This window comes from Sphingomonas sp. CCH15-F11, from assembly GCF_001557005.1.
GTDB lineage: Bacteria > Pseudomonadota > Alphaproteobacteria > Sphingomonadales > Sphingomonadaceae > Sphingomonas.
The window spans coordinates 1-56,934 of record NZ_LSKG01000015.1; the positions used below are offsets into that span (position 1 = coordinate 1).

At 67.6% G+C, this 56,934-nt stretch carries 53 protein-coding genes and 1 pseudogene (1 of these 54 only partly in view); 24 read left to right on the forward strand and 30 right to left on the reverse strand.

What is annotated here, in order from left to right:
• From AX709_RS01640 to AX709_RS01675, 8 genes are all read right to left on the reverse strand, one after another.
• Positions 1-1,258: NAD(P)H-hydrate epimerase (locus AX709_RS01640; RefSeq protein WP_197432005.1), on the reverse strand; the 1,258-nt coding region annotated here is incomplete at its 3' end.
• Between the two features lie 44 nt (positions 1,259-1,302).
• Positions 1,303-1,689 carry a hypothetical protein gene (locus AX709_RS01645; protein WP_082731571.1) on the reverse strand — a complete coding sequence of 129 codons (387 nt, stop codon included), beginning with the start codon at positions 1,687-1,689 and terminating at the stop codon, positions 1,303-1,305.
• Positions 1,670-3,391: a dihydroxy-acid dehydratase gene (ilvD, locus tag AX709_RS01650; protein ID WP_066546094.1), complete on the reverse strand. Its 1,722-nt coding sequence runs from the start codon at positions 3,389-3,391 to the stop codon at positions 1,670-1,672. Before ilvD ends, AX709_RS01645 begins: the two co-directional genes overlap by 20 nt.
• 9 nt (positions 3,392-3,400) lie before the next feature.
• A complete protein-coding gene (locus tag AX709_RS01655; protein ID WP_066546096.1) occupies positions 3,401-4,129 on the reverse strand; it encodes an N-formylglutamate amidohydrolase in 729 nt (242 codons plus the stop codon).
• Entirely contained in the window at positions 4,126-4,860 is a 735-nt protein-coding gene (locus AX709_RS01660; protein WP_066546232.1) for an enoyl-CoA hydratase/isomerase family protein, read from the reverse strand. Before AX709_RS01660 ends, AX709_RS01655 begins: the two co-directional genes overlap by 4 nt.
• A gap of 172 nt (positions 4,861-5,032) precedes the next feature.
• Positions 5,033-5,872 (reverse strand): 4-(cytidine 5'-diphospho)-2-C-methyl-D-erythritol kinase, encoded by an 840-nt coding sequence (locus AX709_RS01665; protein ID WP_082731573.1) that lies wholly within the window; start codon positions 5,870-5,872, stop codon positions 5,033-5,035.
• 4 nt (positions 5,873-5,876) lie between these two features.
• Complete coding sequence (locus AX709_RS01670) at positions 5,877-7,406, reverse strand: tetratricopeptide repeat protein (protein ID WP_066546100.1); 1,530 nt, start codon at positions 7,404-7,406, stop codon at positions 5,877-5,879.
• Between the two features lie 85 nt (positions 7,407-7,491).
• Complete coding sequence (locus AX709_RS01675; RefSeq protein ID WP_066546102.1) at positions 7,492-9,147, reverse strand: electron transfer flavoprotein-ubiquinone oxidoreductase; 1,656 nt, start codon at positions 9,145-9,147, stop codon at positions 7,492-7,494.
• 143 nt (positions 9,148-9,290) lie between these two features.
• On the opposite strand from AX709_RS01675, the gene AX709_RS01680 reads away from it, so the two are divergent.
• From AX709_RS01680 to moaB, 3 genes are read left to right on the forward strand one after another with little or no spacing between them, the layout of a single operon-like run.
• Positions 9,291-10,013, forward strand: coding sequence for a uracil-DNA glycosylase family protein (locus AX709_RS01680; protein ID WP_197432006.1), 723 nt, complete (start codon positions 9,291-9,293; stop codon positions 10,011-10,013).
• Between the two features lie 35 nt (positions 10,014-10,048).
• Positions 10,049-11,803: a lytic transglycosylase domain-containing protein gene (locus tag AX709_RS01685; protein ID WP_156454109.1), complete on the forward strand. Its 1,755-nt coding sequence runs from the start codon at positions 10,049-10,051 to the stop codon at positions 11,801-11,803.
• On the forward strand, positions 11,793-12,320 hold the full coding sequence (gene moaB, locus AX709_RS01690; RefSeq protein WP_066546106.1) for a molybdenum cofactor biosynthesis protein B: 528 nt from the start codon (positions 11,793-11,795) through the stop codon (positions 12,318-12,320). The genes AX709_RS01685 and moaB overlap by 11 nt, the downstream gene beginning before the upstream one ends.
• A 225-nt stretch (positions 12,321-12,545) precedes the next feature.
• On the opposite strand, the gene AX709_RS01695 is transcribed toward moaB, so the two are convergent.
• Positions 12,546-13,091 carry a YbjN domain-containing protein gene (locus tag AX709_RS01695; RefSeq protein WP_197419069.1) on the reverse strand — a complete coding sequence of 182 codons (546 nt, stop codon included), beginning with the start codon at positions 13,089-13,091 and terminating at the stop codon, positions 12,546-12,548.
• 89 nt (positions 13,092-13,180) lie between these two features.
• Positions 13,181-13,525, reverse strand: a complete 345-nt coding sequence (locus tag AX709_RS01700) for a VOC family protein (protein WP_066546117.1) — start codon at positions 13,523-13,525, stop codon at positions 13,181-13,183.
• Between the two features lie 55 nt (positions 13,526-13,580).
• Here AX709_RS01700 and AX709_RS01705 point away from each other — a divergent pair, with 55 nt between their 5' ends.
• Positions 13,581-14,651, forward strand: coding sequence for a PA0069 family radical SAM protein (locus AX709_RS01705; protein ID WP_066546120.1), 1,071 nt, complete (start codon positions 13,581-13,583; stop codon positions 14,649-14,651).
• Here the strand turns inward: AX709_RS01705 and AX709_RS01710 are convergent, their stop codons facing one another.
• The 5 genes from AX709_RS01710 to AX709_RS01730 all read right to left on the reverse strand — a co-directional run bounded on the left by AX709_RS01710 (position 14,652) and on the right by AX709_RS01730 (position 22,464).
• The gene (locus tag AX709_RS01710; protein ID WP_066546123.1) at positions 14,652-15,299 is read right to left on the reverse strand and encodes a hypothetical protein; all 648 of its coding nucleotides are present in this window, start codon (positions 15,297-15,299) and stop codon (positions 14,652-14,654) included.
• Positions 15,300-15,341: 42 nt separating this feature from the next.
• Entirely contained in the window at positions 15,342-16,937 is a 1,596-nt protein-coding gene (locus tag AX709_RS01715) for a long-chain fatty acid--CoA ligase (RefSeq protein WP_197419070.1), read from the reverse strand.
• A 21-nt stretch (positions 16,938-16,958) separates the two neighbouring features.
• Positions 16,959-20,456, reverse strand: a complete 3,498-nt coding sequence (dnaE, locus tag AX709_RS01720) for a DNA polymerase III subunit alpha (protein ID WP_066546135.1) — start codon at positions 20,454-20,456, stop codon at positions 16,959-16,961.
• 84 nt (positions 20,457-20,540) lie between these two features.
• Positions 20,541-21,221 carry an ABC transporter ATP-binding protein gene (locus tag AX709_RS01725; RefSeq protein ID WP_066546138.1) on the reverse strand — a complete coding sequence of 227 codons (681 nt, stop codon included), beginning with the start codon at positions 21,219-21,221 and terminating at the stop codon, positions 20,541-20,543.
• Complete coding sequence (locus AX709_RS01730; RefSeq protein ID WP_066546141.1) at positions 21,214-22,464, reverse strand: lipoprotein-releasing ABC transporter permease subunit; 1,251 nt, start codon at positions 22,462-22,464, stop codon at positions 21,214-21,216. Before AX709_RS01730 ends, AX709_RS01725 begins: the two co-directional genes overlap by 8 nt.
• Positions 22,465-22,946: 482 nt before the next feature.
• Between AX709_RS01730 and AX709_RS01735 the strand changes: the two genes are divergently transcribed.
• Positions 22,947-23,411, forward strand: a complete 465-nt coding sequence (locus tag AX709_RS01735) for an Hsp20 family protein (RefSeq protein ID WP_066479348.1) — start codon at positions 22,947-22,949, stop codon at positions 23,409-23,411.
• 129 nt (positions 23,412-23,540) lie between these two features.
• Here AX709_RS01735 and AX709_RS01740 read toward each other — a convergent pair whose 3' ends face one another.
• Both AX709_RS01740 and secG read right to left on the reverse strand, forming a co-directional pair.
• Positions 23,541-25,172: a CTP synthase gene (locus tag AX709_RS01740; protein WP_066546144.1), complete on the reverse strand. Its 1,632-nt coding sequence runs from the start codon at positions 25,170-25,172 to the stop codon at positions 23,541-23,543.
• Between the two features lie 83 nt (positions 25,173-25,255).
• On the reverse strand, positions 25,256-25,648 hold the full coding sequence (gene secG / locus AX709_RS01745; protein ID WP_197419071.1) for a preprotein translocase subunit SecG: 393 nt from the start codon (positions 25,646-25,648) through the stop codon (positions 25,256-25,258).
• A gap of 204 nt (positions 25,649-25,852) precedes the next feature.
• On the opposite strand from secG, the gene AX709_RS01750 reads away from it, so the two are divergent.
• From AX709_RS01750 to AX709_RS01790, 9 genes are all read left to right on the forward strand, one after another.
• Positions 25,853-26,218, forward strand: a complete 366-nt coding sequence (locus AX709_RS01750; RefSeq protein ID WP_066546147.1) for a MarR family transcriptional regulator — start codon at positions 25,853-25,855, stop codon at positions 26,216-26,218.
• Entirely contained in the window at positions 26,211-26,885 is a 675-nt protein-coding gene (locus tag AX709_RS01755; RefSeq protein WP_066546150.1) for a C40 family peptidase, read from the forward strand. Before AX709_RS01750 ends, AX709_RS01755 begins: the two co-directional genes overlap by 8 nt.
• On the forward strand, positions 26,882-27,814 hold the full coding sequence (gene argC / locus AX709_RS01760; protein WP_066546153.1) for an N-acetyl-gamma-glutamyl-phosphate reductase: 933 nt from the start codon (positions 26,882-26,884) through the stop codon (positions 27,812-27,814). Before AX709_RS01755 ends, argC begins: the two co-directional genes overlap by 4 nt.
• Positions 27,815-27,966: 152 nt before the next feature.
• Positions 27,967-29,424, forward strand: a complete 1,458-nt coding sequence (zwf, locus tag AX709_RS01765) for a glucose-6-phosphate dehydrogenase (RefSeq protein WP_066479346.1) — start codon at positions 27,967-27,969, stop codon at positions 29,422-29,424.
• 49 nt (positions 29,425-29,473) lie between these two features.
• Positions 29,474-30,178 carry a 6-phosphogluconolactonase gene (pgl, locus tag AX709_RS01770; RefSeq protein WP_066546156.1) on the forward strand — a complete coding sequence of 235 codons (705 nt, stop codon included), beginning with the start codon at positions 29,474-29,476 and terminating at the stop codon, positions 30,176-30,178.
• Between the two features lies 1 nt (position 30,179).
• Positions 30,180-31,997, forward strand: a complete 1,818-nt coding sequence (edd, locus tag AX709_RS01775; RefSeq protein ID WP_066546159.1) for a phosphogluconate dehydratase — start codon at positions 30,180-30,182, stop codon at positions 31,995-31,997.
• A 13-nt stretch (positions 31,998-32,010) separates the two neighbouring features.
• Positions 32,011-32,982, forward strand: coding sequence for a glucokinase (gene glk, locus AX709_RS01780; protein ID WP_066546161.1), 972 nt, complete (start codon positions 32,011-32,013; stop codon positions 32,980-32,982).
• Entirely contained in the window at positions 32,979-33,590 is a 612-nt protein-coding gene (gene eda, locus AX709_RS01785; RefSeq protein ID WP_066546164.1) for a bifunctional 4-hydroxy-2-oxoglutarate aldolase/2-dehydro-3-deoxy-phosphogluconate aldolase, read from the forward strand. Before glk ends, eda begins: the two co-directional genes overlap by 4 nt.
• A gap of 6 nt (positions 33,591-33,596) precedes the next feature.
• Positions 33,597-34,076, forward strand: coding sequence for a DUF5946 family protein (locus AX709_RS01790; protein ID WP_269450305.1), 480 nt, complete (start codon positions 33,597-33,599; stop codon positions 34,074-34,076).
• 4 nt (positions 34,077-34,080) lie between these two features.
• Here the strand turns inward: AX709_RS01790 and mltG are convergent, their stop codons facing one another.
• The 3 genes from mltG to AX709_RS01805 form a co-directional block, all read right to left on the reverse strand.
• Positions 34,081-35,049 (reverse strand): endolytic transglycosylase MltG, encoded by a 969-nt coding sequence (gene mltG / locus AX709_RS01795; protein ID WP_066546176.1) that lies wholly within the window; start codon positions 35,047-35,049, stop codon positions 34,081-34,083.
• A gap of 20 nt (positions 35,050-35,069) precedes the next feature.
• Complete coding sequence (fabF, locus tag AX709_RS01800) at positions 35,070-36,329, reverse strand: beta-ketoacyl-ACP synthase II (protein ID WP_066546178.1); 1,260 nt, start codon at positions 36,327-36,329, stop codon at positions 35,070-35,072.
• A 124-nt stretch (positions 36,330-36,453) separates the two neighbouring features.
• On the reverse strand, positions 36,454-36,690 hold the full coding sequence (locus AX709_RS01805; RefSeq protein WP_066479272.1) for an acyl carrier protein: 237 nt from the start codon (positions 36,688-36,690) through the stop codon (positions 36,454-36,456).
• Positions 36,691-36,852: 162 nt separating this feature from the next.
• On the opposite strand from AX709_RS01805, the gene AX709_RS01810 reads away from it, so the two are divergent.
• Complete coding sequence (locus AX709_RS01810; RefSeq protein ID WP_231727390.1) at positions 36,853-38,085, forward strand: glycosyltransferase family 87 protein; 1,233 nt, start codon at positions 36,853-36,855, stop codon at positions 38,083-38,085.
• Here the strand turns inward: AX709_RS01810 and fabG are convergent.
• The 9 genes and pseudogenes from fabG to AX709_RS01855 all read right to left on the reverse strand — a co-directional run bounded on the left by fabG (position 38,039) and on the right by AX709_RS01855 (position 47,357).
• Positions 38,039-38,779 (reverse strand): 3-oxoacyl-[acyl-carrier-protein] reductase, encoded by a 741-nt coding sequence (fabG, locus tag AX709_RS01815; RefSeq protein ID WP_066546241.1) that lies wholly within the window; start codon positions 38,777-38,779, stop codon positions 38,039-38,041. The genes AX709_RS01810 and fabG overlap by 47 nt on opposite strands.
• Positions 38,779-39,210: pseudogene (locus AX709_RS01820) on the reverse strand (GxxExxY protein). The gene fabG and the pseudogene AX709_RS01820 overlap by 1 nt, the downstream one beginning before the upstream one ends.
• A 47-nt stretch (positions 39,211-39,257) precedes the next feature.
• Positions 39,258-40,193 carry an ACP S-malonyltransferase gene (gene fabD / locus AX709_RS01825; RefSeq protein WP_066546180.1) on the reverse strand — a complete coding sequence of 312 codons (936 nt, stop codon included), beginning with the start codon at positions 40,191-40,193 and terminating at the stop codon, positions 39,258-39,260.
• A 78-nt stretch (positions 40,194-40,271) separates the two neighbouring features.
• Entirely contained in the window at positions 40,272-41,411 is a 1,140-nt protein-coding gene (locus AX709_RS01830) for a cobalamin-independent methionine synthase II family protein (protein ID WP_066546192.1), read from the reverse strand.
• Positions 41,412-41,452: 41 nt separating this feature from the next.
• The gene (locus tag AX709_RS01835) at positions 41,453-42,289 is read right to left on the reverse strand and encodes an alpha/beta fold hydrolase (RefSeq protein WP_156454110.1); all 837 of its coding nucleotides are present in this window, start codon (positions 42,287-42,289) and stop codon (positions 41,453-41,455) included.
• A 41-nt stretch (positions 42,290-42,330) separates the two neighbouring features.
• A complete protein-coding gene (locus AX709_RS01840) occupies positions 42,331-42,873 on the reverse strand; it encodes a VOC family protein (RefSeq protein ID WP_066479256.1) in 543 nt (180 codons plus the stop codon).
• Positions 42,874-42,939: 66 nt separating this feature from the next.
• Positions 42,940-45,138, reverse strand: a complete 2,199-nt coding sequence (locus AX709_RS01845) for a TonB-dependent receptor (RefSeq protein ID WP_082731576.1) — start codon at positions 45,136-45,138, stop codon at positions 42,940-42,942.
• A 194-nt stretch (positions 45,139-45,332) separates the two neighbouring features.
• Positions 45,333-46,139 carry an IclR family transcriptional regulator domain-containing protein gene (locus AX709_RS01850; protein WP_066479251.1) on the reverse strand — a complete coding sequence of 269 codons (807 nt, stop codon included), beginning with the start codon at positions 46,137-46,139 and terminating at the stop codon, positions 45,333-45,335.
• Positions 46,140-46,208: 69 nt separating this feature from the next.
• Positions 46,209-47,357: a CaiB/BaiF CoA transferase family protein gene (locus AX709_RS01855; protein WP_066546201.1), complete on the reverse strand. Its 1,149-nt coding sequence runs from the start codon at positions 47,355-47,357 to the stop codon at positions 46,209-46,211.
• Between the two features lie 119 nt (positions 47,358-47,476).
• Between AX709_RS01855 and AX709_RS01860 the strand changes: the two genes are divergently transcribed.
• The 5 genes from AX709_RS01860 (at position 47,477) to AX709_RS01880 (ending at position 50,696) form a co-directional block, all read left to right on the forward strand.
• Complete coding sequence (locus AX709_RS01860; protein ID WP_066546204.1) at positions 47,477-48,268, forward strand: citryl-CoA lyase; 792 nt, start codon at positions 47,477-47,479, stop codon at positions 48,266-48,268.
• Positions 48,269-48,419: 151 nt separating this feature from the next.
• The gene (gene rpsF / locus AX709_RS01865; RefSeq protein ID WP_066479243.1) at positions 48,420-48,833 is read left to right on the forward strand and encodes a 30S ribosomal protein S6; all 414 of its coding nucleotides are present in this window, start codon (positions 48,420-48,422) and stop codon (positions 48,831-48,833) included.
• Positions 48,834-48,844: 11 nt separating this feature from the next.
• The gene (gene rpsR / locus AX709_RS01870; RefSeq protein ID WP_010543816.1) at positions 48,845-49,069 is read left to right on the forward strand and encodes a 30S ribosomal protein S18; all 225 of its coding nucleotides are present in this window, start codon (positions 48,845-48,847) and stop codon (positions 49,067-49,069) included.
• A gap of 13 nt (positions 49,070-49,082) precedes the next feature.
• Positions 49,083-49,685 carry a 50S ribosomal protein L9 gene (gene rplI, locus AX709_RS01875; RefSeq protein ID WP_066479241.1) on the forward strand — a complete coding sequence of 201 codons (603 nt, stop codon included), beginning with the start codon at positions 49,083-49,085 and terminating at the stop codon, positions 49,683-49,685.
• Positions 49,686-50,051: 366 nt separating this feature from the next.
• Positions 50,052-50,696 (forward strand): CAP domain-containing protein, encoded by a 645-nt coding sequence (locus AX709_RS01880; RefSeq protein WP_066546207.1) that lies wholly within the window; start codon positions 50,052-50,054, stop codon positions 50,694-50,696.
• Between the two features lie 3 nt (positions 50,697-50,699).
• Here the strand turns inward: AX709_RS01880 and mutL are convergent, their stop codons facing one another.
• Positions 50,700-52,475 (reverse strand): DNA mismatch repair endonuclease MutL, encoded by a 1,776-nt coding sequence (gene mutL, locus AX709_RS01885; RefSeq protein WP_066546210.1) that lies wholly within the window; start codon positions 52,473-52,475, stop codon positions 50,700-50,702.
• A 148-nt stretch (positions 52,476-52,623) separates the two neighbouring features.
• On the opposite strand from mutL, the gene AX709_RS01890 reads away from it, so the two are divergent.
• The 4 genes in view from AX709_RS01890 to mrdA are tightly spaced (at most 14 nt apart) and all read left to right on the forward strand, a layout consistent with a single transcriptional unit that may run on beyond the window.
• Positions 52,624-53,664: a rod shape-determining protein gene (locus tag AX709_RS01890; RefSeq protein ID WP_066479234.1), complete on the forward strand. Its 1,041-nt coding sequence runs from the start codon at positions 52,624-52,626 to the stop codon at positions 53,662-53,664.
• Between the two features lie 14 nt (positions 53,665-53,678).
• Positions 53,679-54,560 carry a rod shape-determining protein MreC gene (mreC, locus tag AX709_RS01895; RefSeq protein ID WP_066546213.1) on the forward strand — a complete coding sequence of 294 codons (882 nt, stop codon included), beginning with the start codon at positions 53,679-53,681 and terminating at the stop codon, positions 54,558-54,560.
• The gene (locus tag AX709_RS01900) at positions 54,557-55,066 is read left to right on the forward strand and encodes a rod shape-determining protein MreD (protein WP_066546216.1); all 510 of its coding nucleotides are present in this window, start codon (positions 54,557-54,559) and stop codon (positions 55,064-55,066) included. The genes mreC and AX709_RS01900 overlap by 4 nt, the downstream gene beginning before the upstream one ends.
• Positions 55,063-56,934, forward strand: partial view of a penicillin-binding protein 2 gene (mrdA, locus tag AX709_RS01905; protein WP_066546222.1) — the 5' portion only. 108 nt of this gene lie beyond the right edge of the window; the window shows 1,872 of its 1,980 coding nt (coding positions 1-1,872); it begins with the start codon at positions 55,063-55,065; the stop codon falls past the right edge of the window. The genes AX709_RS01900 and mrdA overlap by 4 nt, the downstream gene beginning before the upstream one ends.

Genomic DNA, 56,934 nt, shown 5'->3' on the forward strand with positions numbered 1-56,934 from the left:
GCCACGTCGCGGCGGCTGCCGCCTCTAGCGCGCGATCCGGCGTGACGGCAAGGCGGCTGGCGATCAGTCCGGCGAGCACGTCCCCCGTCCCTGCCGTCGCCAGCCATGGCGTCGCGGCGGCCGCGACGATCACCCGGCCCTTCGGATCGGCGATGACGGTATCGGGCCCCTTGTGCACGACGACCGCACCGCTGGCCCGGGCGGCGGCGAGGGTCGCGTCGATCTTGCTGCCGCGCCACGCCCCGAACAGCGCCGCGAACTCGCCGCCATGGGGCGTCAGGACCGTCGGCGCGACGCGGCGCTTCAACTGGTCGGGACTGCACAGCCCCAGCGCATCGCCATCGAGCACCAGCGGGCGGTCCCCGGCGATCGCGGTCTCGACCAGCGCGCGCGCGGCCTCGCCCCGCCCCAGGCCGGGTCCGATGAGGAGGACGCGCAGCCGGTCGTCGGCCAGCCACGCCGCCAGCGCCCCGCGATCGACCGCGGCGCGGCCGACTACCGCAGCGTCGCGAGCGATGCCGCCGGCCACCACGACATAGCCCGCCCCGCCGCGCGCCGCCGCGCCCGCAGCCAGCGCGGCCGCGCCCGGCATCGCGCCCGCTACGATGCCGACCAGCCCGCAACGATATTTGTGCGCGTCATGGCGTGGCGGTGCGATCACCGGCCGGGCGATGCTGTGCCAGTCGCTGTCGACCGCGATGCCCAGCCCGTCGCGCAGGACATGCCCGCATGCCGCGACGCCGAAGGACAGGAGGTGCGCGGGCTTCAGCGCGCCGAGCGCAAGGGTTGCCGACACCCGCGCCGCGCCCAGGTCGTCGCCGCTGTCGGCGTCGAGCCCCGACGGCAGGTCGATCGCGAGGCTGAAGCGCGCAGCCGGAACCAGCTTGCGCAAAGGATCGCGGATCGCGGGGGGGAGCGGGCGGGTCATCCCGGTGCCGAACACGCCGTCGATCAGCATGGCGCGCGGCTGCGCATCGGCAAGCGCCACGACCGGTCCCGTCCAGCGCGCACGCATCTCCAGCGCAGCGGAAGATCTGGGCAAATCGGCCACTGCCACCATGACGTCATGGCCCCATTCGCTCAGGTGGCGCGCGGCGACATAGGCGTCGCCGCCGTTGTTGCCCGGCCCGGCGAGCACCAGCACCGGCGCGCCGGCCGCGAAGCGTTGGGCCGTCCGTGCCACCGCAAGCCCCGCTTGTTCCATCAGGTCGGTCTGGGCAACGCCCATGGCAAAGGTCGCGGCCTCGGCGGCGCGCATCGCTCCCGCCGTCAGGATGGGTGCCCCGGCGGGGCAGGCCCGGCTCATCGCCCGGCGGCGATCGTCGCCGGCAACTGATAGCGCGCACCGCCGATCGCGACTTCGATCCGGTTGTCGCCGATGATCCGGACCCGCGCGGGTTCGGCGCCGTCGGCGGCGACCACGCCGCGGCCGTCATCGGTCACGCGCAGCCGGTGGAAACCGCCATCGCCACGCGTCACGACCAGGATCGCGCCTTCCGGCCCGTCCCGGCGCTCAAGGGTGCAGCTCGACGTGAAGCGGTCGCTGCCCGGATCGGCGCACGCGATCCGGTCGGCGGGCGCCGGTGCCGCCGCCGCGACGACATTCGATGCTTCGGGCGGCGCCGGGTCGCAGCCCGCCAGCGCCAGCAGCAGCGCGGCAACCGGTCGGCTAGATATCCGCGTAGACATGACGTTCGGCGCTGGCCCCCGGGTGCGTGACCGCGCCCTTATAGGCCGGACCGACCGTCTGCGAATAGCGCCACAGCGCGCCCGCCTGATAGTCGTTGACGCGCGGCCGCCAGGCCTCCCGACGCGCGGCGAGCACCTCCTCCGCAACGTCGAGGTCGATCGTGCCCGCCTCTGCATCGATACGGATGACGTCGCCGTCCTCGATCAGCGCGATCGGCCCGCCCTCCGCCGCCTCCGGGCCGACATGGCCGATGCAGAAGCCACGGGTCGCACCCGAAAAACGGCCGTCGGTGATAAGCGCGACCTTCTCGCCCAGCCCCAGGCCGTAGAGCGCGGCGGTGGTCGACAGCATCTCGCGCATCCCCGGCCCGCCCTTCGGCCCTTCGTAGCGGATGACGATCACGCTGCCCTCGGCGATGTCGCGCGCCTCGACGGCGGCGAAGGCATCCTCCTCGCAATCGAAAACACGCGCGGTCCCGGTGAATTGCAGCCGCTGCATCCCCGCCACCTTGACGATCGCCCCATCGGGCGCGAGCGAGCCGCGCAGGCCGACGACGCCGCCCGTGGCGGTGATCGGCGTCTTCACGTCATAGATGACCTTCTGGTCGGGGTTCCACGTCACCTCGTCGATATTCTCGCCCAGCGTCCGCCCGGTCACGGTCATGCAGCTCCCGTCCAGGAAACCGCCGTCGAGCATCGTCTTCATCAGCATGTAGACGCCGCCGGCCTCGTACATGTCCTTGGCGACATATTTGCCACCGGGTTTTAGGTCAGCGATGTAAGGTGTTGATTTGAATGCATCTGCGACGTCGAACAGATCGAAGTCGATGCCGGCCTCGCTCGCCATGGCGGGCAGGTGCAGCGCCGCATTGGTCGAGCCGCCGGTCGCCGCCACCACGCGCGCGGCGTTGATGAAGGCTTCGCGGGTGCAGATGTCGCGCGGACGCAGGTTGCGCGCGATCAGCGCCATGACCTGTTCGCCGGCGGCGACAGCGATCTCCTCGCGGCTGCGATAGGGGGCGGGAACCATGTTGGAATTGGGTAGCGACAAGCCGATCGCCTCGCCGACGCACGCCATGGTGTTGGCGGTGAACTGGCCACCGCACGCGCCGTGGCCGGGACACGCGACCTTTTCCAGCGCGGTCAGGTCGTGCAGCGGGCACGTACCGGCGGCGTATCGACCCACCGCCTCGAACACATCGACGACGGTCACGTCGCGATCCTCATAGCGTCCGGGCAGGATCGAGCCGCCATAGACGAAGATCGACGGGACGTTCAGGCGAAGCATCGCCATCATCATGCCAGGCAGCGACTTGTCGCACCCGGCAAAGCCGACCAGCGCGTCGTAGCAGTGGCCGCGCATGCTGAGCTCGATCGAATCGGCGATGACCTCGCGGCTGACCAGCGACGATTTCATCCCCTGATGACCCATCGCAATGCCGTCAGTAACGGTGATCGTGTTGAAGCGGCGCGGCATTCCCCCGCCCTGAACCACCCCGGCGCGCGCGGCATCCGCCTGGAAATCCAGGGTCGTGTTGCACGGCGCGCTGTCGTTGCCGGCGCTGGCGATGCCGACAAAGGGCTTGGCGATGTCCGCCTCGGCAATGCCCATCGCATAGTAATAGCTGCGATGCGGTGCGCGCTCGGGCCCGACCGAAACATGACGGCTGGGCAGGCGGGACTTGTCGAATTGATGGCTCATGGCGCACGCCTATGTCGCGGGAGGCGCCTGCGGCGCAAGTCTGTTGCGCACATCATCGAACATTTTGCCGACGATGTCGCGCCAACGCGCGACGCCGGCGGGGTCGGCAAGCTGGTCGTTGCACACCTCGATCGCGACATAGGGGATGCCGTGCGCCTCGCCGTGCCGGTTGAGCGTCGCATTGAGCAGCCGCCCCGAATAGGGCTGGTTGTCGCCGGTCTCGATCCCCTGCGCACGCAGCGACGCAATCGCCGGGGCGGCGGCGCGCGCGTCGCGGTTGTAGAGGATCCCCGCGTCCCAGACCCGGCGTGCGGTGTCGCCATGCGCCAGCCGGCGCGTGAAGCTGTGAATCGACACGATCAGCGCCGGACGATGCGCGGCGATGTGACGCGCGATCGCGCAGTGATAGGGGGCGTGGAAGCGGGCGATGCGGGCCGAGCGGTCGACATCTCGATTACCGGGAATGTCGTGCCCGTCGCTCACCAGCGGGATCAGCGCCGGATGGTCGGGCTGGCGGTGAAGATCGATCACAAGCCGCGACACCGTTCCCAGAAATGCCGGTGCGCCCGATTGCGCCGCCAGTGCGCGCGTCAGCGCCGCCGCGCCGAGATCGACCGCGATGTGCAGGTCGAGCAGCGCCGGATCGATCGCCAGATCGATGTCGTCGGGCACCCTATTCGATGCATGATCGCACAACAGCAGCAGCCGGCGATCGGCGCCGTCGATAAATTCGGTCATCCGCGTCCCTCGCGCGCCGCAAAGGCCGCAAGTCCGGCGGCAAACGCGTCGCTGCCGAAACGCGCCAGAAACGCCGCGCGGTGGCCGGGATCGGCGGGGTGGGCCAGCATCGCCTTCAGCCCGCGCACCGCGTCCGGATCATTGGCGGCAACGGTCATTGCAAAGTGCGCGGCAGACGCCGAAGCATCGTCCGCAACCTGCTCGACCAGGCCGATCCGCTGTGCCTCCACCGCATCGATCGCGTCCCCGGCGAACAACAGGCGGGCGGCATGGCCGGCCCCGACCTGCGCGGCGAGCCGCGTCACATCCTCGACGGGGTAGAGCAGTCCGAGCCGCGCGGGCGGCACGGCGAAACGCGCGCCCGGCCCGGCGATCCGAAGGTCGCAGGCCAGTACGAGCGCGACCGCCGCGCCATGGCATCCCCCGTCGATCACCGCCACGGTCGGGACGGGCAACGCCGCAAGTGCGTCGATCGCCGCCCGCATCGCGTCGAGAAACGCCGGGCGCGCACCGACATCGTCGCGCAGGCGCGCCAAATCGCCGAGATCCGCGCCGGCCGAGAAGATGCCGGGCACCCGCGAGCGCAGCACGACGACGCGGGTATCGTTGGGCGAAATGGCTGCCAATGTGTCGGCGAGTTCGCGCCAGTGCGGGGTGGCGAGCGCGTTGCGCCGGGCTGGACGGTCCAGCCCGATCGACAGGACCGCGTCGTGACGCGTACACCGGATCACCGGCAACAATCCGGTCGGGATGGCGCCGGCCTGCGCCAGGACCATCCCCGGACGTTTCGCTCCCGGCGATCGATCCGTGCGTCACGCCCAACAACTTCCGTGCCAGCCGAGCAAAGCCGCCATTTTCCGGGATCGATTGCCCGGCCGGGTGCCGGAACGGGACGACCGGCTGTCACGTCAGCACCGTTTCGAGACACCACCAGTCCGGGTGCCGGTCGCGCGTAATGGTGGCCGCCGCCGCGCATGCCGCGCGATCGTCGAACAGCGCGAAGCAGGTCGCGCCCGATCCCGACATCCGCGCCATCGCCGCGCCGGGCAACGCCGACAGGTGACCGAGTGCATCAGCGATGACCGGCGCGATCGCACAAGCCGCCGGCTGCAGGTCGTTGCGGCCGGCCTGCGCAATGTCGATCAGCGCGCCTTCGCCGATGCCGCCGCGATCCACACCGTCCCACCCGGCAAACACCCGTGCCGTCGACACCGCGACACCCGGGTTGACCAGCAGCACCGGCCGCCCGGGCAAGCCCGCAATCTCGATCAACTGCTCGCCCCGCCCCGACCCGCGCGCCGCACGGCCAAGGAGGCAGGCCGGGACGTCGGAACCGAGCCGCCCGGCAACCGCGACCAGCCGGGCATCGTCAGGTGCGATTCCCGTCAGTCGGGCAAGCGCGCGCAGCGTCGCGGCGGCATCGGCCGATCCGCCGCCGATGCCGGAAGCAACGGGCAGGCGCTTGACCAGTTCGATCGCAACCGGCGGCGCCGGGGCAATTTCCCGGCGAAACAGGTCGCGCGCCCGCGTCACCAGATTGTCGGCGGCCGGGTCGAGCGCGCTGGCGAACGGCCCGGTGATCGTGAACCGGTCGGCGTCGGCCGGGACGATGCGAAGATCATCGCCGTCGCGCACGAACACGAACAGCGTGTCGAGCTCATGATAGCCGTCGTCGCGCCGGGCGCGCACGTGCAGCGCCAGGTTCAGCTTCGCCGGCGCCGCCTCCACGATCTCCACGGTCAATCGCTCAGCGCGCTGCGATCTTGGGACCGGAGGCGAGCTTCATCGCGATCCGGTCGGCATGTTCGCCGGTCGCGTAGAGCGCCGCCGCGCGCCAGGCATAGCGCGCCTCATAGCGCCGCCCCACCCGCCAATAGGCATCGCCCAGATGCTCCTGGATCGTCGGGTCGGCCGGTTCGCCACGCGCCGCGCGTTCGATCAGCGGCAGCGCGCGTGTCGCAAAGCCATTCTGGAAATAGGCCCAGCCGAGCGAGTCGGTGATCGCTGCATCATTGGGCTGCAAGGCGCTGGCGCGTTCGAGCAGCGCGAGCGCCTCGGTCAGGTTTTCGCCCCGCTCCGCCTGTGCATAGCCGAGATAATTGAGCGCGGTCGCCTCGTTGGGCGCCAGCTCGACCGCTTTCTTCAGGAACGGCAGCGCCTCCGCCCAGCGCCCCGCGCGTTCGAGCGCGCCGCCGCGCTGCAGCTGCGTCACCCATGCCGGCCCCGCCCCGCCGCGTGTCATCACCAGCGCATAGGCATCCGCGGCCTCGGCAAAGCGTTCGGCGTCGAACAGCAGGTCGGCGTAGGTCCGCGCATCATTGGCCGACGCATCCGGTGCCGTCGCCAGTCGCTGGGCCAGCGCGAGGCTTTCGGCGCCTCGTCCGGCGCGCTGCAGCACGAAGATCTCCGCGACCCGGGCAGGATGCGCAAACAGGCTTTTCGGCCCGATTTCGGCGATCGTCGCCAGCGCGCCCGCCTCCGCACCCTCGCGCGCCAGGCCGTCGACGAGGATCAGGCGCGCGCGGTCGTCGGTAGGGTCGAGACGCAGGGCCGAGCGCGCGAGAGCGATCGCCAGCGCCTGGGTCCCGTCGCTGGTCAGGTCGCTGCCCAGCCGGACGAACAGCCGCGAAGCCCCGAAGCGGCTGTCGGCGCGCACCCCGCGCAGCGCCTGCGCCGCGCGGCTGAGCACCGGGTCGTCACCCACGAGCAGCGCACGACCCAGATTGCCCTGGCGCTGGCCGGCGAGCAGCATGGCGGCGTTCAGGCGCAGGTCCAGGCTCGACTGGTCGCCGGCCAGCAGGACGCGCAGCGCGGCGACACCCCCGGCGACGTCACCCGACCCGATCTGCATCAGCGCCCGGCTCTCGCTCGCGTAGCGGCGGGTCAACGCATTGTCGCTGCCGGCCTCCAGCATCGCCAGCGCGGCCGCCGGATCGCTGTCGAAGGTCAGCCAGGCCAGCAGCACCGGCGTCATGAATTCGAGCGGAGAGCCATCGAGCTGAGCGGCAGCCTCGGCGGCACGCACGCGGTTGCCGGTGGCGAGCGCGTCGGCGAACGCCAGCACCGCCGCATCGGCTGGCGCGACCTGCGATCGCTCGAGCACCGCGGCGGCACTGAGCGCGAGCGGGATGTCGCCGGCCGCCAGCGCTTCGCGATAGGCACGGATCGCGATCAATTCGTCCTCCGGCCGGGCCGCCAGCGCCTCGGCATAGCCCGCCGCCGCCGCACCCACGTGCCCGTCGGTCGCCGCCAGCCGCGCGCGGGCATAGGCGGACAATGTCCGGATATTGTCGGCATGCGCGGGCAGCGCGCCGAACCCCGCGAGCGCGAGGATCAGCCCAAGTCCGGCCGGGCGAACGCGATTACATATTGGGATAGTTCGGCCCTCCCCCGCCCTCCGGCACGACCCAGTTGATGTTCTGGGTCGGGTCCTTGATGTCGCACGTCTTGCAGTGGACGCAATTCTGCGCGTTGATCACGAATTTCGGCTCGCCCGCGTCCTCGCCCACCACTTCATAGACGCCCGCCGGACAGTAACGCTGCGCCGGCTCGTCATAGAGCGGCAGGTTGTGGCGGATCGGTATGTCCGGGTCCTTGAGCGTCAGGTGAACGGGCTGGTCCTCTTCATGGTTGGTGTTCGACACGAACACTGAGGACAGACGATCGAAGGTCAGCACCCCGTCGGGCTTGGGATAGTCGATCTTCTTCGCCAGATCCTTGCGCCACAGACTCTCGTGGTCGGGATGGTGGTGCATCGTGAACGGCATCTTCAGCCCCAGGCTCTCCGCCCACATGTTGACGCCCGCAAGGCCCGTGCCGATCGTGTCGCCATATTTCTTGACCAGCGGGACGACGTTGCGGACCTGGAACAGCTCCTTGTACACCCAGCTCGCCTCATAAGCCTCGCTGTACGCGGTCAGCTCGTCGCCGCGCCGGTCGGCGGCGACCGCGGCAAAGGCAGCCTCGGCGGCCATCATACCCGTCTTCATCGCGGTGTGCGTGCCCTTGATCCGCGGCACGTTCACGAATCCCGCCGAACAGCCGATCAGCGCGCCGCCGGGGAAGACGAGCTTGGGGACCGACTGCCAGCCGCCGTCATTGATCGCGCGCGCGCCATAGCTGACGCGCTTGCCGCCCTTCAGGATCACCGCGATCGCCGGATGCGTCTTCCACCGCTGCATCTCGTGGAAGGGCGAGAGGTGCGGGTTGGAATAGTTGAGCCAGGTGACGAAGCCCAACGCGACCTGGTTGTTCGCCTGATGATAGAGGAAGCCGCCGCCATTGGCGCCTTCGCTGAGCGGCCATCCCTGGCTGTGGATCACGCGTCCCGGCACATGGTTTTCCGGCGGAATGTCCCACAGTTCTTTGATCCCGATTCCATAGACTTGCGGGTCACAGTTCGTACGCAGATCGAACTGACGCATCAGCTGCTTGGACAGGTGGCCGCGGACCCCCTCGGCAAAGAAAGTGTAGCGGGCATGGAGTTCGAGGCCCGGCTGATAATCGGGTTTGCGCGTGCCGTCGCGCGCGATGCCCATGTCGCCGGTCGCGACGCCCTTGACCGACCCATCGTCGTTGAACAGCACTTCGGCGGCGGCGAAACCGGGAAAGATTTCGACGCCCATGCCCTCGGCCTGTTCGGCAAGCCAGCGGCAGAGATTGCCAAGCGAGCCGGTATAGCAGCCCTTGTTGTGCATGAATCCGGGCAGCAGGAAGTGCGGGAACTCGCGCTTGCCGGTCTCGCTCAATATCCAATGGTGGTTTTCGGTCACCGGCGTCGCGGCGAGCGGACACCCCATGTCGCGCCATTCGGGCAGCAGCTCGTCGAGCGCGATCGGATCGATCACCGCCCCGGACAGGATGTGCGCGCCGATCTCCGACCCCTTTTCGAGCACGCAGACCGAGAGTTCCTGCCCCTGCCCGGTCGCCAGCTGCTTCAGCCGGATCGCGGCGGAAAGCCCGGCGGGGCCGCCACCGACGATCACCACGTCATAGGGCATTGATTCGCGTTCGCTCATTCCATTCTCCTCGACGCCAATCCGTTGTCAGGGGCGGCGGTGCGGCAAGAGACAGACGCCCTCGTCGCAGCCCGGCCACGCCTGATCCTCCCGCACCTCCGGAGGAATTGACGTTTTCGTCAGCTTCGCACCTTATGAAGCGGATGGGAGCGGAGCAACACGGGAATTGGCGGGTAACCGCCGCGGCGGCGCTCGACTGGTGGATCGACGCCGGCGTCGATACGCTGGTCGCGGACGATCCGCGCGACTGGTTCGGCCGGGTGGGCGCGCCGGCCCCGACCTTGCCGACCCCCGCCGCCGATGACCGCGTCGACCCCGACTTTCCCGGCGATCTCCCGGCGTTTCTCGCCTGGCGCGTCGGCCCGTCCGCGCCGGAGGCGGCGTGGCCCGGCCCGCGTTTTGCACCGCACGGGCCGGTCGATGCCCCGCTCGTCGTCTTCACCGATCATCCCGATGCCGACGATCGCGACGGCGAGATTCTGACCGGTGCCGCGGGCCGGCTGTTCGACGCGATGCTGCGCGCGATCGGGCGTTCGCGTCAAAATACGCTCGTCGTGCCGCTGTGCTGGACCCGGCCGTTGGGCGATCATCTGAGCGTCGAACAGGTCGATCGGCTGGGCCGCCTTGCCCAGCATCACCTGGCATTGCTCCCCGCGAAACATGCGCTTTTGCTCGGACAATCGGTGAGCCGTGCCTTTGTCGGGGCAGACGCCCCTGCGCGCTGGGGTCGTTTGCGTACGCTTAACCCTAACGATCGGATAGTCTCCGCCATTGGTGTTCCACACCCGCGACTGCTGCTGCAACGCCGGCACTTCAAGGCCGAGACGTGGCACGACCTGCAGTTGCTGGCCGGGGGTTTTGAGTGATGAGGATTTCGTTCGCAGTTGCCTTGGCGACATTGATGCTTCCGGTCGCCGCGCAGGCGCGCGACGCGGCGGCACCGTCGTCTCCGTCGGCTGCCGTATCCGCCGCCGCCCGCGCGCCCCGGCTGCCGGTGCTGCTCGACGACGCCGCACGGCTCAATTATCGCAAGGTGTTCGCGGCGATCCGCGCCGAACGCTGGGCCGATGCGCAGTTGTTGCTCGACGCAACGAAGCCCGGTCTGCTCCATTCGATCGCGCGGGCGGAGCTCTATACCGCGCGCAATTCGCCCAAGGCGGCGGGACAGGCGCTGGCCGAGCTCGTCGCGCTGGCGCCCGAACTGCCCCATGCCGCACAGCTTGCCCGGCTGGCCAAAAGCCGCGGTATCGAGGATTTGCCGCCGCTCCCCGCCGAGCAGAAGCTGGTCTGGGTCGGCGGCGCACCGGTGCGCGCGCGATTGAAGTCGGTCAAGAGCGACGCGGCCGCCGCCAAGCTCGCCGTGGCGATGCGCCCCCATATCAAGGCGGACGACGGCGCCGCGGCCGAGGCGCTGCTCGATACGCGCGACGGCGACCTGACGCCGGAGGCGCGGGCCGAATGGGCGCAGCGCGTCGCGTGGATTTATTACACCGCCGGCGACGACGCCAATGCGCGCCGGATGGCGGCACGCGCCCGGCGTGGCGAAGGCGACTGGGTCGCACAGGCCGACTGGGTCGACGGCCTGGCGGCGTGGCGGCAACAGGATTGCGGCGCGGCGCAGGCGGCGTTCCAGTCGGTCGCCCAGCGCGCGACGCACTCCGAAATGCGATCGGCCGGCCTGTATTGGGCGTCGCGCGCCGACATCGCCTGTGGTCATCCCGAACTGGTGCAGGCGCGGTTGCAGAGCGCGTCGCAATATGGCGAGACCTTTTACGGCCTGCTCGCGCGCCATGCGCTCGGCATGGACGACGCGCCCGTCAGGACCGCTGACGCGATGACCGCCGACTGGCACGCGCTCGGCGCGCTGATCAACGTTCAGGTCGCGTCGGCACTGATCGAGATCGACGAAACCGCGCTCGCCGATCGCGTCCTGCGCCACCAGGCCAAGATCGGCGACGTGCGCGATTTCGCGGCACTCAGCCGGTTGGCCGGGACGCTCAATCTGCCCCAGACGCAATTGTGGCTCGCGCAATATTGCCCGCCCGGCGCCAGCCCGGCGGTCGATGCGCGCTACCCCGCGCCGAACTGGACGCCCGACGGCGGCTGGCGTGTCGACAAGGCGCTGGTCTATGCCCACGCGCTGCAGGAATCGCGGTTCGATGCCGATATCGTCAGCCCGGCGGGCGCGTTCGGGCTCATGCAGATCATGCCGGCGGCCGCCACCGACATCGCGCGGGCGCGCGGCGTGACGATCGACCGGTCGGCACTCGCCCGGCCGTCCACCAATATCGAGGTCGGGCAAAGCTATCTTGAAAAGCTGCGCGACATGGCCGCGACCCAGGGCCTGCTGCCCAAGGTGATCGCGGCCTACAATGCCGGCCCCTCGCCGGTCGAGGCGTGGAATGTGCAGACCCACGATAACGGCGACCCGCTCCTCTATATCGAGAGCATCCCGTACTGGGAAACGCGGGGCTATGTGATGACGGTGCTGCGCAACTACTGGATGTACGAGCGCAAGGAGGGCAAGGCGTCGGCCAGCCGCGCCGCGCTCGCGCAGGGCCTCTGGCCGAAATTCCCCGGCCTGCCGGGCGAGAAGGCGGTGCGCATCAGCAAGACGCGCGGGACACGGGCAGGCAGCGCGACCGGTGCCCGTTGATCCCGACCGCGCGTTTCTTCCCCTCCGCATCGCCGTCCTGACCGTTTCCGACACCCGCACGCCCGCCGACGACCGGTCGGGCGACACGCTCGTTGCGCGAATTGAGGCAGCCGGGCATGTCGTGGCCGCGCGTGACATCGTCCGCGATGATGTGCCGGCACTGGTCGCGCGGCTGACCGCTTGGATCGACGATCCGGCGATCGATTGCGTGATCTCGACCGGCGGCACCGGCGTCACTGGACGCGATGTCACGCCGGAGGCGGTCGAACAGGTGCAGGACAAACCGATTCCCGGCTTTGGCGAGCTGTTCCGCTGGCTCAGCTATCAGACGATCGGCACGTCGACGATCCAGTCGCGCGCCTGCGCCGCGGTCGCGCGTGGCACCTATCTTTTCGCGTTGCCGGGATCGACCGGCGCGGTGAAGGACGGGTGGGACATGATCCTCAAGGATCAGCTCGACAGCCGCTTTCGGCCCTGCAACTTCGTCGATCTGATGCCCCGCCTGCGCGAACGCTGAAGCATGATGGCTTTGCACGGCGTCAACTGTCATCACCCCGGCCCTGTGCCGGGGGCCAATGGGCGACACATCGCAACCGCGGGACTGCGCGGCACGGTGAACCCCGGCATAAGGCCGGGGTGACGAGGAAGCCGTTAGAGCGCGCCTCGATCTAACGTCATCAGGCTCAAGGTCGGCTTCGTCCGTTACGGGGTTGGCGCGCGCCGGCTCGCTTTGGGCGTCGCGTCAGGATGCCGTCGGCGTCACGACCGGATCGGCAGCCGGCGCATCGGCCGGTTTTTCGTCCTTTGGCCGGTTCGCATCGAAGAAATTGCCGACTTCGTCCAGCATCACCTGCCACCACACCAGCACGTCGTCGAAATTGTCGGCGCTGACGCCGCCGACGGTGGTCAGGTCATAGCTGAACGCGAGCACGCCGTTTTCGCGAATTCCGGCCTGCAGGAACCGCTTGCTGACGTTCCATTTGTTGGCGAATTCGGTGTCGAGTTCGGGCGATGCCGAAAACGAGACCTGGAACTGAAGTGAATCGCACTGCTTCTTGTTCTCGCAGCCGTAAAAGAACACGTCGAACTTGTATCCGGCACCTTCGCCTTCGATCGACGGATCGCCCTGGCGGTCGACGCCCAGCTTGGCGGTCAAGCCAGCATCGGTCATCGCGCGCAGCACGCCCTCCGGATAGCTGGCGCAGACGAAGCCCGCGCGGCATAGCGTCTCGTCCTTGGCCAGCGCCGGTGTCGCACCCCCGCCCATGACCAAAAACGTCGCGAGCATCGCCCGCGGCATCCGCGCAACTCTCATCCCAACCCCATGAACCTATGTTATTTCCGGCATCATTGGCGACGGACTGCCGCGGCGCAAGCTCAACTTTCCGCGTCGGTCTGCGCTACCGCCAGTTCATGGCCGTGCGGATCGCGGAAATGAAACCGCCGCCCGCCGGGAAAGGCGAAGATCGGCACAGTCACCGACCCGCCCGCCTGCTCCACGCGCGCCTGCGCTGCCTCGAGATCGTCGACCCCGATGACGGGCAGCATCGCCTTCACCTGGGTTTCCGGATCACCATCCAATCCGATGTCGACATCGCCCGTGGTGGTCGCGGCATAGCTCGGCCCGAAATCGGTGAAACGCCATCCGAACGCCTCACCGTAGAAATAATTGAGCCCCGGCAGATTGCCGACCGGCAGTTCGAGATAGTTCAGCCGCGCCATCGATGACCTCCAAATTGTTCTTGATATGTTCTGACACGCCTCCTACAGATTGGCAATGACCAAAGTGCGCCCCGCCCGCGGTGCCACGCTCAACCGGGCGAGCATGCGCTTCGGCCTGCCCCAGCATGAAGAAGACGGCGACTGGCGCGACGCGCGCGGCTTGATCGATGGCGATCCACCCCGCCTGCGCACGGAAGTGACGGTGGAGACGCCCCGCACGATCCTGACCCGCAATCAATCGCCCGATGTGCCGTTCGACCGTTCGATCAACCCCTATCGTGGATGCGAGCATGGCTGCATCTACTGTTTCGCGCGGCCGACTCACGCGTTTCTCGACCTGTCGCCCGGTCTCGATTTCGAAACGCGGCTGTTCGCCAAGCCCGACGCAGCGCGGCTGCTGCGCGACGAACTGAGGCGGCCGGGCTATACGTGTCGCCCGATTGCTTTCGGCACCAACACCGATCCATACCAGCCCATCGAGAACGAGTGGCGGATCACGCGGGCCTGCCTGGAGGTGCTGGCGGCCTGCGACCACCCCGTGACGATCACGACCAAGTCCGATCGCATCCTGCGCGACATCGACCTGCTGGGCCCGATGGCGAAGAAGGGGCTGGCCGCGGTGATGGTCTCGGTCACGTCGCTCGACGCCGCCATCGCGATGACGATCGAACCGCGCGCGCCCCACCCGGAGCGGCGGCTGCGTGCGGTGCGGCTGCTTGCCGACGCGGGCGTGCCCGTGCAGGTTTCGATTTCACCCGTCATCCCCGCGGTGACCGATCATGAGATGGAGGCGCTGATGGCGCGCGCGGCCGAAGCGGGGGCGCGGGCGACGTCGTTCATTCCGGTCCGGTTGCCGCATGAAGTCGCGCCGCTGTTTCGCGCATGGCTCGACACGCATTTTCCGGATCGCGCCGGCAAGGTGATGGCGATCATCCACGCGTTGCGCGGCGGCCGCGACAATGATCCCCGTTTCGGCTCACGAATGCGCGGCGAAGGCCCCTGGGCGGCGCTGCTCCGCACGCGTTTCCACATCGCCGCGCGCAAGCTGGGGCTCGACGCCGAACGGATCGAATTGCGCACCGACCTGTTCCGCCCGCCCGCGGGCGCGCAGGGCGAGCTGTTCTGATCAGCGATTGGGGAACTGCACCGCGCGAAACTGGCCCTCGCCGGACAGGATGCCGTATTCGACGTCATCGGGGACGTCGCCCGAATTGCCCGTTGCATAGATCAACCGGATGAATGCCGACGTCCCGGCATGGGCGGCCAGGAACATTTCGATCGCGCGCCACAATCGGCCATTGTCCGATCGCGCCTGGTTGAGCCGCCGGGCCTGCTGGAAATAGTTCGGCCCGCCTTCGCGCCCGCCCTGGGCGTGCGACCACGCGTGACCCTTGTCAAAACCGTCGGCGGCGCGCGGATAACCGGCGTGATAGGCATCGTCGCGGGTCCCCGGCGCCGCGGGTCGGCTCACGCCCCAGACCATCGCGACGCGGCTGCGCGTAAAATCGAACAGGTAGTTGCAGCTGCCGTCGCCAAAGGTCAGCAGCTGCGCGCCAGGTTGGCCATTGGCGCGATACTGCGCGCCGACCTGGTCGAGCAGCCGCTCGAGAAACAGGGCCGGATCGCCGGTCCGTTCAAACTCGCGGAACATCCAGACATAGGCCGCCGTGCCGTTGCGCAGTTCGGTGTTGAGGCCGAATTCACGGTCGATGATCTGGTCGATCGGAATGCTCGACCAGTCGCGCCTGGCGGCACGGCTGCGGGTTTGCGGCATGGCAGTCCCCTAACATGCAGTGATCCGACCTGATCCCCCGCCTCAAGCGGCGGCGAGCTTGTAATCCTTGTACTGCGCGCGCAGCGCGGTCTTCAACAGCTTGCCGGTCGCGGTGTGGGGCAATTGATCGACGAAAAGGATTTCGTCGGGCAGCCACCATTTCGCAACGTGCCGAGCCAGATAGGCGCTGACCTGTTCCGGGGTCACGTCGGAGCCGGGCTTGCGGACCACCAGCAGCAGCGGCCGTTCCTCCCATTTCGGGTGGTAGACCCCGATCGCGGCGGCCTCCGCCACGCCGGGACAGCCGACCGCGGCGTTTTCGAGCTCGACCGAGCTGATCCACTCGCCACCCGACTTGATTACGTCCTTGGCACGATCGGTGATGTGCATCGTGCCGTCGGGGTGGAGCACCGCGACATCGCCGGTGTCGAACCAGCCGTCGGCGCTCAGGCACGGTCCGCCCGCATCCTGGAAATATTGCTTGATGATCCATGGCCCACGGATCTGGAGCCGCCCCGACGATTCACCGTCGCGCGGCTGCACGACGCCTTCGTCGTCAACGATGCGCAACTCGACGCCGAACGGCACGCGGCCCTGCCGGACCACCTGGTCGACCTGCTGGTCGAAGCTCAATTCGTCCCAGTCGACCGAGCGCGCGCCGATCGTGCCGATCGGCGAGGTTTCGGTCATGCCCCAGGCATGATTGACGCGAATCCCCATTCGCATCAGCCGCTCGATCATCGAGCGCGGTGCCGCCGAGCCGCCGATGGTGACGAGCTGAAGATGCTCGGGCGCGACTCCCGCCGCATCCATGTGCTGGAACATGGCGAACCACACCGTCGGCACGCCCGCCGAATGCGTCACGCGTTCGCGGTTCATCAACTCGCACAGCACCGCCGGATCGTTGATCGCGGAAAAGACCAGCTTGGCGCCGACCGCGGGGGTCGAAAAGGGCAGGCCCCAGCCGACCGCGTGGAACATCGGCACGATCGGCATCGCCACCGCGCGCGACGACAGGTCGAAGACCGAAGGCTGAAGCGCCGCCATCGCGTGGATCATAGAGGAACGATGGGTGTAGACCACGCCCTTCGGATTGCCCGTCGTCCCGCTGGTATAGCACAGCATGCACGGATCGCGCTCGTCGCCCTCGACCCATACAAAGCCGTCGTCGCCCTCCGCGATCAGCGCCTCGAACCCGTCGGGGCCGTCGCTGTCGTACACGACATAATGTTCGATGGTCGGCCATTGCGGCTTGAGCTTGTCGACCAGCGGCTGGAACGCGCGGTCATAGAACAGCACACGATCCTCGGCATGGTTGACGATATAGGCGAGCTGATCCTCGAACAGGCGCGGATTGACGGTGTGGACGATCCCGCCCATGCCGATCGCCCCATACCAGGTGACCAGGTGCCGGCTGTGGTTCATCGCCAGCGTCGCGATGCGGTCGCCCGGCTTCATCCCCAGCCGTGCGAGCATGCTGGCGAGGCGGCGCGAATCGCGTGCGATGCCGGCCCAATCGGTCCGGGTCTCGCTTCCGTCGGCCCAGCGGCTGACGATCTCGCGCGTGCCATGCTCGCGTTCGGCATGATCGACCAGCCGCATGATCCGCAGCTCGAAATCCTGCATCGATCCAAGCATCGTTGCATCCATCTCCCGTTATCAGCCGGCGGCGGCGAGCCGTGCGGTCTCAGCGGTCTTCAGCGCCGCCCATCGAACACCCTGCAGCTTCTCGATCCGCGCGGCAAGTTCCCCGTCGAGCAGGAAGCCTCGCCCGAGCACGACCTGCGCCTCGCCCGGGCCGTCGATCGGGGCATGGAGCCGCACCTCGCCGCGCCCGCCGGTATGGCCGCCAAGCAAAACGGCGAGCGCGGCGACGGCGTCGGCGTGATCGACCGCCACGTCGAGCAAAAGGCGGGTGTTGTTGGCAAGCCCCTCCAGCGGCTGGATGCGCTTGACCGTGACCCGGACGCTATCCTCGCCCGCGCGGCGGTCGAGCTCGGCAGAGACCAGCGCGCAGCCGCCTTCGCGCGCGGCTTCCTCGAGCATCGCGGCGACCGGCTCGTCGAAACAGGTCGCGATGCACTGGCCCGACGAATCGGACAGCGTCGCCATCATGTATCGCTTGCCGCGTGCGGAGGTACGCCAGCGGACATCCTCGACCAGCGCCGCAAAGCTCGCGACCGTGCGCCCGCCCTCGGCCACATCGACGTCGTTGAGCGCGACGATCGGGCGCGCACCGTGCACGCGCGCGAGATGCGCGAAGCGGTCGAGCGGGTGCGCAGAGAAATAGAATCCGAACGCCTCGCGCTCGGCGGCGATGCGTTCGGTCAGCGACCAGTGCGCATCGGCGGGAAGGCGGATCGCGGCCTCGGCGACCGGATCGTCGCCGAACAGCCCGCTCTGCCCGCTCACCCGGCCTTCATGCGTACGCTGCGCGACCGCCAGGATCGTTTCCGCCCCGGCATGGATCGCGGCGCGGTTGGGCTCGACCCCGTCGAATGCGCCCGCGCCGGCCAGCGTCTCGATCTGCCGTTTGTTGAGCAGGCGCGGATCGACGCGCGCGGCAAAATCGTCGATCGAGCGGAAGGGACCCTTGGTCCGGCGCTCCGCAACCAGCTCCGCCATCGCACGCTCGCCCACCCCCTTGAGCGCGCCCAGCGCATAACGCACCGCCAGCGCCCCGCCCTCGTCCTCGACCATGAAGCTCGCCGAACTCGCGTTCACGCAGGGCGGGCGGCAGGCGATGTCCAGCCGCCGCATGTCGTCGACGAAAATCGCGAGCTTGTCGGTCTGATGGATGTCGAAGCTCATCGACGCGGCAAAGAATTCGTGCGGATGATGCGCCTTCAGCCACGCCGTCTGATAGGCGAGCAGCGCGTAGGCCGCCGCGTGCGACTTGTTGAAGCCATAGCCGGCGAACTTGTCGATCAAGTCGAACAGCTCGTTGGCCTTGGCCGCCGGGATGTCGTTATGCGCGGCGCAGCCCTCGACGAAGGTCGCGCGCTGCGCATCCATCTCCGCCTTGATCTTCTTGCCCATCGCGCGGCGCAGCAGGTCGGCGCCGCCCAGCGAATAGCCCGCCAGGATCTGCGCGGCCTGCATCACCTGTTCCTGATAGACGAAGATGCCATAGGTTTCCGCCAGGATCGGCTCGAGCAGCGGGTGGGGATAGGTGATCGCCTCCTGCCCGTTCTTGCGCCGGCCGAAGGTCGGGATGTTGTCCATCGGACCCGGGCGATAGAGCGAGACGAGCGCGATGATGTCGCCGAAATTGGATGGGCGCACTGCGGACAGCGTGCGCCGCATGCCTTCCGATTCGAGCTGGAACACCCCGACCGTATCGCCACGCTGCAGCAGCTCGTAGACCCTGGGGTCGTCCCAGCCGAGCGCATCGAGATCGACATCGACGCCGCGCACCGCCAGCAGCTCCACCGCCTCGCGCAGCACCGACAGCGTCTTGAGGCCCAGAAAGTCGAACTTCACCAGCCCCGCGCCCTCGACATATTTCATGTCGAACTGGGTGACGGGCATGTCGGAACGCGGGTCGCGATACAGCGGCACGAGCTCGGCAAGCGGTCGGTCGCCGATCACCACGCCGGCGGCATGGGTCGAGCTGTGGCGCGGCAGCCCTTCCAGCTTCATCGCCAGGTCGAACAGGTGGCGGACCTGGTCGTCATTGGCATATTCGCGCGCCAGTTCGCTCACGCCGTTCAGCGCGCGCTCCAGCGTCCACGGATCGGTCGGATGATTGGGCACCAGCTTGGCGAGCCGGTCGACCTGGCCATAGCTCATCTGAAGCACGCGGCCGGTGTCCTTGAGCACCGCGCGCGCCTTCAGCTTTCCGAAGGTGATGATCTGCGCCACCTGGTCGCGGCCATATTTTTCCTGGACGTAACGGATCACCTCGCCGCGCCGCGTTTCGCAGAAATCGATGTCGAAGTCGGGCATCGACACGCGCTCGGGATTGAGGAAGCGTTCGAACAGCAGCCCCAGCCGGATCGGGTCGAGATCGGTGATCGTCAGCGACCAGGCAACGACCGACCCCGCGCCGGATCCGCGACCCGGACCGACCGGGATCCCGTTGTCCTTCGCCCATTTGATGAAGTCGGCGACGATCAGGAAATAGCCGGGGAAGCCCATCTGGATGATGACGTCGAGCTCGAACTCAAGCCGGTCGCGATAGACCTGGGTCCACGCGCCGTCAGCGTCGGTGCCCTCGCCCCTCGCGATCTTGGCCAACCGCCGGGCGAGCCCCTCGCGCGCATCGTCGCGCAGCTTCTGCGCCTCGCCGGCGCGGTCGCCGGCCAGGCTGGGGAGGATCGGCTTGCGCTTCGGCGCGACCGCCGCACAGCGCTGCGCGATGTGCAGCGTCATGTCGATCGCCTCGGGCAGGTCGCCGAACAGCGCGCGCATCATCGGCGCGGATTTCATCCACGCGTCAGGCGAGCTGCGCGCGCGGTCCTCGGACGCGACATAGGTCGAAGCGGCGATGCACAGCATCGCGTCATGCGCCTCGTGAAACGCGTTGTCGGCGAAACAGCACGGGTTGGTCGCGACCAGCGGCAGATTGCGATCATAGGCGAGATCGACAAGCGCGGGTTCGGCCGCCTGCTCCACTGCATCGCCGCGCCGCGCGAGCTCGATATAAAGGCGTCCGGGGAAAAGCGTTTCCAGCCGGTCGGCATAGCGGCGTGCGTGGTCATGCTGGCCGTCGGCGAACATCCGGGCCAGCGCCCCCTCGCCCGCCCCGGTCAGCGCGATCAGCCCGTCGCTGCGCCCGGCGAGCGCGTCGATCGTCACATAGGCCGGATGCTCGACGGGGCGGTCGAGATGCGCCATCGACACCAGCGCGCAGAGGTTGGCATAGCCGACATCGTCCTGCGCATAGAGTGCCAGCCAGTCGAGCACCGGCTTGAACTCGCCTTCATGGCCAGGCCGGATGATCGAGAGGAATACGCCGGTGATCGGCTGAACCCCCTCCGCCTTGCACGCATCGGAAAAGGCCATGGCCGCATAGAGACCGTTGCGGTCGACCAGCGCGACCGCAGGAAAGCCGAGCGCGCGCGCCTGCTTGGCGATCGCCTTGGGCTCGATCGCGCCCTCCAGCATGGTGTAGGAGGAAAAGACGCGCAGCGGCACGAAACCGGAATGGGGCATGACGCCAGCCTAGGGTGCCAACGCCGATTCCAAAAGCCGTCGCCGCGATTTAGTTGTGGATGACCCGGTCCCCGGTCGCGCGGCTCAGCCCAGCACGCCGTCGTGCAGACGGGTCAGCCGGTCCATCCGCGCCGCCAGCCTTTCGTTATGCGTGGCGACGAGCGCGGCAGAGCCTTCGTCGCGCACGAGCCGAAGAAACTCCGCGAACACCACGTCGGCGGTGGCTTCGTCCAGATTGCCCGTCGGCTCGTCGGCAAGCACGAGCGCGGGCCGGTTGGCAAGCGCACGCGCGACCGCGACGCGCTGTTGCTCGCCGCCCGACAGCTGGTTGGGCCGATGGGTCAGCCGCGCGCCCAGGCCGAGCGACGTCAGCAGCGACACCGCGCGCGCCTCCGCATCAGGGCGTGACGCGCCATGAATCAGCTGGGGCAGCACGACGTTTTCGGTCGCGTTGAAGTCGGGCAGCAGGTGGTGGAACTGATAGATGAAACCCAGCCGGTCGCGGCGCACCGCAGTCCGGCCATCCGCACCCAGCTTCGCGACTTCCTGGCCGGCGATCCGGATCGAACCCTCGAACCCGCCCTCGAGCAGCCCGACCGCCTGGAGCAATGTCGACTTCCCCGACCCGGACGGGCCGAGCAGCGCGACGATCTCACGCGGGGCGACGCGGAGATCAACGCCGCGCAGCACGTCGATACGCTGGCCGCCCTGGATGAAGCTGCGCTTCAACGCTACGGTTTCGAGAACCGGACCCGGCTCACTCATAGCGCAGCACCTGCACCGGATCGGTGCTCGCCGCCTTGAACGCCGGATAGAGCGTGGCGAGCAGCGAGAAGACGAAGGCCATCACCACGATGCCGATCACCTCATAGGGGTCGGTACGTGCAGGCAGCTCGGTCAGGAAGCGCATTTCGGGGTTCCACACCTGCTGGCCCGTCACCAGCCCGATCACGCTCACCACCTGCTGGCGAAACGTCAGGATCACGAAGCCGAGGACGAGCCCGGCAACGATCCCCAGCGCGCCGATGGTCGTTCCGACGGTGACGAAGATGCGGACCAGGCTGCTGCGGCTCGCGCCCATGGTGCGCAGGATGGCGATGTCGCGGGTCTTCGCGCGGACCAGCATGATCAGCGACGACAGGATGTTGAACACCGCGACCAGGATGATCAGCGACAGCACCGTCATGCTGACGATACGGTCGACCGACAACGCCTCGAACAGGCTGGCGTTGAGCTGGCGCCAGTCGGTCAGCTGGCCGCGCGCACCGATCTTTGGCGCGAGCGGCGCCAGAATGCCCTCGATCCGGTCGGCATCGACCGTGTCGATCTCGACCATGCCGACGCTGTCGCCCATCAGCAGCAGCATCTGGGCATCGGCCAGCGGCATGACGATGAACGCCTTGTCATAGTCGTACACGCCGACCTCGAAGATCGCGCCGATGCGATAGGACACGATGCGCGGCACCGTCCCGAACGGCGTGGAGGGGCCCTGTGGACTGATCAGTGCGATCTGTGTCCCCAACGTCGCCCCGAGCTGGCGCGCCAGGCGCGAGCCGATCGCGATGTTGCCGCTGCCCGGACGCAGGCTGTCGAGCGAACCCTGAATGATGTTGGAGGCGATGGTCGCATTGCCGCGAATATCCTCGACCCGCATGCCGCGAACCAGCACGGCTTCGACCCGGCCGTCGAACGAGGCCATCAACGGCTGCTCGATGAGCGGGGTCGCCGACGTCACGCCCGGCGTCGCGCGCGCCTGTGCGACGATGTCGCGCCAGTCGCGCAGCTGGCCGCCATAGCCGTTGACGATCGCGTGGCCGTTGAGGCCGACGATCTTGTCGAACAATTCGGCGCGAAAGCCGTTCATCACGCTCATCACGACAACGAGCGCGGCGACACCCAGCATGACCGCGGCCAGGCTGATCGACGCGACCAGAAAGATGAAGGCTTCGCCACGTCCGGGCAGGAGATAGCGCCGCGCGATCATCCGTTCATATCGCGACAGGAACATCGGGTCCGGAACTCCGTGGGTGCAATCGAATGCGATGAAAGCTGGGCCAGCGGCGGGCCGGGCGATGCTTTAGGTGGATGGACGAAGCCGCGCAATCCATGCTGTTGCCGAATGAACACAGGATGAAAGCTTTCGCCCCGGCGGGCGCGCATTTCCGGTGACAAGCCGGTAAACTGCGCATAGCAAAGCCCCACGAAACGTCGGCAATGGCCGTGGTTCGGGGAGGCTTCTGATCCCGTCTGTGTACGACACGGATGTGCGGAGCGGAGCCAATCAAGGGGGCTGACGCGCAGTCGTCACGCAGGCGCCCGGGTTGGAAACAGCCCGGGCGTTTGTGCGTCACAAGGGCTGACCCCGCCCTTGAAACCCGCGAAATCAATCCCAAATTTCAGTCATGCGATCGCCGATCGGGATCGCATTTACGGTGTCGCGCCGTCGCGGACACCGTGTGACGTTCATGTTGCTCAATGGAGGATTTGAAGATGCGTCAGCTGGATTTCACCCCCTATCGCCGTTCGGCCATCGGCTTCGACCGGCTGTTCGACATGCTGGAAGCGAGCGCGCGCCAGGCGTCGAACGAAAACTACCCGCCCTTCAACCTCGAGCGGCTGGCGGAGGACCGTTACCGGATCACGCTGGCGGTCGCCGGGTTCAAGGCGGACGAGATCGACATTACTGCGCAGCAGAACCTGCTGCTCATCACGGGCAAGAAGAGCGATGAACGGAATACGGAGGCGGGCCAGTTCCTGCATCTCGGCATCGCCAACCGCAGCTTTGAGCGGCGCTTCGAGCTCGCCGATTTCATTCGCGTCGAGGCTGCGAACCTCAGCGACGGTCTGTTGATCGTCGACCTGGTGCGCGAAGTGCCCGAAGCGATGAAGCCCAAGAAGATTCCGGTCGCCACCTCGACCCCGGCGGCCCCGATCGAGCATCGCGACGCGGCCTGACCGCGATCGCCACGACCTGGCGGCGTCTTTCTCCCTTGGATGCCGCGGCAGGAGCGCCCGGGCCTCTGGCTCGGGCGCTTTTTGCATCATGACCGCGGATCGGATGCAGGCGTGGCAGTCCGCCTGTAATCAGACCAGTCGCGACTGGCGCACCGCCGCTTCGATGAAGCTTGCAAACAGCGGATGCGGCTCGAAGGGGCGCGACTTGAGCTCGGGGTGGAACTGCACGCCGACGAACCAGGGATGATCGGGCCGCTCGACGATTTCGGGCAGCGCACCGTCGGGCGACATGCCGGAAAAGACCAGCCCGTCGCGTTCGAGCACGTCACGATAATGGGTGTTGACCTCGTAGCGGTGGCGATGGCGCTCGCTGATGTCGGTCTCCCGATAGATTGAGGCGACGACGCTGTTCCCCGCCAGCTTGGCGGGATAGGCCCCCAGCCGCATCGTGCCGCCCAGATCGCCGCCGGCATCGCGCTTTTCCAGTCCCTTGGCGCTCATCCATTCGGTGATCAGCCCGACCACCGGCGCTTCGGTTGCGCCGAACTCGGTGGTGGAGGCACCCGCAACCCCCTGATCGCGTGCGGCCTGGATACACGCCATCTGCATCCCCAGGCAGATGCCGAAGAATGGAACCTCCCGCTCGCGGGCGAACCGGACGCTGGCGATCTTGCCCTCCGATCCGCGCTCGCCAAAGCCGCCGGGGACGAGGATGCCGTGCATCGGCTCGAGATGCGCCGCGACCTCGTCGGCATCGCGCTCGAACAGTTCGGCGTCGAGCCAGCGGACATTGACCTTCACCCGGTTGGCAATGCCGCCATGGACCAGCGCCTCGTGCAGCGACTTGTACGCATCGGGTAGCCCGACATATTTGCCGACGACACCGATCGTCACCTCGCCTTCGGGATTCGACAGGCGATCGACGATTTCGCGCCATCGGTTCAGCTCGGGCGCGCTTTCCGCCGGCATGCCGAACGCGCGCAGCACCTCCCGGTCCAGCCCCTCGGCATGATATTGCAGCGGCACGGCATAGATGCTGCGGGCATCGAGCGCCGGGATCACCGCTTCCTTGGGCACGTTGCAGAACAGCGCGATCTTGGCGCGCTCGCCATCGGGCAACGGACGTTCGCACCGGCAGACCAGCACTTCGGGCTGGACGCCGAGCGCGGCGAGCTCGCGCACCGAATGCTGGGTGGGCTTGGTCTTCAGCTCGCCCGCGGCCGAGATATAGGGCACCAGCGTGACATGGATGCTGATCGACTGGCCACGGCCCAGTTCGTTCTTCAATTGGCGGATCGCCTCGATGAACGGCAGCGACTCGATGTCGCCCACCGTCCCGCCGATTTCGCACAGCACGAAATCCAGATCGTCTGTTTCCGCCTGCGCAAACGCCTTGATCGCGTCGGTGACGTGGGGAATGACCTGAACCGTTGCGCCCAGATAGTCGCCGCGCCGCTCGCGCGCGATGATCTGGCTGTAGATGCGGCCCGAGGTCACATTGTCGGACTGTCGCGCCGACACGCCGGTGAACCGCTCGTAATGGCCCAGGTCGAGGTCGGTCTCGGCCCCGTCATCGGTGACGTAGACCTCGCCATGCTGATAGGGCGACATCGTGCCCGGATCGACGTTCAGATAGGGGTCGAATTTCCGGATGCGAACGCGATAGCCGCGCGCCTGGAGCAGCGCCGCGAGGCTCGCCGCCATCAATCCCTTGCCAAGTGACGACACCACGCCGCCGGTGATGAAAATATACCGCGCCATGGGAATAACGGCGTAATCCTTGAGAGCAACATCGCGCAAGCGCGCGAATCCGCGCGCCGCGAAAAAAATCGGTCGGAACGGGTTTACTGGACGACGGGAACTGCGTCGTCGGTGCCGTTCTGGGCGGCGACGATGTTCGCCGCCGCCTCGCCCAGCGGGTCATCGGCACCAGGGCGCGCGGCCGCAGGCGGCGTGGCTGGCGTGGTGGCGGCGGGGTCGCGAGCCAGGCTGGTGTCGATCCGGTCGCTGCCGCGCGTCGCTGCAACCACCGCCAGCACGATGCTCATCGCGATGAACAGTCCGGCCAGGATCGACGTCGCGCGCGTCAGGAAATCGGCGGCACCGCGCGCCGACATCAGTCCCGACGGGCTGCCGCCCGAGGTCAGCCCGCCGCCCTCCGACCGCTGCATCAGGATCACCGTCACCAGCATGGCGGCGATGATGGCGTGAACGACGAGCAGGAAAGTGAACAGCATGGCGTTGGATCAATCGTTTCGGGGAAGTGTCGGCGGCGACATAGGCGGTGTGCCTGCCACGATCAACCTGCGGCGATCATCCCGCGCGACGGCGACCGTAACATTTCGGCTGCGCGCGGAAACTTGCCTGTCGGTTCGGCGTTCATCTCGCGTGGAAAGCCGCACCTATCCCAAGACGAGTTGGAACCTGATGTGAATGCGTTGATGCCCAAGCCTCTGTCGTCATGGAAATTGGCGTTGGTCGAATATGTGCGCTCGGGTGAACCCGACCTCACCAATCGACAAATGGCCCTGCTGTTGCTCGTCTATCTCGACCCGGGCCCACATACCGTGCGTGGACTCGCCAGCGCACTGAATGTATCGAAGCCCGTGGTGACGCGCGCCTTGAACCGCCTGGGGGGGCTGGGCTATCTGCGCCGCCAGCGTGACGAACGCGACAAACGAAACATCTTCGTCGCGCGAACGGATGAGGGGGCAGATTTTCTTGCAGAATTCGGGCAGTTCCTTGTCGGCAAACGATTTGCCGACCCCCCGGCCCATCGCACCAACGCCGAACCGGTTCGTGCTTAGCCAGCATTCGGTCGCCATCGATCGTCGGATCGACGCCGTTCGCGGCGACCTGGCCCATATCGATTTTGCGGGACGCGTGTTCGTGCCGAGCTATGCCCAGCCGATTCGTCGGGCGGTGATGACGCGCGGCGAGGTCCGTGCCGACGTGCGCGGCGACAGCGAGATCCTTTCCGAAATCCTGCCCGGCGAAGCCTTTGACGTGCTGGAAATCGCCGCGCACCGCGCGTGGGGACAATCGCCGATCGATGGAACCGTGGGTTATGTCGATGCGAGCGTGCTCGGCGGCGTCGGTGCCGATGACCGGATAACGCACCGCGCATCCCCCGAACCGGCGACGATTGCGGAAATCGCGGCCGGCTTCGTCGGTATCCCGTATCGCGCGGGCGGACGATCGTCAGCGGGAATGGATGGCGGCGGGCTGGTCTTTGCCGTGCTGCGCGAGGCAGGGGTTCCGGCCCCGCGCTTCGTCGACCTGCAGCGGGAACTCGGCGTGGCGGTGGCGGGTGAGCCCGAACCGGGCGACCTGTGTTTCGCGGGCGACCGCGTCGGCGTCCTGGAGACGTCCACGACCCTGATCTGCGCGGACCCGGTTCGGGGCGTCATCCGTCTCGACCTGGCGACTGTCGGCGCGGCGGACGCGGACCGCATCTGGCGGCGCGTGATATGAAGACGACGGTGTTCATCGACGGGGCGGTCGGCACGACTGGCCTCGAAATCCGCGAGCGGCTGGCCGAGCGTGCCGAGATCGACGTCGTCGCCCTGGACGACGCGCGCCGCAAGGATGCTGCCGCGCGGTCGGAGGCGCTGAACGACGCCGACATCGTCATTCTCTGCCTGCCCGACGACGCCGCGCGCGAGGCGGTCGGTCTGATCGCCAATCCGCGCACGCGGGTGATCGACGCGTCGAGCGCCCACCGGATCGCGGAAGGGTGGGCCTATGGCTTCGCCGAGCTCGAGCCCGCTCAGGCGCAGGCGATCGCTGCCGCGACCCGCGTCAGCAATCCGGGCTGCTACCCGACCGGTTTCCTCGCACTCGTGCGGCCGCTGGTCCGCGCCGGGCTGGTGCCGCATGATTTTCCGCTCAGCGTCAACGCCGTCTCGGGCTATTCGGGCGGCGGCCGCGCGATGATCGAGGCGTTCGAGGGCGGAACCGAACCGACCGCGTTTCGCGCCTATGCCATGCCGCTCGGCCACAAGCATGTGCCCGAGATGCAGCGCCACGCCCGGCTGGAGCATCCGCCGATCTTTCAGCCCGCGGTCGCGCGCACCTATCGCGGCATGATCGTCGAAGTCCCCCTGCCCCTGCATGCGCTGCCGCGCCGGCCGGGACTGGCGACGATCGAGGCGACGTTGCGCGATGCCTATCGGGACAGCCCGCTCATCCGCGTCGAGAGCGACCCCGACGACGTCCCCGTGCCGATCGAGGTCGATGCCGGCAGCGACCGGCTGACCCTGCGCGTCTATGGCAATGCCGAGCGCGGGCACGCCCGCCTGGTCGCGACGCTCGACAATCTCGGCAAGGGCGCGGCGGGTGCCGCGGTCCAGAACCTCAACCTGATGGCCGGGTTCGACCCCGTCGCGGGGCTGACCGTCTAGACACGGGCTGGACGCGCCGCACCTCCATACGTATGCCGCGCGGCGAACCTTGATCTTTGCCGCGGCATCGTGTCGACCGGCAGAGCCAGCCAAACGGCATCAGCCGCAGCGCCAACCGGCGCCGCACGAGCGGACAGGAGAATGACAACGCGATGAGCCAGGCAGTCGGCAAGCTTCTGGTGTTCGGCGCGACGGGCGACCTTGCCCAGCGCATGCTCCTCCCCTCGCTCTACGGGCTGCACGTCGACCGGCTGTTGCCGGCGGGGCTGGAAATCTATGGCACCGCCCGGTCGGAACATGACGATGCCGGCTATCGCGCCTTCACCGCGACCGCGCTCGAGGCGCATCTGCCGGCCGATCGCAAGGATGCAGCGGAAGTCGAATCGTTCCTGAAGCGGGTGCACTACCAGCCGCTCGACGCGTCGACGATCGAGGGCTTCGATGCGCTGGCGGCGAAGCTGGGCGACATCTCGGGCGGGCTCGCCATCTTCCTGTCGACCGCGCCGTCGCTGTTCGGCCCGACGATCAAGGGGCTGGAATCGGCCGGACTGGCGGGGCAGAATGTCCGGATCGGGCTGGAAAAGCCACTCGGCCACGACCTCGCGTCGAGCTGCGAGATCAACGACATCGTCGCCTCCGCCTTTCCGGAGGACCGCACCTTCCGGATCGACCATTATCTCGGCAAGGAAACCGTCCAGAACATCCTGGCGCTGCGCTTCGGCAATTCGCTGTTCGAGCCGAGCTGGAACGCGCGCGGGATCGACCATGTCCAGATCACCATTTCGGAGACCGTCGGGCTGGAGGGGCGCGCGGGCTATTATGACGGCTCTGGCGCGCTCAGGGACATGGTGCAGAACCACATGCTGCAACTGCTCGCGCTGATCGCAATGGAGCCGCCGGCGCGCGTCGACGGCACCGCGATCCGCGACGAGAAGGTCAAGGTCCTGCGCTCGCTGCGCCCGATCCGCGCAACCGATGTCGAGAAGCTGACCGTCACGGGCCAATATACCGGCGGCGCGGTCGACGGGCGGATCGTCACTGGCTATGCCGAGGAGCTGGGCCGCACGTCGAACGCGGAGACGTTCGTGGCGATCAAGGCGCATGTCGACAATTGGCGGTGGCAGGGCGTGCCCTTCTATCTGCGCACCGGCAAACGGATGGCGGAACGCCGTTCGGAGATCGTCGTTCAGTTCAAGCCGGTGCCGCATTCGATCTTTGCCGAACGCGGCGGATCGCTCCAGCCCAACACGCTGGTCATCCGCCTCCAGCCCGAGGAATATGTCCGCTTGCTGGTCATGGCGAAGGAACCGGGCCTCGACCGTGAGGGCATCCGCCTGCGCGAAGTGCCGCTCGACCTGTCGCTCACCACGGCCTTTGCGGGTACGCGGCGGCGGATCGCCTATGAGCGCCTGTTGCTCGACCTGATCGAGGGCGACGCGACCCTGTTCGTGCGCCGGGACGAGGTCGAGGCGCAATGGCAGTGGATCGACGGGATTCGCGACGGCTGGGCCGCGCATGGACAGGCGCCCAAGCCCTATGCGTCGGGTGGCTGGGGCCCGTCCGCCGCGATCGCGCTGACCGAGCGCGACGGCGTGACCTGGAACGAATGAACGGCTCCGGCCCACGTGGCGCGGCGACGGAACACGACAAGGAAACGAGATGACCGAGATCGAATGGTGGGATTATGACGACGCCACCGAAATGGCCGATGCGGTCGCGGGCGACGTGCAGTTCATCATCGAAAGCGCGATCGACGCGCGCGGTGCCGCAGTCATCGCGCTGCCCGGTGGCAAGACCCCGCTGCCGATCTACGATCGCCTGGCGAAGGCCAAGCTCGACTGGAAGCGCGTGACGATCGTGCCGACCGACGACCGGCTGGTGCCGATGGGCGATCCGCTGAGCAACATCACCGCGATCGGCAAGGTCTTCGTGCCCAAGGGCGCGCGCGTCTTTCCGATCACCAGCGAGAAGGCGGAGGATTACAAGGCGGCGGGCCGCGCGGCCGATGCGCGGTTGCAGGACCTGCACTGGCCGCTCGACCTGTGCCTGCTGGGCGTCGGCGGCGACGGGCACACCGCGTCGATCTTTCCCGGCCCCGACCTGGACGAGGCGCTGAACGGTCCGCGCGAGCGCCGCGCGCTGGGGGTCATGCCCGACCCGCTGCCGCCCGAGGCGCCGGTGGCCCGCGTCACCCTGTCGCGCGCGTCGATCATCACGGCCAAGGCGCTGATGATCGCGGTCAGCGGCCAGGCCAAGCGCGACGTGATCGAGCAGGCGATCGAACAGGGCCAGTCCTCCCCCTTCCCCATTGGCCGCGTGCTCGCGGAAGCCGAGTTGCCGGTCGACATCCACTGGAGCGAATAAGATGTCCCTCCACCCCGTCATCGCCGCGGTCACCGACCGGATCATCGAACGCTCGCGCCCCGGCCGCGCCGCCTATCTCGACCTGATGGACCGTCAACGCGACCATGGCGTCGGTCGGCCCCGGCTGGGCTGCGCCAATCTGGCGCATGGCTATGCCGGCACCGATGAGCAGCGCGACGCGATGAAGGACGGCGCGCGCATGAACATCGGCATCGTCACCGCGTACAACGACATGCTGTCGGCACACGCGACCTTCTATCGCTATCCCGAGCAGATGAAGGTCTGGGCGATCGAGGCGGGGGCCACTGCGCAGGTCGCGGGCGGCGTGCCCGCGATGTGCGATGGCGTGACCCAGGGCTATGAGGGCATGGAGCTGTCGCTGTTCAGCCGCGACGCCATCGCGCTCTCGACCGCGGTGGCGCTCAGCCACGCGATGTTCGAGGGCACGGCGATGCTGGGCATCTGCGACAAGATCGTGCCGGGGCTGCTGATCGGCGCGCTGCGCTTCGGGCATTTGCCGGCGGTGATGATCCCCGGCGGACCGATGCGGACCGGCCTGCCCAACAAGGAAAAGGCCGCGGTCCGCGAACGCTATGCCGAGGGCAAGGCGACGCGCGAGGAGCTGCTCGACGCCGAAATCGCCGCCTATCATTCCAAGGGCACCTGCACCTTCTACGGCACCGCCAATTCGAACCAGATGATGATGGAGGCGATGGGCCTGCACGTCCCCGGCGCGGCCTTCGCCAATCCGGGGACAAAGCTGCGCCAGGAACTGACGCGCAAGGCGGTGCATCGCCTCGCCGCGATCGGCTGGCAGGGCAATGACTATCGCCCGCTGTCGGCGTGCGTCGACGAGCGCGCGATCGTCAATGCGGCGATCGCGCTGCTGGCGACCGGCGGCTCGACCAACCATCTGATCCACCTGCCCGCGATCGCGCGCGCGGCGGGCATCGTCATCGACTGGGAGGATTTCGACCGGCTGTCAGGCGTCGTGCCGCTGCTCGCGCGCGTCTATCCCAATGGCTCGGCCGACGTGAACCAGTTCGAGGATGCCGGCGGCCCGAGCTTCGTGATTCGCGAACTGCTGCGCGGCGGGCTGATCCATGGCGATATCCTGACCATCGCCGAGGGGGGCTTTGCCGAATATGGGCGCAAGCCGGTGATCGCGGACGACCGGCTCGTCTGGCGCGACCATCCCGCCACCAGCGGCGACGACGCGATCGTCCGCACGATCGACGCGCCCTTTTCGCCCGAGGGCGGCTTCCGCATCGTCCAGGGCAATCTGGGCCGTGCCTGCATCAAGGTATCGGCGGTCGAGCGCGATCGCTGGATCATCGAGGCGCCCGCGCGCGTCTTCACGACGCAAGCCGCGGTGCAGGAGGCATTCAAGGCGGGCGAGCTCGACCGGGACGTGGTCGTCGTGGTCCGGCTGCAAGGGCCGAAGGCGAACGGGATGCCCGAACTGCACAAGCTGACGCCGCCGCTCGGCGTGCTCCAGAACCGGGGGTTCCGCGTCGCGCTCGTCACCGACGGTCGCATGTCGGGGGCGAGCGGCAAGGTACCCGCCGCGATCCACCTGTCGCCCGAGGCATTGGGCGGTGGCCCGATCGGCAAGGTGCGCGATGGCGACGTCATCCGCCTCGACGCCGAAGCCGGCACGCTGAACGCGCTGGTCGACGCCGCCGAATGGGATGCACGCGACTCGGTACTCGAAGCGCCGGTGTTCGAGGGCACGGGCCGCGAGCTGTTCAACCTGTTCCGCGCCGCCGACGAGGCCGAACGCGGCGCGTCCGCCATGCTGGCGGCGGCCGGGCTGTAGGGAGGGCGTGCCGATGGAAATCGTCACCGTTGATATTGGCGGCACGCATGCCCGCTTCGCCATCGCGGAGGTCGATGACGGTCGCGTCATCTCGCTATCGGAGCCGATGACGCAGAAGACCGCCGAGCACGCCAGCCTGCAGACCGCGTGGGAAGCGTTCGGCGTCGAGCTTGGCCGCCCCCTACCCCGCGCGGCGTCGATCGCCGTCGCTTCGCCGATCGGGGGCGAGATCATCAAGCTGACCAATAATCCCTGGATCATCCGCCCGGCGCTGATCAACGAGCGGCTGGGCGTCGACAACTGGACGCTGATCAACGATTTCGGCGCGATTGCCCATGCCGTCGCGCAGGCCGCGCCCGAATGGTTCACGCATCTCTGCGGCCCAGACGAGCCGTTTTCCGCCCGTGGCTCGATCACGGTTTGCGGCCCCGGCACCGGGCTGGGCGTCGCGCAGGTCCATTTTTCCGGCGATGGTCGTTATCACGTGATCGAAACCGAGGGCGGGCATACCGACTTCGCGCCACTCGACGGGCTGGAGGATGCAATCCTCAAGCGGCTGCGCAAGACCTATACCCGCGTGTCGGTCGAGCGGATCGTTGCCGGCCCCGGCATCGTCGCAATTTATGAAACGCTGGCGGAGATCGAGAACCGTCCGATCCAGCGTTATGACGACAAGACGATCTGGACGATGGCGCTGGAGGGCAGCGACAGCCTGGCCACCGCCGCGCTCGATCGTTTTTGCCTGAGCCTGGGTGCGGTGGCGGGCGACCTCGCGCTTTGCCACGGTCCCCGTGGCGTGGTGATCGCCGGCGGGCTTGGCCTCAGGCTCAAGGACCACCTGATCCGCTCGGGCTTCGAGCAGCGCTTCACGGCCAAGGGGCGGTTCCAGTCGCTGATGAAGTCCGTGCCGGTCAAGATCATCAGTCACCCCCAGCCGGGCCTCTATGGCGCGGCGGCGGCCTATGCGCAGGAGCACACGCGATGAGCGACATCCAGACCATCATGCGCACCAGCCCGGTCATCCCGGTGCTGGTGATCGAGGATGCGGCGACTGCCCGGCCGCTGGCGCAGGCGCTGGTCGCAGGCGGGCTGCGCGTGCTCGAAGTGACGCTGCGCACCGGCGCGGCACTGGAAGCGATCGCCGAGATGAAGCAGGTCGAGGGCGCGATCGTCGGCGCGGGCACGGTGGTGACCACCGAACAATTTGCGCAGGTGATGGACGCGGGCGCCGAGTTCATCGTCTCGCCCGGCCTCACGGAAAAGCTCGCCGACCCGATCATCGCCAGCGGCGTTCCCTTCCTGCCCGGCGTCGCCACTGCCGGCGACATCATGCGCGGCTATGACCTGGGGCTCAGGCACTTTAAATTCTTCCCTGCCGAAACCTCGGGCGGGCTCAAGGCGCTGAAGGCACTCGCCGCACCCTTCTACGAAGCGCGCTTTTGCCCGACCGGCGGGATCACGCCGGCGACCGCGACTGATTGGCTGAGTTTCGATCCGGTGCTTTGCGTCGGCGGCAGCTGGGTGACGCCAAAGGGCGCGAGCATGGCCGAAGTCGAGGCGCTGGCGCGGGATGCGGCGACGCTGCGGGGGTGAGCGATGATGCGCGCCCCCTGTCAGGGCTGCGGCGGCATGTTTTCAGCCGACCGCCCCGGGGCGACGCATCCCTATATGCTAGGGAGTGCCGGATGCTGGGCGACCTATGGCGAGGTGTTGGCGCGCGAATATGAACAGCCGCCATTATTTCAGGCCGTGCACCGGCTGACCGTCGACGCCTATGCCGTCCAGCATCCCGGCGATCCCGACGACCGGCGTGCGCGGCAATCGGTATGGATCCACGCGGCAGCCCTGTTCGTGATCTTCGAGCGGGGAGCCGACCATGCCGAAGCGCGAAAGCTGCTTTCCGCGCTCGCCCATCGCGAGTTTCCGCTTCTGCCGGCCCATCAGCCCTTTGCCATCACGACTGCGGAGGTCGCGGCAGCGCCGCCCGCGCGTCACGTGGAGATGGTCGAAGCCTGGGCGCGCGATGCGCATCGGTGCTGGGCCGGGCTGCGCCCGGACATCATCGCACTGCTCGGCTGATCGTTCAGATCTCGCCCCGCGCCCGCCGGATCGCGCGCCACTTGGCGACATTGGCGTTGTGCTCCGCCAGCGTGCGGGCGAAGACATGCCCGCCCGTGCCGTCAGCCACGAAATAAAGCGCATCGCTGTCCGCCGGATCGAGCACTGCGTCGATGCTCTCGCGCCCCGGATTGGCGATCGGCCCGACCGGAAGACCCACCATCGCGTAGGTGTTGTAGCCATTCTGCGCACGCAGTTCGGAGCGCAGGATGCGGCGGCCGAGCGGACGCCCCCTGGTGACCGGATAGATGACGGTCGGGTCGGCCTGGAGCGGCATGCCCATTCGCAGCCGGTTGGAATAGACCGCCGCGACCCTGCGCCGTTCCTCGGGCTTGCCGGTTTCCTTCTCGACGATCGAGGCGAGAATGATCGCCTCCTGCGGTGTCCTGACGGCCGTGGCCGGCGTGCGGCGCTTCCAGGCTTCGGCCAGGTAGCGGGTCATCGCCGCCTGCATCCGCCCGACCACCTCGGCGCGCGTGTCGCCGCGCTGATAGCTGTAGCTGTCGGGCAGCACCGAGCCCTCCGCCGGCACCGCCACGTTTCCGGTCAGCTGCGGCGCCTTCATCACCGCGTCATGGACCAGAACCGACGGCCAGCCCTCGGGCACGCGCACCAGCCGCTGCAGCGTCTCGCCGCGCTGGAGCAGGTTCAGGATCTCTGCCTGGCTCACGCCCTTGGCGAGGCGATACTCGCCCGCCTGGATCGCGGTGTCGTCGCCCAGCACGCGGGCGAGCAGCACAAAACGGCGCGCGGACGTGACGGCGCCGGCCCGTTCGAGCGCGCTCGCCGCACCCGACAGGCTGGACCCGCGTGCAATCAGGACGGTCGTGTTTGCCTCCAGCGGTCCCGCGCCGCGCCAGCTGTTCAGCGCGAGCGCCACGCCGGCGACCAGCGCGAGGACGAGGACCAGTCCGAAACAGCCAAGCCTGCGCATCGACCCACTCTATCCGGCGATCAGATCGCCCGCATCACCAGGCTGGCGTTGGTACCGCCGAACCCAAAGCTGTTGTTGAGCACCGCCTTCACCCGCCGCTCCTTGGCGACGTGCGGGACGAGGTCGACGCCTTCGCAATTCTCGCTCGGGTTATCGAGGTTGAGCGTCGGTGGCACGATCTGGTCGCGCATCGCGAGGATGCAGAAGATGCTCTCCACCGCGCCGGCCCCGCCGAGCAGATGGCCGATCGCCGACTTGGTCGAGCTCATCGACATCGTCTCGATCGCGTTGCCGAAAAGGCGACGCACCGCGCCCAGCTCGAGCTCGTCACCCAGCGGCGTGGACGTGCCGTGCGCGTTGACATAGTCGATGTCGGACAGGCTGAGGCCGGAATTGCGCATCGCCATCTGCATTGCGCGGAACGCCCCCGATCCCTCGGGATGCGGCGCGGTGACGTGATAGGCGTCGCCCGACAGGCCATAGCCGATCACCTCGGCATAAATTTTCGCGCCGCGCGCCTTGGCGCGCTCATATTCCTCGAGCACGATGACGCCTGCGCCTTCGCCCATGACGAAGCCGTCGCGGTCGCGGTCATAGGGGCGGCTGGCACGCGACGGATCGTCGCGAAAGCCGGTCGACAGTGCGCGCGCCTGGCCGAAACCGGCAATGCCGATCGGACAGATCGCGCCCTCCGCACCGCCCGCCAGCATGACATCGGCGTCGTCCATCGCGATCATCCGCGCGGCGTCGCCGATCGAATGCGCGCCGGTCGAACATGCGGTGACGACCGCGTGATTGGGGCCCATCAGCCCGTATTTGATGCTGACCTGGCCCGAGATCAGGTTGATCAGCCGGCCATGGACGAAGTGGGGCGACACGCGCTTGGGGCCGCGTTCGGCCAGCACCAGCGATTCGCTCTCGATGCCCGGCAGGCCGCCGATGCCCGACCCGATCGAGCAGCCGGCACGCAGCCGGTCCTCCTCGGGCATGTCGGTCAGCCCGGCATCCTCCAGCGCCTGGCCGGCGGCGTCGATGCCATAGACGATGAAGGGGTCGACCTGGCGCTGCACCTTGTGGTCGACACGCTTGCCGGGATCGAAGCCATATTCATGGTCGGCCGGCTTCACTTCGCAGGCGTAGTTGGTGTGATAGTCGGTCGCGTCGAAGCGCGTGATCGTGCCCGCGCCGGATTTCGACGCGATCAGGTTCCGCCATGCGGTTTCCACTTCGGCCCCCAGCGGGGTGACCAGACCCAGACCGGTCACGACAACACGGCGCATCCCGATTCTCCGTCCTTCAATCCAGTAACGACAAACGGCCCCCCGCCCCTGATTTGCCCGGGTGCGGGAAGCCGTCTCATGTCTTCCCGGCCCGTATCGGGGCCGGGGTCAATCCGTTCCGCGCTCAGCCCTGATGGCTGTCGATGTAGCTGATCGCGTCCTTGACGGTCGTGATCTTCTCGGCGGCTTCTTCCGGAATCTCGACGCTGAATTCTTCCTCGAACGCCATCACCAATTCGACGATGTCGAGGCTGTCGGCGCCCAGATCGTCGATGAAGCTCGCATCCTCGGTCACCTTCTCGGCTTCGACACCGAGATGCTCGACGACGATCTTCTTCACGCGATCGGCAGTCTCGCTCATTCCCTGTTCCTCTTCAATCTGGCTAGAAACTCGGAATCGCACCTAGAACGCCGTTGGCGCGGTGGCAAGTCCCGCCGCCCAGCCCGGGGCAATCGGCCGACAAAAGCGGCGGTTTGCCATCCGTTAACCCTGGTCGGTCATATTTGTCGGGTGACGGGGGCATTGGACAGGATTGCGGACGGTCGCTGGCTGACCGCGCAGCGCGCACGGCGGCTGGCGCTCGTGTCGTTCGCCGTTACCACGGCGTCGCTGCTTTCGCTGCTCCTCACCGCGTCGGGCACGCTCGACTGGATGGGTCGTCCGATCGGGACGGACTTTTCCAATGTCTATGCCGCCGGACGGATGGCGCTGGATGGCCATGCCGCCGCCGTCTGGGACTGGCCGCAACACTATGCCGCGCAACAGGCACTGCACGGGCGCGCCGACGTGCCCTTTTACGGCTGGCACTATCCCCCGCCCTTCCTGATGGTTGCGGCGCTGCTCGCGCTGATGCCCTATCTCGTCGCATTGGTCGTGTGGCAGGGGGTGACGGCGGCGCTGGCACTTGCGGTCGTGCTGCGCGTCGCGCCGGGACGCTGGACATTGCCGATCGCGCTCGGTTTTCCCGCCGTGTTCGTTTGCCTGGGACATGGCCAGAACGGTTTCCTGACCGCCGCATTGCTCGGCGGCGCCATGCTCGCACTCGACCGCCAGCCAAACCTCGCCGGGGTGCTGATCGGCCTGATCGCCTACAAGCCGCAATTCGGCTTTCTGCTGCCGCTCTTGTTGATCGCCGGCGGGCAGTGGCGCGTGGCATGGGTGGCGACGCTGACCGTGCTGACGCTCTATGCCGTGCCGATCGTCGTGCTCGGGCCGGACGTGTGGCCCGCCTTCGCGACCTCGATCGGCCTGACCCGCGACGTGGTGATCGGCGAAGCGCAGACCGGCCCGGCCAAGATGATCACGCCCTATGCCGCCATCCTGCTCAACGGCGGTTCGGCGGGGCTTGCCTGGAGCGTCCAGAGCACCGCCATCGTCCTGGCCGCCGCGCTTGTCGTGATGGCGGCCCGGGCGCCCGCCCCGCTGCGCGGCGCGGTCGTCATTCCCGCGGTGCTGATCGCCACCCCCTATGCATTCGATTACGACATGGTTGCGCTCGGCATGGCGATCGCCTTTCTGGCGGAGCAGGCCCGGCGCTACGGCTGGCGGCGCTATGAGCGGTCGGCGCTTGCGCTTGCCTATGCGGCACCGCTGATCGGCCGGCAATTCGCGGAAGTGAGCGGCGTGCCGCTCAACCTCATCGCGATCGTCGCGGTGCTGCTGATCGCCACGCGCCGGCTGATGACCGCCGGAAGCGTCGCGCCGCGGCTTACATCATCGCCATACCGCCATTCACGTGCAGGGTTTGCCCGGTAACATAAGCCGCCTCGCGGCTGGCCAGATAGACCGTCGCGGCCCCGACATCGTCGCCCTCGCCCAGCCTGCCCGCCGGGATACGCCCCATCAGCGCATCCTTTTGCGCATCGGGCAGCGCATCGGTCATCGCCGAACGAATGAAGCCGGGGGCCACGCAATTGACCGTGACGTTGCGGCTCGCCAGTTCCTGCGCCAGCGCCTTCGACATGCCGGTCAGCCCGGCCTTCGACGCCGCATAATTGGCCTGGCCGGGATTGCCGGTCGCGCCGACCACCGAGGTGATCGAGATGATGCGGCCGAACCGCGCCTTCATCATCGGGCGCGCTGCGGCACGGCAAAGCCGGAACGCGGCCTCCAGGTTGACGCGGATCACCTGGTCCCATTCCTCGTCCTTCATCCGCATCGACAGGTTGTCGCGCGTGACGCCGGCATTGTTGACGAGGATGTCGAGCCGCCCGCCCAGCGCCTCGACCGCCTGGGGCACCAGCGCGTCCACCGCCGCTGCGTCGGACAGGTCACAGGCGAGCGCGACGTGATCGCCACCCAGTTCGGCGCGAAACGCGTCGAGCTTGGCCGCGTTCGAACCCGAAAGCGCCAGCCGTGCCCCCTGCCCCGCCAGCGCGCGCGCGATCGCCGATCCGATTCCCCCCGATGCGCCGGTCACCAGTGCGGTCATGCCAGACAAATCGAACATCATTCACTCCTATTATTCTGATTCACGCAAAGGCGCGAAGACGCGAAGGCGATGTGATTGTTGACGATCCGTCGCACACCTTCCTTCAAGGTCTCCCCGCCGAAGTTGACGCGAAGGCCGAGCGATCGCCCCGTAAGACGGAGATAAGTCAGCAGCTGCTTCGCATGGACCGGACTTAATCACTCGAGCGACTTCACCTCGACGATCAGGGCATCCTCAACGAGAATGTCGATTCGAAAGGCGGCCTCGAAATGTAGCTCTTCAAACTCGATGCTGATCGGCACTTGCCGCGTTACTCGATAGCCTTCGCGTTCGAGCGCCTTCGCCAGCACGGTCTCATAAACGGTCTCCAACAGGCCCGGACCAAGCTGACGATGAATGCGCAAGGACGTATCCACGACGGCAGTGGCGAGATGCTCGACATCAATCATTGAGATGCCTCTTAGCGCCTTCGCGCCTTCGCGCGATTCCTCTTTTTCTAAAGCCGCTTCAGCAGTTCCTCGATGTCGGCCATCGACACCACGCTCACGCAATCCAGTTCCGGGGCGGTGCGCTTGACCATGCCGGACAGCACCTTGCCGCCCAGTTCGACCAGATGCGTCACCCCCGCCGCGTGCATCGCCAGCACGGTTTCGCGCCAGCGGACCATGCCGGTCACCTGCTCGACCAGCAGCGCGCGGATCGTCTCGGCGTCCGCGACCGGCGCGGCGGTGACGTTGGCATAGAGCGGGACGAGCGGCGCGCGCAGATCGGCCGTCGCCAGCGCCTGTGCCATCGCATCCGCGGCAGGCTGCATCAGCGGCGAGTGGAAGGGTGCCGACACCGGCAGCAGCACCGCGCGCTTGGCCCCCAACTCCTTGGCGAGCGGCAACGCGCGTTCGACCGCGCTGCGCACGCCCGAAATCACCACCTGCGACGGATCATTGTCGTTGGCGACCGCCAGCACCTCGCCCTCGGCCGCCGCCTCGGCAATCGCGCGGGCTTTGGCCAGGTCCGCGCCCAGCAGCGCGGCCATCGCACCCTCGCCCACCGGCACCGCTGCCTGCATCGCCTGGCCACGCAGCTTCAGCAGCCGCGCGGTCGTGGACAGGTCGAGCGCGCCGGCGGCGCACAGCGCACTATATTCGCCCAGGCTGTGGCCGGCGACGAAATCGGCCTTTTCGGCCAGCCGCACATTGCCCTCCCGCTCGATCACGCGCAGCACCGCGATTGCGTTGGCCATGATCGCCGGCTGGGCATTTTCGGTCAGCGTCAGGTCGCTTTCCGGCCCGTCGCACATCAGCCGGAACAGGTGCTGGCCCAGCGCGTCGTCGACTTCCTGGAATACCTCGCGCGCTGCCGGGCTGGCTTCGGCCAGCGCCTTGCCCATGCCGACCGCCTGGCTGCCCTGACCCGGAAAGATGAATGCGCGCATATCTGGCTCCCGTTCGCTTGGCCGGTGCGGTTAGGGCGGAACCGCCCCCCGGTTCAAGTGCCAAGCGCCGCGGGATGCTCACCAATAGCGCGACGAGGCGATCCGCGCGCCCTCGCTCAACGCCGCCAGCTTCGCCCAGACCAGGTCGGGTTCGACCCCGCCCGATCCGGCATGGATCGAAAAGCCGCAATCGACCCCGGCCATCACGCTGTCGCGCCCGACCAGGTCGGCATAGCGACCGATGCGCTGGGCGATCAGCTCCGGATGCTCGATATAGTTCGACTGGCATTCGATGACGCCGGGGACCAGCACCTTGCCCTCGGGCGGCCGCACATCCTGAAACACGGTATATTCGTGCGCATGGCGCGGGTTTGCGGCCTCGAACAACAGGTAGCGTGGCCGCGCCTCCCATACCCGATCGATGATGTCGGCGAGCGGCACATCGCAATGGTGCGGCCCCGGGTAATTGCCCCAGCATAGGTGCATCCGCAGCTGTTCGGGCGGGATGTTCGCGGTCGCGCGGTTGATCGCCTCGACATGCAGCGCCATGCGGTCGCGAAACTGGGTGAGGGTCAGATCGGCATATTGGGTGTGCCGGCCCATCGCCAGGTCGGGGCAGTCGATCTGGAGGGTGATCCCGGCCGCCGCGATCGTCTCATATTCATGGCGCAGCGCATCGGCGACCGCGAACAGATAGTCTTCGTGGCGATCGTAATAATCGTTGCGGAAGAACAGTGTCGTCACGCCCGGCGACGCCGCGCTCATGAACGGCCGGTGGCCCGGATGATCCGCCAGCACCGCATTGAGCCGCTGTGCGTCCAGCCGCGGCGCCTCCATGTCCTTGACCGTGATCGGCGCGTCGCACGCCGGGGTGCGGCGATGCTTGCGGCCCGGATCGTCGAAAATCCGTGCCTTGGTGGCGGGAAAGTCCTCGATGTCCTGAAAGACGTAGCTCGTCCCGGTGCCGCCGAACCCGGTCAGCCGATCCTTGATATAGGTCGCATAGCTCGGCTTCGACATCTCGCCGTCATTCACGATGTCGATGCCGGCCTCCACCTGCCTGGCGACGATCCGCCGGGTCGCATCGTCGACCGCGTCAGCGACCGCGGCGGGATCGAGCGGCAACCCGTCCTCGCGCGCGAACATGATCGACACCAGCGCCTCGGGCCGGGGCAAGCTGCCGACGTGCGTGGTCAGGAAGCGGTCAGGCGAAGACATGGCGGGCTCCAGTCATGCGGGGAAGAGGATTGGGGGCGGGTTCAGGCGGCGGCGTGGTGCGCGGCGGCGGTGAGCAGGAACGCCTTCACCTCGGCATTATAGGCTTCGGGGTGGGTCATGTTGCACAGATGGCCAGCTCCGGGAATCAGGACGGCGCGGCCATCCGGCGCGCAGCTGCCCGCCGCCTGCGTCACCTGCCGCCGCCACGCCGTATCGCGCGCGCCCGTGATCGCCAGCACCGGCATCGGCAGGTCGCGCACATCGTCCCGACCCGCGCCGGGTGCGCCCGGGCCGGCCGGCGCGATCAGGTCGCGCGCGTCATAATCGACCAGCATGGCCATGCATCGATCCCGGCTCGCCCCCGACAGGCCCGCCATCAGCGCATGGCGTTGCCAGTGCGCGCGAAGATCGCCCAGCCGCCCGGCGCGCGCCCAGCGCGTGTAGCTGTCGAGTGGAATGCGCTCGTCCTCCGGCCCGGTATCGGGCACATCGGCAAGCGAGATTCCCTGCAGCACCAGCGCCGCGACGCGGTCGCGATGGTGGCGCGCGCAGAGGATCGCGGCGCTGCCTGCCTGCGACATGCCGATCAACGCGAAGCGGTCCAAACCCAGCGCGTCGGCGATCCGCACGATGTCGTCGCCTTCATGCGAGGGCGCAAAGGGCGCAGTCGACTGGCCGAAGCCGCGGCGATCCAGCGTGACCATCTGGAACCTGGACGACAGGGCACCATGCTGCGCGGCCCACATCCGCCGGTCGAGCGTCCAGCCGTGCAGGAGGATCAGCGCCGGCCCCGTTCCCGACACCTCGACCGCGATCCGGCCGCCCGCGACGCCGACCCATCGCGTCACGCCGCCCAGCCGGGCTTCCGGCCCGCTCACCACGCCACGCCGGGTGGCTCAGCCAGCGCCGAGCGCACCGCTCATGCCGCCTCGACGTGGCGGAAGCGGTTGTTGTTCGAATGGTCGCCGGCCAGCCAGCGTTCCAGCTCGCGGTGCGCCTTCGCGCGCAGTTCGGGTTCGTCCGCCAGCGCCTCGGGCGCGTCGCAGGTGAATTCCAGGATCATGTTGTTGGGATCCTTGACATAGACCGACCGGCAATAGCCGTGCTCGAGCACATAGGTCTGCGGCTCCACGATGCCTGCCGCGGCGATCCGCCGCTCGATTTCGGCCTGCGCGTCGACATCGACCTGAAGCGCGATGTGGTGGAACGGCGATTCCGGGATCGGCGGGCTGAATTCGTCGGCGTCGGCCGGGTCCGCGAACTGGAAAAAGGCGAGCGCGCTGCCGTCCTTCATCGCGAAGAAGCAATGGCAGTAGACGCGCTCCTTCCCGAACAGCTCGTCCTTCTCGCAATAGGTCGCGACCAGCGGGAAGCCGAGGACGTCCTCATAAAATGCGCGCGTCTTTTCGAGATCGCGGGTCGTGTAGGCGGTGTGGTGCAATCGGTTGACCAGGATCGTCATAGGCTCGGCTCCCTTGCTCCGGAACCGGCCGCCGCGTGTGAAGGGGACCACGCGGCGGCCGGCAAGTCAGAATTTGTACGTCGCTTCCATGCCATAGATGCGCGGCCGCGCCTTGAACACGAAGCCACCCGGCGAGAATTCGGCATTATAGCGTTCGTCGAACAGATTGTCCGCAAAGCCCGTCAGCGACCAGGCACCGCCGTCGATCGTCAGGCGCGCATTGACGAGATCGACCGGATCGCGGCTGGTCGAATTGGGGACGTCGAACCAGGTGCGGCCCGTACGGCTGTAATCGACGCGCAACCGGCCCTTCAGGTCACCCGCACCCAGCCGCGTTTCGTACTGCGTGCCGAGGTTGATCGAATAGCGCGAGATGAACGGCGCCTCGTTGCCGATCACGGTCGGGTCCGGAAACGCCTTGATCTCGCTATAGGTGACGCCGAGCCCGAAATTGATATCCAGCCCGCGCGCGGGGCGGAGCGTGCCGTCGACCTCGAAGCCCTTTAGCCGCACCTCGGGCACATTGCCCAGGTTCTGCGTCGAGTTCGCCGCGAGAAAGACGAAGAAATAGCCATTCTCCGACTTTGTCGTGTAGGCGCTGGCATTGAGGGTCAGCACCCGGCCGAACAGCGTCGATTTCGCCCCGATCTCGAACGTGTCGGCGGTCTCCGCCTCATAGATGTCGGCAACGCCGACCACGCCCGTCCCCGCCGCGACCGCGCCCACGCCGGTCTGATTGAACCCGCCCGACCGGAAGCCGCGGCTGTAGCCGCCGTACAGCGTCACATTGTCGACCGGCTTGTAGGTCAACGTCACCTTGGGCTGCCAGGCATCGAACGTCTCGCGCCGCACCTCGCCCGTCGTCCCGGCGGGAAAGCCGGGCACGACCGGAATGAACCCGGGCGGCGTCAGCGTCGTGTTGCGGCGACGGTCGCGGTCGTAGCGCAGCGACGCGTCGATGCGCAGCGCGTCCGAGAATTTGTACCCGGCATTCGCATAGATCGCCCAGGCGAAATTGCTCTGCGAGTCCGCCAGGAAGGAGAATTGCGGGTTGGCCGGGTTGGTGCTGGGCGTGCGGAACACCGGGAACACCCCCGCCCCGGTATCGATCATGTTACCGGTCGAGATATAGCGATTGGTGTCGATGAAATAGCCGCCCACCGACCATTCGAACGCGCGGCCGGTCGGCGACTGGATCCGCAGGTCCTGACTGATCGCTTCGACATCCAGAAACTGGCTCTGGTTGAGGTCGAAGCCGAAGATCGCGAAGAACAGCGATTCGGGGATCGGCAGGAAGTTGAAGGCGTCGCCGGTCAGGATTTCGCTCAACGTGTCGTAGGACGTGACCGAGGTGATCGAGCCCCAATCGGCCTCGTAGTCGACCTTGGCCGAGACGTTGTAGATGTCGCGGTCGTTTTGGCCGGCATTGTTGACCCGCACCGGCAGGCTGGTGTCGTTCACGTCGGCGACGATGTTGTAATAGAGCGCCTGGGTCCGCAGCAGCGAGAGCGAGGCGCGCAGGTCGACGGTCAGCTCGGGCGTCGGCGTCCACAGCAGCTTGCCGCGCAGCGAGATGTCCTCGAGCGGATCGGCGTCCTCGCCCAGGAAGGTGTTGGGGATATAGCCTTCGGTGTCGCGATACGACCCCGACAGGCGGAAACGCAGCGTGTCGCTGATCGGCCCCGAGACGCCGGCGCGCAGCGTGTAGCCGAAACCATTGTCGATGCCGGCGAATACGCGGCCCTCGAACTGGTCGGTCGGCTGCTTGGTGTTGATGATGATCGCGCCGCCGATCGCGTTGCGGCCGTAAAGGCCACCCTGCGGGCCCTTCAGCACCTCGATCTGCTCGATATCGAACAGCTCCTGGCTGAACTGGGCGGCATTGACCTGCTGGACACCGTCGACGACCACCGCGACCGAGGGTTCCGAATTCCGGTTCTGGGTGATGCCGCGGATGATGACAAAGGCGTTGCCCGCATTCTGCGTCTCGATCAGCTGCACGTTCGACGTCAGCCCGATGAAGTCGGCCGCCTTGTCGATCCCCGCGTCCTCGATCAGGTCCGCGTTGAAGGCGGTGATCGCCGCGGGCGTGTCCTGAAGCTTCGCGTCGCGCCGTAGCGCGGTGACGACGATTTCGCCCTCCTCAGCGGCGGGTGCGTTGGCGGCAGGGGTTTCCTGAGCCTGCGCGTAAGCGGGCTGGATTGCCGCGATCAGCATGGCCGGCATCGACGCCGCCCAGAATGCCCTTTTCGAAAGTGCCCGCATGCGCCTGCTCCTCTCCCCGAGATCGCCGGGCATTATGTCATCGCGCCCACAGGCACGCCCCGGTCCTGTTCGCGACGCTAAGCACTTCGATTGTCGAAGTCAACTTCGATATACGAAGTTTTGGCAATATCGGACCAGCGTCGAGCCGGGGTAACCGGCTCAATCGATTGCCATGTGGCGGTCTGGTGAAGAGGCTATTGGAGCGAGCGGAGAAGCGTCGGCCAGCGTTGCAGCGCAGCGCCGATTTCGATCGCCGCCTCGCGCAGCAGCGGCAGGCGGGTCCGCACCAGCTCGTCCTGCGAAATCCGCGTCGTCGAGGTCGAGCAGTTGATCGCTGCGATTGCGCGGCGGCTGGCATCGAACACGGGGACCGCGACCGACACGATGCCGTAGTCGAGCTCGTCGAGCGCGGAATCATAACCATTCGCCAGGACCTGATTCAGCCGCGCCCGAAGCGCGTCGCGATCGGTGACGGTGCGTTCGGTGAAGCGCTGGAAATCGGTCGTCGCCAGGAAATTGGCGATCGCGTCCTCGGGCTGGCACGCCATCAGCACCTTGCCAAGCGAGGTCGCATGGAGCGGAAAACGCGTGCCGACCGTCGCACCCAGGCGAATGTGTCGCTGGGTCGAGACATGCGCGACATACAGGATGTCGGAACCGGACAGTACCGCCATCGATGCGCTGTCGCCTGTAATGTCGCGCAGGTTCTGGAGCGGCGGCAGCACGACCTGCTCGACGTTCATCGACGACAGATACGCGGTGCCGAAGGACAGCACCTCGGGCCGCAGCAGGAACTTGCGACCGTGCTGGGCGACATAGCCGAGCTGGACCAGCGTGTTGAGGCACCGCCGCGCAACCGCCGGACTCAGCCCGGTCGCGGCCGCCACCTCGCTCAGCTGCATTTCCGGGCGCGCGGCGTCGAACGACCGCAGGACCTTCAGGCCGCGATCGAGGGTGGAGAGATATTCGCCGTCCTTGGCCGGCCGCACGGGCTTTTCCATGATGCCTTCCGCGCTAGCCGGGCGCGCTGCGGCAGGCAAGCTGCCCGCGCCGAACCCTGCCCGGGTGCCTCATTCCGCCGCGTCGGCGCGGTGGCGGTCGCCAAGCAGCTCGTCATTGTGCTGGCCCAGCACCGGCGGCGCGGTGACGCTGCGCATCGCCTCGCCGTCGAAGCTGATCGGCGAGCGGATGGTGCGAAACCGACCATGCGGGCCCGACGGATCCTCGACGCAAAGGCCGAGATGCACCGCCTGCGGCGTTGCCACGACCTCGGGCGCGGTGTGGACCGCGGAATGCGGCACTTCGAACTGCGCCAGGACTTCGCACCATTCGGCGCGGGGACGCATGGCAAAACGCGGCGCGAGGAACGCCGCGACCTGCTCGTAATTGGCGATCCGCGCGTCGCGGCTGGCAAATTCGGGTCGCGCCAGCATGTCCGGCGCGCCGACCGCTTCGGCAAGGCTTTCCCAGAATTTGGGCGGCGAAGACATGTGCAGCGCGATCCAGCCGCCGTCGGCGCACTGGAAGACATAGGATTGCGACACGTTCGGGCGGCTGTACGGGCCCATCACCTCCCCTTGCGAGAAATAATGGGTGAAATCGTCGAGGTTGAAATGCGCCATCGCCTCGAACATCGACAGTTCGACCAGGCGTCCCCGCCCGGTGGTCGTCCGCTCGTGCAAGGCCGCGAGCGCGCCCTGTGCGGCATAGAAGCCCGTGATCGCATCCGCCAGCGCCGGCCCCACGACCCGCGGGTTCGCCGGGTTGAGCAGCAGGCGCAGAAAGCCGCTCGCCGCCTGCGCGACGGTGTCGAACGCGGGGCGGTCGCGGTCCGGGCCGCTCGACCCGAAGCCGGAGATCGACACATAGATCAGCCGCGGGTTGATCGCGCGCAGGCGATCGGGATCGACGTTCAGCCGCTGGGCGACGCCGGGCCGGAAATTCTGGATGAAGATGTCCGCATCCGCGACCATCCGGTCGAATGCGGCCAGGTCGTCAGCGTCGCGCGTGTCGAGCGTGATCGATCGCTTGTTGCGGTTATAGGTCTGGAAATGCGGGCTATACAACCCGCCCCGGAACGCCCGGAACGGGTCGCCGCCATCCGGCCGTTCGACCTTGATGACATCGGCACCCAGATCGGCCAAGAGCATTCCCGCCGCAGGGCCCGTGATGAACGTGCCCATTTCCAAGACGGTGACGTTGGCGAGCGGCGTGGCCATGTTGACATCTCCTGACCCGACAAGCATAGAAAGTTCGATATACGAAATCAACTTCGCATTACGAAGTTTTGTGATATCGAAATGTCGGCAATGCCCGGCCAAGGCTGAGGAACCCCGCGATGCGTATCGGGAAGCAGGACGCGCCCTTTTCCGCCATCTGCACGTCGGATGCCGAACGGATCACCGTTCGCGGCCGCGACATGTGCGGCGAACTGATCGGCAAGGTCGACTTCACCAGCTACTTCTGGCTGCTCGTCACCGGCGAGATGCCGACGGCGACCCAGAAGTTCTTCGCCGACGCGGTACTGGCGGCGATTGCCGAGCACGGCCTGGTACCCAGCGTCGTCGCGGCGCGCATGACCTATGCTGCCGCGCCCGAGGCGTTTCACGGCGCGGTCGCCGCCGGGTTGCTGGGTTGCGGATCGGTCGTGCTCGGCAGCGCGGAGGTCGCCGGCCGCTTCTATGCCGACATGGTCGCACGTGCAGCCGCGAATGGGGAAGGCGTCGACACGGTGGCGGCCGCGGGCATCGCCGAGCTTCGCCGCGACAAGCGCGCGATCCCCGGTTTCGGCCATCCCCAGCACAGCGGCGGCGATCCGCGCGCGAACCTGCTGCTGGCGCTGGCGGACGATCATGGCGTGGCGGGACCGCACATCGAAATGCTGCGCGCGCTGCACGCAGCGCTGCCGGCGGTGCTGGGCCGCGCGCTGCCGATCAACGTCAACGGGGCGATCCCGGCGGTGATGCTCGACGTCGGCTTCCCGCTCGGCGCGCTCAAGGGCATTTCCCTGCTGGCGCGCACCGCCAGCCTGATCGGCCATCTTCAGGAGGAAAGCGAGCGTCCGATCGGCTTCATCCTGTCCGGCGCCGCGGCACGCGCGATCGAATATGACGGGCCCGCGCCTGCCTGAGCGGCGCGCTTGCCTTTTGCCCCGAAATCTGTATGAGCGCCGTTCCCGGGCTCGCGGCATCGCGCCATCGGCCCGGACAAGCTTGAGACGACAGCCGGAGGGGCGTCCGCACGGGGCGGCGTCAGCGATCGGCCAAGAGAAGGTACAAGACATGGCTCTTTACGAGCACGTGTTCCTTGCGCGCCAGGATCTGGCACAAGCGCAGGTGGACGCGCTGGCGGAAGCCGCAACCAAGATCGTCGAGGATATGCAGGGCAAGGTCGTCAAGACCGAGACCTGGGGTCTTCGTTCGCTCGCCTATCGCATCGCGAAGAACCGCAAGGCGCATTATGTGATGCTCGAAATCGACGGCCCCGCGGGCGTCGTCGCCGAGCTGGAGCGCCAGACCGCGATCAACGAAGACGTGATCCGCTACATGACCGTCAAGGTCGACGAGCTCGAGCAGGGTCCGTCGGTGATGATGCGCAAGGGCGACCGCGACCGTGAGCGTCGGCGGGATCGTGACGATCGTGGCGGCGGCGGTGATCGTCCGCGCCGCGACCGCGATGGCTTTGACGGCGAGTAAGGAGCAGACACATGGCACGACCGTTTTTCCGCCGCCGCAAGAGCTGCCCCTTCAGTGCGAAGGACGCGCCGCGGATCGATTACAAGGATGTCCGTCTGCTGCAGGGCTTCGTGTCCGAGCGCGGCAAGATCGTCCCGTCGCGCATCACCTCGGTGAGCGCCAAGAAGCAGCGCGAGCTGGCCCAAGCCATCAAGCGCGCCCGTCATCTGGGCCTGCTGCCCTATATCGTGAAGTAAGGGAGGCAGTCCGATGGAAGTGATTCTGCTGGAACGCGTCGAAAAGCTCGGCGCCATCGGCGATGTGGTCAAGGTCAAGGACGGCTTTGCCCGCAACTACCTGCTGCCGCGCAAGAAGGCGCTGCGCGCCAACGATGCCAACCGCAAGGTGTTCGAGGCAAATCGCGAGCGGATCGAGGCGGACAACGCCGCGCGCCGCACCGAGGCGGAAAAGGAAGCCAAGACGCTCGACGGCGTTTCGGTCACGCTGATCCGCCAGTCGTCGAACACCGGCCAGCTCTATGGCTCGGTCGCGGTTCGCGACCTGGTCGACGCGCTGGTTGCCGACGGGCACAAGGTCAACAAGAGCCAGATCGTGCTCGACCGTCCGATCAAGGCGATCGGTCTGTACGAGGTGAAGCTGGGCCTCCACCCCGAGGTCGCGGTGACGATCAAGGTCAATGTCGCCCGTTCGCCGGAAGAAGCCGACATGCAGGCGCAGGGTGTCGACGTGATGGCGGCGATGTTCGAGAAGGACGAGGCCGGCTTCACCGAGGATTACGATCCCAATGCCGAGCCGGGCGAAATCGCGGCGGAAGCCGCCCCGGCGGAAGCGGAGACCGAAGCCGAGGGCTGATCGTCCGACGCCGACGCGATACCAAGAAAAAGGGGCCGTCCGGCGATCCGGGCGGCCCTTTTTCATGCGTACGGGAAAATGCGCTGAGGGTTCAGGGTGCCATGACGCACGCGCTGATGACCGCACCGAGCGGCACCAACGCCAGGATGATCGGCAACAGCTTGTTCATCGGATGATCCAATCCTCATTCATCTCGCAGCAACAATGCCGGGTGAAGACAAAGGTTTCCGCGAGGCACCGCAGGAATTTTCACCGATCACGCGGAACAATCACGCTTTTTGCGTGCAGCTGCCCCAGACCGGTCATCCCCGGTAAATCTCGCGCGCGCTAACCCCGTCAGCCAGCAAGCGCGCGGGCGGGGTTCGGATGTGGCAGGGTTTCGGCGTCATTGGCATCGCGATCGGCGCGGCATGGCTGCTCGCCAACGCCCCCCCGGATGACATCGAGCGCGCGATCATCGCGGAACTGAATTTCGCGCGGGCCAATCCGCGCGACTATGCCGAAGAGCTGCGCGACTATCGCGGGTATTTCGAGGGGCGCGTGGTCTATCCGCCCGACGATCCGGAGGGACAGTCGACCCGCGAGGGCGTGGCGGCGGTCGATGATGCGATCCGTTTTCTGGAGCGCCAGCCGCCCCTGCCCGCGCTCGACGACGCCCGCATCCTCGATCTTGCGGCGCGCGATCATGCCGATGATCAGGGCGCGACCGGCGCGATCGGCCATGTCGGGCGCAACGGATCGACCCCCGGCGATCGCGTGCGGCGGCGCGGCGGCGACATCTATGTGGGGGAGGTGATCTCCTATGGCCAGCGATCCGCCCGTGCCGTCGTGCGCCAGCTCATCGTCAATGATGGCGTGCCGGGGCGCGGTCATCGCCAGCTGGTCTTTTCCAGCCGCTATCGCTTTGCCGGGGCGGGGTGTGGCACGCATCCGCGCCAGCGCACGGTGTGCGTCGTCAAGCTGAGCGCCACGCCCGACGGCAATCCAGTGCTGCCGACCAGCGGCAATTGACGGTCACGCTCGTCCGAACAGCTTTTCGATGTCGCCGTGCGCCAGCTTGATCCAGGTCGGGCGGCCATGATTGCACTGGCCCGAATGCGGCGTCACCTCCATCTCGCGCAGCAGCGCGTTCATTTCGGCGACCGACAGGACGCGCCCGGCACGCACCGATCCGTGGCACGCCATCGTCGCCGCGACATGGTCGAGGCGCTCCTTGAGGCTCAGCGCCTCGTCATAGGCCGCCAGTTCGTCGGCAAGGTCGGTGACGAGGCCGGTCACATCCCCCTGCCCCAGCATCGCCGGGGTCGCGCGGACCAGGACGGCACGGGGACCGAACCGCTCCACCTCCAGCCCGAATGCGAGCAGCTCCGCCGCGCGTGCTTCCAGCCGGTCGCACGCGATTTCGTCGAGCTCGACGACCTCGGGCAGCAGCAGCGCCTGACGCGCCACCCCGCCATCCGCCATCGCGCGTCGCATCCGTTCGAGCACGAGACGCTCGTGCGCGGCGTGCTGATCGACCAGAACCAGCCCGTCGTCGGCCTCTGCGACGATATAGGTGCGCGCCACCTGTCCCCGCGCGACGCCTAGCGGGTGCACCGTCGCGTGCAACGGTGCCGCATCGGCGGGTTCGGCGCGCGCCTGGGGCGGCGAGGCAAAAAAGGTCGGCCGACGATCGGCGACCGCATGGCGCGACGCGGCATTCGGCGCGTCCCAACCGGCCAACGGATCGGCCGACGACGTCGCGGGCATCGATGCCTCGCGCTGCCACATCGCCATGGCGCCCGCATCCGCACGCTGGGCGCTGCGGTGACCCGCCTCGTCCAGCGCGCGCCGCAGGCCGCTGACGATCAGGCCGCGCACCAGCGCGGGATCGCGGAAGCGCACCTCGGTCTTGGCCGGATGGACGTTGACGTCGACCAGTTCGGTCGGCAGGTCGAGGAACAGCGCGACGACGGGATGGCGATCGCGCGCCAGCATCTCGGCATAGGCGCCACGCACCGCGCCGACGAGCAGCCGATCCTTCACCGGCCGCCCGTTGACGAACAGATACTGGTGATCCGCCACCCCGCGGTTGAAGGTCGGCAGCCCGGCAATCCCGGTCAGGTGCAGCGCCTCGCGCGCCAGGTCGACAAGGATGCTGTTGTCGGCGAGCGCCCGGTCGGTCAGCGCCGCGACGCGATCGAGCCGGCTCTCCCCCGCCTGGGTGCCCAGCACACGGCGACCGTCATGCTCGACCGAAAAGGCGATGTCGGGCCGCGCCATCGCCAGCCGGCGCACGACATCCATGCTGGCGGCATATTCGGCGCGGGCGGAGCGCAGGAACTTGCGCCGCGCCGGCACCCGCGCGAACAATCCCTCCATGCGCACCCGCGTTCCCGGCGGCAGCGCGGCCGGCCCCTCGCCCGTCAGGACGCCGTGATCGACGATGCGCGACCAGCCCTCCGCGCCGCGCACCCGGCTTTCGATCGTCAGCCGCGCGACGCTGGCGATCGAGGGCAGCGCCTCGCCGCGAAAGCCCAACGTCGTGACCGCGTCGATCGCTTCGTCGGGCAGCTTCGACGTCGCGTGGCGTTCGAGCGCGAGCGCGATCTCGTCGGAGCGCATGCCACAGCCATCGTCGGCGACCTCGACCAGTTCGGTGCCCCCCGCCGCGAGCCGGATCGCGATGCGCGTCGCCCCGGCGTCGATGGCATTCTCGACCAGTTCCCTGAGCGCGCTGGCGGGGCGTTCCACCACTTCACCGGCCGCGATGCGATTGACGAGATGTTCGGGCAGGCGGCGTATTGACATGGTCGTTGCTCTAGCCCAAGCGACGGCATCCCGCGACCCGAATCCGCCAGTCTTCTCAAGGCCGGAGATGTCCGGTTTTTGGGATATGGGCTGATAATTTGTGCGAACTCCCGCGCAGCATGACGGCGCGGACCGGAACGGAACGACGATGGTATTTTCCCGCTTCTTCAAATTCATGTCGCATGACATGGCGATCGACCTCGGCACGGCGAACACGGTTGTCTATCTGCGCGGTCGCGGGGTGGTGCTCAACGAACCTTCGGTGGTGGCGGTCGAAACGCTGAACGGGGTGCGCCGCGTCAAGGCGGTCGGCGACGACGCCAAGCTGATGATGGGCAAGACGCCCGGCACGATCGAAGCGATCCGCCCGCTGCGCGACGGCGTGATCGCGGACATCGACGTCGCCGAACAGATGATCAAGCATTTCATCCAGAAGGTGCACGGCCAGCGCCGCTTCATGCGCTGGCCCCAGATCGTGATCTGCGTGCCGTCGGGTTCGACCAGCGTCGAACGCCGCGCGATCCGCGACGCCGCCTCCAACGCGGGCGCGAGCCAGGTTTGGCTGATCGAGGAACCGATGGCGGCGGCGATCGGCGCTAACATGCCCGTCACCGAACCGATCGGCAGCATGGTCGTCGACATCGGCGGCGGCACGACCGAAGTCGCGGTGCTCTCGCTGCGCGGCCTCGCCTACTCGACCAGCGTGCGCGTCGGCGGCGACAAGATGGACGAAGCGATCGTCAGCTATGTGCGCCGCAACCACAACCTGCTGATCGGCGAAGCGACGGCGGAGCGGATCAAGCAGGAAGTCGGCATTGCCAAGCCGCCGGCGGACGGCATCGGCCTGACCATCCACATCAAGGGCCGCGACCTGGTCAACGGCGTGCCCAAGGAAATCCAGATCAACCAGGGCCAGATCGCCGAGGCGCTGAGCGAGCCGGTCGGCACCATCGTCGAAGGGGTGCGGATCGCGCTTGAGAATACCGCGCCTGAACTCGCCGCGGATATCGTCGATCAGGGGATCGTGCTGACCGGCGGCGGCGCGCTGCTCGAAGGCATCGACGAAGTGCTGCGCGACGAGACCGGGCTGCCCGTGTCGGTAGCCGAGGATCCGCTGACCTGTGTCGCGCTGGGCACCGGACGCGCGCTGGAGGACCCGGTGTTCCGCGGCGTCCTCATCTCCGTCTGAGAAGGCGCTGAGCAATGGCGCCGCCGCGGGATCGGCGCCCGGGTTTCTCGCGTCGGGCGCAATATGGCGTATTCATCGGCTATGTGCTGCTCGCGACCGGCGCCGTGGTCGGCGCGGTGCTCCTACTGCTGTCCAGCATCAGCCCCCAGGCGCTGTCGTGGCCCCGCGGGGCGTTGCGTGAGATCACCGTCCCCGTTTCCTACGCGGCCGGATGGGTTTGGAACGGGATCAGCGGCGTGCCCGCGAGCATCGGCACCTATTTTCACGTCCATGGCGAGAACCGCGTGCTCCGCGCCAAACTCGCGCGCGATGAGCAGCTTGTGTTGCGCGCGCGCGCGCTGGTGGCGGAAAACCGCCGCCTGAAAGCGCTGCTTGCCGTGCGCGATCGCGCTCCAGGGACCATCGTTACCGCGCGCGTGGTCAGTTCGTCGGCATCGAGCACCCGTCGCTTCGCTACCCTGAACGCTGGATCGCGCCAGCGCGTGCGCGCGGGCCAGCCGGTGCTGGGACCCAACGGCCTGATCGGCCGGGTGATCGAAACCAGCCTGAACACGGCGCGCATCCTGCTGATCATCGATCCGGAGAGCATCGTTCCTGTCCGCCGGGCGCGCGACAATCTGCCCGCGATCGTCGTCGGCCGTGGCGACGGCCTGGTCGACGTGCGCAGCGCGAGCGTCGCCAACGCCCCCCTGCTGGCGGGCGACACCTTCGTCACCTCCGGCGCGGGCGGCATCTTTCCGCCCGGCGTGCCGGTCGCCCAGGTGCTGAAGTCCGCGCGCGACAGCACGACCGCGCGTCCCTTCGCCAATGTCGATGCGCTCGACATCGCGATCGTGCAGCCCGCTTATTTCCCGGAGGCCGCCGCACCACCGGCAGCCGCGGGGGCGACGCCGTGACCGATCGTCGCACCGCGCCGTGGGAGAGCGATCTGCCGCGTCGCACCGGCTGGCGGCCGCCAGCGTCGATCATGGCTGGATCGGCGCTTACCGTGCTCCCCGTCGTCGCATCGGTGCCGCTGCTGCCGCCCGCCGGGCTGCTGATGCTGCTGGGCTGGCGGCTGACGCGCGCGGACCTGCTGCCGCGCTGGGCGCCGCCGCTGCTGGGCCTGTTCGACGACCTGCTGAGCGGTCAGCCGCCGGGCAGCGCGATGTTGTTGTGGGCCCTGTGCGTTCTGGGCATCGATGTGCTAGACACACGCCTTGTGTGGCGCGATTTTTGGCAGAATTGGCTGATTGCGGCGGCAGCCATCGGGTTTTGCCTGATCGCTGGGCGATTGCTCGCGACCGATTTCACGGCGCATGTCGATAGCTGGCTGTTGATCCAGATCGTGGTGTCGATCGCCTGCTTTCCCCTCGCCGCGCGGCTGTGCGCCGCGCTCGATACCCCGGCGCGCGAGCGATGAGCGGCCCGGTCAAGATCGTCACCGAAGCCGCGCAGGCGTTCAGCTTTTCGCGCCGGGCCATGTTCCTGACGAGCGCGCAGGCCGCCGTCGGCGTGGTGCTGGCCGGGCGGATGGCCTGGATCTCGGTGGCCGAGAACGAGCATTATCGGCTGCTCGCCGAAAGCAATCGCGTCAACCTGACGCTGGTCCCGCCGCGTCGCGGCTGGATCGTCGATCGTCACGGCGCGCCCATCGCCAACAACCGGACCGATTTTCGCGTCGACATCATCCCCGATCGTCTGCCCAAGGACGATCGGCCACGCGTGCTCGGGCTGCTGCAGTCGGTGCTGGCGCTGACCGCCGACGATCTGGAGAAGGTCCAGACCGACCTGAAGCGCGCTGCAGGTTTCCAGCCGGTGCCGGTCGCCGAAAATCTCGACTGGGAACGCTTTGCCGCGGTCAGCGTCCGCCTGCCCGAATTGCCGGGCGTCGAACCGACGCGGGGTTTCGCCCGCAACTATCCCGGCGGGGCAGCGGTCGCGCACCTTGTCGGCTATGTCGGCGCCGCATCGGCCGAGCAGTTCGAGAAGGACAAGGATCCGTTGCTCGTCACGCCGGGCTTCAAGCTGGGCAAGGACGGGCTGGAAAAGATGCTCGAGCCCCAACTGCGCGGCGAACCGGGGGCCAAGCGTGTCGAGGTCACCGCGCGCGGGCGGCTGGTGCGCGAGCTCGCCACCCGACCCGATCGTCAGGGCCAGACGGTCAAGCTGACCGTCGACCTGGGGCTGCAGGAATATGCCGCCCGGCGGCTGGGCGAGGAATCGGGGTCGGTCGTCGTATTCGATTGTCGCACCGGCGGCATCCTGGCGATGGCGTCGATGCCGGCCTACGACCCCAACAGCTTTTCGGACGGGATCAGTCGCGCCGAATGGGGCATGTTGTCGCAGGACGACCATTTGCCGCTGACCAACAAGTCACTGCAGGGCCTGTACCCCCCAGGCTCGACCTTCAAGCCGGCGACCGCGCTCGCGGTGCTTGGCGCGGGTATCGATCCCGAGCGCACCGTGTTCTGTCCCGGCGGCTATCAGCTCGGCAATCGCCGTTTCGGCTGCCTCGGGCGGCACGGTTCGGTACGCATGCACGAGGCGATCGCGCGCAGCTGCAACACCTATTTCTACACCATGGGCCGCGAGGTCGGAATCGAGGCGATCGCGGCCGCGGCGCGCCGGCTCGGCTTCGGGGCGGAACATGCGCTGCCGGTACCCTCGCAACGTTATGGCACCGTGCCCGACGCGGCGTGGAAGCTGCGCAAATATGATCAGAAATGGGGGGTCGCGGACACGCTCAATACCTCGATCGGCCAGGGCTATGTGCTCGCCAGCCCGTTCCAGCTCGCGCTCGCCTCGGCACGCATCGCGTCGGGCAAGATGCTGACGCCGCACCTGATCGTCGCCGACCGGAAGGCCGATGGCCCGCTCGGCGTGCCGGCCGAACATCTGGCCATCATCCGGTCGGGCATGGACGAGGTCGTGAACGGCAACGGCACCGCCGTGCGGTCGCGCCTCCCCTTTCCCGACATCCGCATGGGCGGGAAGACCGGCACCGCGCAGGTCCGCCGCTTGAGCGCCGGCGCGCGCGGCGGATTGAACGTGCCCTGGAAGTATCGCGACCACGGGCTGTTCATCTGCTTCGCCCCGGTCGAAAATCCGATCTATGCCGCCGCGGTCGTGATCGAGCATGGCGTCGGCGGATCGCGCGCCGCCGCCCCGGTCGCGCGCGACGTGCTCACCTATCTGTTCGACAAGCAGAAGGCGCTCGACATCCTCGCGCCCCTCGAAGCCGAATGGGGGGGCGACATCGGCGCACGCATGGCCAAGAAACAGGCGGCC

Coding starts and splice junctions, on each gene's coding strand:
- AX709_RS01645 (WP_082731571.1), bottom strand. CDS start 1,689: ATGTCTACGCGGATATCTAGCCGACCGGTTGCCGCGCTGCTGCTGGCG.
- ilvD (WP_066546094.1), bottom strand. CDS start 3,391: ATGAGCCATCAATTCGACAAGTCCCGCCTGCCCAGCCGTCATGTTTCG.
- AX709_RS01655 (WP_066546096.1), bottom strand. CDS start 4,129: ATGACCGAATTTATCGACGGCGCCGATCGCCGGCTGCTGCTGTTGTGC.
- AX709_RS01675 (WP_066546102.1), bottom strand. CDS start 9,147: ATGAGCGAACGCGAATCAATGCCCTATGACGTGGTGATCGTCGGTGGC.
- AX709_RS01680 (WP_197432006.1), top strand. CDS start 9,291: ATGGGAGCGGAGCAACACGGGAATTGGCGGGTAACCGCCGCGGCGGCG.
- AX709_RS01685 (WP_156454109.1), top strand. CDS start 10,049: ATGCTTCCGGTCGCCGCGCAGGCGCGCGACGCGGCGGCACCGTCGTCT.
- AX709_RS01695 (WP_197419069.1), bottom strand. CDS start 13,091: ATGCTCGCGACGTTTTTGGTCATGGGCGGGGGTGCGACACCGGCGCTG.
- AX709_RS01700 (WP_066546117.1), bottom strand. CDS start 13,525: ATGGCGCGGCTGAACTATCTCGAACTGCCGGTCGGCAATCTGCCGGGG.
- AX709_RS01705 (WP_066546120.1), top strand. CDS start 13,581: ATGACCAAAGTGCGCCCCGCCCGCGGTGCCACGCTCAACCGGGCGAGC.
- AX709_RS01710 (WP_066546123.1), bottom strand. CDS start 15,299: ATGCCGCAAACCCGCAGCCGTGCCGCCAGGCGCGACTGGTCGAGCATT.
- AX709_RS01715 (WP_197419070.1), bottom strand. CDS start 16,937: ATGCTTGGATCGATGCAGGATTTCGAGCTGCGGATCATGCGGCTGGTC.
- dnaE (WP_066546135.1), bottom strand. CDS start 20,456: ATGCCCCATTCCGGTTTCGTGCCGCTGCGCGTCTTTTCCTCCTACACC.
- AX709_RS01725 (WP_066546138.1), bottom strand. CDS start 21,221: ATGAGTGAGCCGGGTCCGGTTCTCGAAACCGTAGCGTTGAAGCGCAGC.
- AX709_RS01730 (WP_066546141.1), bottom strand. CDS start 22,464: ATGTTCCTGTCGCGATATGAACGGATGATCGCGCGGCGCTATCTCCTG.
- AX709_RS01735 (WP_066479348.1), top strand. CDS start 22,947: ATGCGTCAGCTGGATTTCACCCCCTATCGCCGTTCGGCCATCGGCTTC.
- AX709_RS01740 (WP_066546144.1), bottom strand. CDS start 25,172: ATGGCGCGGTATATTTTCATCACCGGCGGCGTGGTGTCGTCACTTGGC.
- secG (WP_197419071.1), bottom strand. CDS start 25,648: ATGCTGTTCACTTTCCTGCTCGTCGTTCACGCCATCATCGCCGCCATG.
- AX709_RS01750 (WP_066546147.1), top strand. CDS start 25,853: ATGCCCAAGCCTCTGTCGTCATGGAAATTGGCGTTGGTCGAATATGTG.
- argC (WP_066546153.1), top strand. CDS start 26,882: ATGAAGACGACGGTGTTCATCGACGGGGCGGTCGGCACGACTGGCCTC.
- zwf (WP_066479346.1), top strand. CDS start 27,967: ATGAGCCAGGCAGTCGGCAAGCTTCTGGTGTTCGGCGCGACGGGCGAC.
- pgl (WP_066546156.1), top strand. CDS start 29,474: ATGACCGAGATCGAATGGTGGGATTATGACGACGCCACCGAAATGGCC.
- edd (WP_066546159.1), top strand. CDS start 30,180: ATGTCCCTCCACCCCGTCATCGCCGCGGTCACCGACCGGATCATCGAA.
- glk (WP_066546161.1), top strand. CDS start 32,011: ATGGAAATCGTCACCGTTGATATTGGCGGCACGCATGCCCGCTTCGCC.
- eda (WP_066546164.1), top strand. CDS start 32,979: ATGAGCGACATCCAGACCATCATGCGCACCAGCCCGGTCATCCCGGTG.
- AX709_RS01790 (WP_269450305.1), top strand. CDS start 33,597: ATGCGCGCCCCCTGTCAGGGCTGCGGCGGCATGTTTTCAGCCGACCGC.
- mltG (WP_066546176.1), bottom strand. CDS start 35,049: ATGCGCAGGCTTGGCTGTTTCGGACTGGTCCTCGTCCTCGCGCTGGTC.
- fabF (WP_066546178.1), bottom strand. CDS start 36,329: ATGCGCCGTGTTGTCGTGACCGGTCTGGGTCTGGTCACCCCGCTGGGG.
- AX709_RS01805 (WP_066479272.1), bottom strand. CDS start 36,690: ATGAGCGAGACTGCCGATCGCGTGAAGAAGATCGTCGTCGAGCATCTC.
- fabG (WP_066546241.1), bottom strand. CDS start 38,779: ATGTTCGATTTGTCTGGCATGACCGCACTGGTGACCGGCGCATCGGGG.
- fabD (WP_066546180.1), bottom strand. CDS start 40,193: ATGCGCGCATTCATCTTTCCGGGTCAGGGCAGCCAGGCGGTCGGCATG.
- AX709_RS01830 (WP_066546192.1), bottom strand. CDS start 41,411: ATGTCTTCGCCTGACCGCTTCCTGACCACGCACGTCGGCAGCTTGCCC.
- AX709_RS01840 (WP_066479256.1), bottom strand. CDS start 42,873: ATGACGATCCTGGTCAACCGATTGCACCACACCGCCTACACGACCCGC.
- AX709_RS01845 (WP_082731576.1), bottom strand. CDS start 45,138: ATGCGGGCACTTTCGAAAAGGGCATTCTGGGCGGCGTCGATGCCGGCC.
- AX709_RS01850 (WP_066479251.1), bottom strand. CDS start 46,139: ATGGAAAAGCCCGTGCGGCCGGCCAAGGACGGCGAATATCTCTCCACC.
- AX709_RS01855 (WP_066546201.1), bottom strand. CDS start 47,357: ATGGCCACGCCGCTCGCCAACGTCACCGTCTTGGAAATGGGCACGTTC.
- AX709_RS01860 (WP_066546204.1), top strand. CDS start 47,477: ATGCGTATCGGGAAGCAGGACGCGCCCTTTTCCGCCATCTGCACGTCG.
- rpsF (WP_066479243.1), top strand. CDS start 48,420: ATGGCTCTTTACGAGCACGTGTTCCTTGCGCGCCAGGATCTGGCACAA.
- rpsR (WP_010543816.1), top strand. CDS start 48,845: ATGGCACGACCGTTTTTCCGCCGCCGCAAGAGCTGCCCCTTCAGTGCG.
- rplI (WP_066479241.1), top strand. CDS start 49,083: ATGGAAGTGATTCTGCTGGAACGCGTCGAAAAGCTCGGCGCCATCGGC.
- AX709_RS01880 (WP_066546207.1), top strand. CDS start 50,052: ATGTGGCAGGGTTTCGGCGTCATTGGCATCGCGATCGGCGCGGCATGG.
- mutL (WP_066546210.1), bottom strand. CDS start 52,475: ATGTCAATACGCCGCCTGCCCGAACATCTCGTCAATCGCATCGCGGCC.
- AX709_RS01890 (WP_066479234.1), top strand. CDS start 52,624: ATGGTATTTTCCCGCTTCTTCAAATTCATGTCGCATGACATGGCGATC.
- mreC (WP_066546213.1), top strand. CDS start 53,679: ATGGCGCCGCCGCGGGATCGGCGCCCGGGTTTCTCGCGTCGGGCGCAA.